This window comes from Streptomyces sp. NPDC058525, from assembly GCF_042719495.1.
Lineage (GTDB): Bacteria > Actinomycetota > Actinomycetes > Streptomycetales > Streptomycetaceae > Streptomyces.
This window is the reverse complement of the sequence record NZ_JBHXNP010000021.1, coordinates 57,147-98,031: the sequence shown is the minus strand read 5'-3', so window position 1 is coordinate 98,031 and position 40,885 is coordinate 57,147. Positions and strand designations below refer to the sequence as shown.

At 72.7% G+C, this 40,885-nt stretch carries 33 protein-coding genes (1 of these 33 running past the window's edge); 11 read left to right on the top strand and 22 right to left on the bottom strand.

What is annotated here, in order from left to right; genetic code table 11:
- Nucleotides 1-609 precede the first annotated feature (609 nt).
- The 3 genes from ACFWP3_RS13470 to thyX all read right to left on the bottom strand — a co-directional run bounded on the left by ACFWP3_RS13470 (nucleotide 610) and on the right by thyX (nucleotide 4,251).
- On the bottom strand, nucleotides 610-2,295 hold the full coding sequence (locus ACFWP3_RS13470) for a ribonuclease J (RefSeq protein WP_384219824.1): 1,686 nt from the start codon (nucleotides 2,293-2,295) through the stop codon (nucleotides 610-612).
- Between the two features lie 114 nt (nucleotides 2,296-2,409).
- On the bottom strand, nucleotides 2,410-3,309 hold the full coding sequence (dapA, locus tag ACFWP3_RS13465; RefSeq protein WP_384219821.1) for a 4-hydroxy-tetrahydrodipicolinate synthase: 900 nt from the start codon (nucleotides 3,307-3,309) through the stop codon (nucleotides 2,410-2,412).
- A 201-nt stretch (nucleotides 3,310-3,510) separates the two neighbouring features.
- Complete coding sequence (thyX, locus tag ACFWP3_RS13460; RefSeq protein WP_384219820.1) at nucleotides 3,511-4,251, bottom strand: FAD-dependent thymidylate synthase; 741 nt, start codon at nucleotides 4,249-4,251, stop codon at nucleotides 3,511-3,513.
- 237 nt (nucleotides 4,252-4,488) lie between these two features.
- Between thyX and ACFWP3_RS13455 the strand changes: the two genes are divergently transcribed.
- Both ACFWP3_RS13455 and ACFWP3_RS13450 read left to right on the top strand, forming a co-directional pair.
- Nucleotides 4,489-4,728, top strand: a complete 240-nt coding sequence (locus ACFWP3_RS13455; RefSeq protein WP_384219817.1) for a hypothetical protein — start codon at nucleotides 4,489-4,491, stop codon at nucleotides 4,726-4,728.
- 48 nt (nucleotides 4,729-4,776) lie between these two features.
- A complete protein-coding gene (locus tag ACFWP3_RS13450) occupies nucleotides 4,777-5,337 on the top strand; it encodes a PH domain-containing protein (protein ID WP_384219815.1) in 561 nt (186 codons plus the stop codon).
- A 36-nt stretch (nucleotides 5,338-5,373) separates the two neighbouring features.
- Here the strand turns inward: ACFWP3_RS13450 and ACFWP3_RS13445 are convergent, their stop codons facing one another.
- The 6 genes from ACFWP3_RS13445 to eccD all read right to left on the bottom strand — a co-directional run bounded on the left by ACFWP3_RS13445 (nucleotide 5,374) and on the right by eccD (nucleotide 12,510).
- On the bottom strand, nucleotides 5,374-5,826 hold the full coding sequence (locus tag ACFWP3_RS13445) for a hypothetical protein (protein WP_384219813.1): 453 nt from the start codon (nucleotides 5,824-5,826) through the stop codon (nucleotides 5,374-5,376).
- Between the two features lie 15 nt (nucleotides 5,827-5,841).
- Nucleotides 5,842-6,594: a 4-hydroxy-tetrahydrodipicolinate reductase gene (gene dapB, locus ACFWP3_RS13440; RefSeq protein WP_384219810.1), complete on the bottom strand. Its 753-nt coding sequence runs from the start codon at nucleotides 6,592-6,594 to the stop codon at nucleotides 5,842-5,844.
- A 29-nt stretch (nucleotides 6,595-6,623) separates the two neighbouring features.
- Entirely contained in the window at nucleotides 6,624-8,003 is a 1,380-nt protein-coding gene (locus tag ACFWP3_RS13435) for a M16 family metallopeptidase (RefSeq protein WP_384219808.1), read from the bottom strand.
- Nucleotides 8,000-10,231 (bottom strand): polyribonucleotide nucleotidyltransferase, encoded by a 2,232-nt coding sequence (locus ACFWP3_RS13430; protein ID WP_384219831.1) that lies wholly within the window; start codon nucleotides 10,229-10,231, stop codon nucleotides 8,000-8,002. Before ACFWP3_RS13430 ends, ACFWP3_RS13435 begins: the two co-directional genes overlap by 4 nt.
- A gap of 303 nt (nucleotides 10,232-10,534) precedes the next feature.
- A complete protein-coding gene (gene rpsO / locus ACFWP3_RS13425; protein ID WP_007266917.1) occupies nucleotides 10,535-10,822 on the bottom strand; it encodes a 30S ribosomal protein S15 in 288 nt (95 codons plus the stop codon).
- A gap of 182 nt (nucleotides 10,823-11,004) precedes the next feature.
- Nucleotides 11,005-12,510: a type VII secretion integral membrane protein EccD gene (gene eccD, locus ACFWP3_RS13420; RefSeq protein WP_384219804.1), complete on the bottom strand. Its 1,506-nt coding sequence runs from the start codon at nucleotides 12,508-12,510 to the stop codon at nucleotides 11,005-11,007.
- Nucleotides 12,511-12,707: 197 nt separating this feature from the next.
- Between eccD and eccCa the strand changes: the two genes are divergently transcribed.
- Nucleotides 12,708-16,676: a type VII secretion protein EccCa gene (eccCa, locus tag ACFWP3_RS13415; RefSeq protein ID WP_384219802.1), complete on the top strand. Its 3,969-nt coding sequence runs from the start codon at nucleotides 12,708-12,710 to the stop codon at nucleotides 16,674-16,676.
- A gap of 76 nt (nucleotides 16,677-16,752) precedes the next feature.
- Complete coding sequence (locus ACFWP3_RS13410; protein WP_030708695.1) at nucleotides 16,753-16,998, top strand: DUF397 domain-containing protein; 246 nt, start codon at nucleotides 16,753-16,755, stop codon at nucleotides 16,996-16,998.
- Between the two features lie 130 nt (nucleotides 16,999-17,128).
- On the opposite strand, the gene ACFWP3_RS13405 is transcribed toward ACFWP3_RS13410, so the two are convergent.
- The 4 genes from ACFWP3_RS13405 to eccB all read right to left on the bottom strand — a co-directional run bounded on the left by ACFWP3_RS13405 (nucleotide 17,129) and on the right by eccB (nucleotide 20,918).
- The gene (locus tag ACFWP3_RS13405) at nucleotides 17,129-17,437 is read right to left on the bottom strand and encodes a WXG100 family type VII secretion target (RefSeq protein WP_361753523.1); all 309 of its coding nucleotides are present in this window, start codon (nucleotides 17,435-17,437) and stop codon (nucleotides 17,129-17,131) included.
- 42 nt (nucleotides 17,438-17,479) lie between these two features.
- Nucleotides 17,480-17,827 carry a WXG100 family type VII secretion target gene (locus ACFWP3_RS13400; RefSeq protein ID WP_384219800.1) on the bottom strand — a complete coding sequence of 116 codons (348 nt, stop codon included), beginning with the start codon at nucleotides 17,825-17,827 and terminating at the stop codon, nucleotides 17,480-17,482.
- A 213-nt stretch (nucleotides 17,828-18,040) separates the two neighbouring features.
- Nucleotides 18,041-19,291 carry a type VII secretion-associated serine protease mycosin gene (gene mycP / locus ACFWP3_RS13395; RefSeq protein WP_384219798.1) on the bottom strand — a complete coding sequence of 417 codons (1,251 nt, stop codon included), beginning with the start codon at nucleotides 19,289-19,291 and terminating at the stop codon, nucleotides 18,041-18,043.
- A gap of 10 nt (nucleotides 19,292-19,301) precedes the next feature.
- Nucleotides 19,302-20,918, bottom strand: a complete 1,617-nt coding sequence (gene eccB / locus ACFWP3_RS13390) for a type VII secretion protein EccB (RefSeq protein ID WP_384219796.1) — start codon at nucleotides 20,916-20,918, stop codon at nucleotides 19,302-19,304.
- A gap of 238 nt (nucleotides 20,919-21,156) precedes the next feature.
- On the opposite strand from eccB, the gene eccE reads away from it, so the two are divergent.
- From eccE to ACFWP3_RS13375, 3 genes are all read left to right on the top strand, one after another.
- On the top strand, nucleotides 21,157-22,431 hold the full coding sequence (eccE, locus tag ACFWP3_RS13385; protein WP_384219794.1) for a type VII secretion protein EccE: 1,275 nt from the start codon (nucleotides 21,157-21,159) through the stop codon (nucleotides 22,429-22,431).
- Nucleotides 22,428-23,126, top strand: a complete 699-nt coding sequence (locus tag ACFWP3_RS13380; protein ID WP_384219792.1) for a hypothetical protein — start codon at nucleotides 22,428-22,430, stop codon at nucleotides 23,124-23,126. Before eccE ends, ACFWP3_RS13380 begins: the two co-directional genes overlap by 4 nt.
- Nucleotides 23,127-23,238: 112 nt before the next feature.
- Nucleotides 23,239-25,704 (top strand): SCO5717 family growth-regulating ATPase, encoded by a 2,466-nt coding sequence (locus ACFWP3_RS13375; protein ID WP_384219789.1) that lies wholly within the window; start codon nucleotides 23,239-23,241, stop codon nucleotides 25,702-25,704.
- Nucleotides 25,705-25,822: 118 nt separating this feature from the next.
- On the opposite strand, the gene ACFWP3_RS13370 is transcribed toward ACFWP3_RS13375, so the two are convergent.
- From ACFWP3_RS13370 to rimP, 9 genes are all read right to left on the bottom strand, one after another.
- Complete coding sequence (locus ACFWP3_RS13370; RefSeq protein WP_384219787.1) at nucleotides 25,823-26,806, bottom strand: bifunctional riboflavin kinase/FAD synthetase; 984 nt, start codon at nucleotides 26,804-26,806, stop codon at nucleotides 25,823-25,825.
- A 136-nt stretch (nucleotides 26,807-26,942) separates the two neighbouring features.
- The gene (locus tag ACFWP3_RS13365; protein WP_384219784.1) at nucleotides 26,943-31,091 is read right to left on the bottom strand and encodes a hypothetical protein; all 4,149 of its coding nucleotides are present in this window, start codon (nucleotides 31,089-31,091) and stop codon (nucleotides 26,943-26,945) included.
- A gap of 283 nt (nucleotides 31,092-31,374) precedes the next feature.
- Nucleotides 31,375-32,310: a tRNA pseudouridine(55) synthase TruB gene (truB, locus tag ACFWP3_RS13360; RefSeq protein ID WP_384219782.1), complete on the bottom strand. Its 936-nt coding sequence runs from the start codon at nucleotides 32,308-32,310 to the stop codon at nucleotides 31,375-31,377.
- Nucleotides 32,310-32,765, bottom strand: coding sequence for a 30S ribosome-binding factor RbfA (gene rbfA, locus ACFWP3_RS13355; protein WP_384219779.1), 456 nt, complete (start codon nucleotides 32,763-32,765; stop codon nucleotides 32,310-32,312). Before rbfA ends, truB begins: the two co-directional genes overlap by 1 nt.
- 34 nt (nucleotides 32,766-32,799) lie before the next feature.
- A complete protein-coding gene (locus ACFWP3_RS13350) occupies nucleotides 32,800-33,093 on the bottom strand; it encodes a DUF503 domain-containing protein (protein WP_030651158.1) in 294 nt (97 codons plus the stop codon).
- A 187-nt stretch (nucleotides 33,094-33,280) separates the two neighbouring features.
- Nucleotides 33,281-36,394, bottom strand: a complete 3,114-nt coding sequence (infB, locus tag ACFWP3_RS13345) for a translation initiation factor IF-2 (RefSeq protein WP_384219777.1) — start codon at nucleotides 36,392-36,394, stop codon at nucleotides 33,281-33,283.
- Between the two features lie 148 nt (nucleotides 36,395-36,542).
- On the bottom strand, nucleotides 36,543-36,830 hold the full coding sequence (locus ACFWP3_RS13340) for a YlxR family protein (protein ID WP_384219774.1): 288 nt from the start codon (nucleotides 36,828-36,830) through the stop codon (nucleotides 36,543-36,545).
- A gap of 148 nt (nucleotides 36,831-36,978) precedes the next feature.
- Nucleotides 36,979-37,989 carry a transcription termination factor NusA gene (gene nusA, locus ACFWP3_RS13335; protein WP_384219772.1) on the bottom strand — a complete coding sequence of 337 codons (1,011 nt, stop codon included), beginning with the start codon at nucleotides 37,987-37,989 and terminating at the stop codon, nucleotides 36,979-36,981.
- A gap of 2 nt (nucleotides 37,990-37,991) precedes the next feature.
- The gene (gene rimP / locus ACFWP3_RS13330) at nucleotides 37,992-38,489 is read right to left on the bottom strand and encodes a ribosome maturation factor RimP (protein WP_362302743.1); all 498 of its coding nucleotides are present in this window, start codon (nucleotides 38,487-38,489) and stop codon (nucleotides 37,992-37,994) included.
- 157 nt (nucleotides 38,490-38,646) lie between these two features.
- Here rimP and ACFWP3_RS13325 point away from each other — a divergent pair, with 157 nt between their 5' ends.
- The 4 genes in view from ACFWP3_RS13325 to ACFWP3_RS13310 are tightly spaced (at most 52 nt apart) and all read left to right on the top strand, a layout consistent with a single transcriptional unit that may run on beyond the window.
- The gene (locus ACFWP3_RS13325; protein WP_384219769.1) at nucleotides 38,647-39,207 is read left to right on the top strand and encodes a hypothetical protein; all 561 of its coding nucleotides are present in this window, start codon (nucleotides 38,647-38,649) and stop codon (nucleotides 39,205-39,207) included.
- Nucleotides 39,204-39,644 carry a ferritin-like domain-containing protein gene (locus ACFWP3_RS13320; RefSeq protein ID WP_384219766.1) on the top strand — a complete coding sequence of 147 codons (441 nt, stop codon included), beginning with the start codon at nucleotides 39,204-39,206 and terminating at the stop codon, nucleotides 39,642-39,644. Before ACFWP3_RS13325 ends, ACFWP3_RS13320 begins: the two co-directional genes overlap by 4 nt.
- Before the next feature lie 44 nt (nucleotides 39,645-39,688).
- Nucleotides 39,689-40,591, top strand: a complete 903-nt coding sequence (locus ACFWP3_RS13315) for an aminoglycoside phosphotransferase family protein (RefSeq protein ID WP_384219764.1) — start codon at nucleotides 39,689-39,691, stop codon at nucleotides 40,589-40,591.
- A 52-nt stretch (nucleotides 40,592-40,643) separates the two neighbouring features.
- Nucleotides 40,644-40,885, top strand: the beginning of a protein-coding gene (locus ACFWP3_RS13310) for a slipin family protein (RefSeq protein WP_384219829.1). Its footprint extends 712 nt past the window's final position; the window shows 242 of its 954 coding nt (coding positions 1-242); its start codon is at nucleotides 40,644-40,646; its stop codon lies beyond the right edge, outside the window.

Here is a 40,885-nt window from a genome sequence, read left to right as displayed (position 1 = left end):
TAATCGGGTGCACACATCACGTAGAGCGGGACGATCATGTCGGAATAAGACCGACCGTCCACTGCGTCCTCGCTGTGTAATTGCCTGCAAGCACTCCACAAGGGAAGCCTCACAGGTCTTTTTCAAAGGAACCTCGATCCACCGAAGTGGAACGGGGTATCAACTTCTGGCGTTGATTTTTGGCACGCTGTTGAGTTCTCAAGGAACGGACGCTTCCTTTGTACTCACCCTCTCGGGCTTTCCTCCGGGCTTTCGTTCTGTTCTTGCGTTTCCGACTCTATCAGACTCTTTCGGGCCCGACTTCCTCGGTGCTTTCCAGGTCCTGCGCTTTCGCGCTTTCCCTTTCCGGCGATTCCGACTCTATCAGATCCATTCCGTACCGTTTCCGGCTTGGATTCGAATTCCGATGGCCTTCGGAGGGCCTTTCCCTTTCGGGCGGAGCAGACTTTATCAGGTCTCCCTGGGTCTGGATTCCCACCCGCCCGCATGAGTTGGCAGGACACACGTGTGTGCCCGTTGCCGTGCGGGGTGGAGACGTAAACGTACTGGAGCGGGGCCCCCGGATGCAAATCCGGTTGCCCCGCTCCGGTGACGTCGCTACGGCGAGGGTCAGACCTCGACGACGACGGGGAGGATCATCGGGCGGCGGCGGTAGCTGTCCGACACCCACTTGCCCATCGTGCGGCGGATGAGCTGCTGGATCTGGTGCGGCTCGGCCACGCCGTCGGCGGCGGCCCTGGCGATGGCCTCCTCGATCTTCGCGACCACCGGTCCGAAGGCCGAGTCCTCGATGCCGGAGCCCCGGGCCTGGATGTTCGGGCCGCTGACGACCTTGCCCGTGGTGCTGTCGACCACCACGTAGACCGAGATGATGCCCTCGTCGCCGAGGATCCTGCGGTCCTTGAGCGAGGCCTCGGTGACGTCGCCGACCGAGAGGCCGTCCACGTACACGTAGCCGGCCTGGACCTTGCCGGAGATCCGGGCCTTGCCGTCGATCAGGTCGACGACCACGCCGTCCTCGGCGATGACGATGCGGTCCTTCGGGACGCCCGTCATGGCACCGAGCTCGGCGTTGGCGCGCAGGTGGCGCCATTCGCCGTGGACCGGCATCAGGTTCCGCGGCTTGCAGATGTTGTAGAAGTACAGCAGCTCGCCCGCGGAGGCGTGGCCGGAAACGTGCACCTTGGCGTTGCCCTTGTGCACGACGTTGGCGCCCCAGCGGGTCAGGCCGTTGATCACGCGGTAGACCGCGTTCTCGTTGCCCGGAATCAGGGACGACGCCAGGATCACGGTGTCGCCCGGGACGATCCGGATCTGGTGGTCGCGGTTGGCCATGCGGGACAGGGCCGCCATCGGCTCGCCCTGCGAGCCCGTGCAGACCAGCACGACCTCGTCGTCCGGCAGGTCGTCGAGGGTCTTGACGTCGACCACGAGACCGGCCGGGACCCGGAGGTAGCCCAGGTCACGGGCGATGCCCATGTTGCGGACCATGGACCGGCCGACGAAGGCGACCCTGCGGCCGTACTCGTGGGCGGCGTCCAGGATCTGCTGGATGCGGTGCACGTGGCTCGCGAACGAGGCCACGATGATCCGCTTCTGGGCGCTGGCGAACACTCCGCGGATGGCGTTGGAGATGTCGCGCTCGGGCGGGACGAAACCCGGGACCTCGGCGTTCGTCGAGTCGGAGAGGAGGAGGTCGATGCCCTCCTCGCTCAGACGCGCGAAGGCGTGCAGGTCGGTGAGGCGGTTGTCCAGCGGGAGCTGGTCCATCTTGAAGTCGCCGGTGGCCACGACCAGGCCCGCGGGGGTCCGGATCGCGACGGCCAGGGCGTCGGGGATGGAGTGGTTGACGGCGATGAACTCGCAGTCGAAGGGGCCGAGGTTCTCGCTCTCGCCTTCCTTCACCTCGAGGGTGTAGGGGCGGATGCGGTGCTCCTGGAGCTTCGCCTCGATGAGGGCCAGCGTCAGCTTGGAGCCGATCAGCGGGATGTCCGGCTTCTCCCGGAGGAGGTAGGGGACGGCGCCGATGTGGTCCTCGTGACCGTGCGTGAGCACGATGCCGTCGATGTCGTCGAGGCGATCCCGGATGGACGAGAAGTCCGGCAGGATCAGGTCGATGCCCGGCTGTTCCTCTTCCGGGAAGAGGACGCCGCAGTCGACGATCAGCAGACGGCCGTCGAACTCGAAGACGGTCATGTTGCGGCCGATCTCGCCGAGGCCACCCAGGGGGGTGACCCGCAGGCCGCCCTTGGGCAGCTTCGGCGGCGGACCGAGTTCAGGATGCGGATGGCTCAAAAGTCTCTCCTCACCACACGCGCCACGTACCCCGGAAGGCACGTGGCGCGCATGACATTCGTGCACTTGCTGTTGTCTGTTTCGGTCGTGCTTGTTCAGTTGTGAAGTCTGTTGTCAGAGCTGTACCCCGCCGGCGGCGAGATCGCGCTTGAGCTGCGCGGTCTCGTCGGCGCTCAGCTCGACCAGCGGGAGCCGCAGCGGGCCCGCGGGCAGGCCCTGCAGGTTCAGCGCGCCCTTGGTGGTCATCACGCCCTGGGTGCGGAACATACCGGTGAAGACGGGCAGCAGCTTCTGGTGGATCTCGGTGGCCTTCTGGACGTCTCCGCCCAGGTGGGCCTCCAGCATGGCGCGCAGGTCCGGGGTGACCACGTGGCCGACCACGGAGACGAAGCCGACCGCGCCGACCGACAGGAGCGGCAGGTTCAGCATGTCGTCGCCGGAGTACCAGGCCAGGCCGCTCTGCGCGATGGCCCAGCTGGCGCGGCCGAGGTCGCCCTTGGCGTCCTTGTTGGCAACGATACGGGGGTGCTCGGCCAGCCGGACGAGGGTTTCCGTCTCGATCGGAACACCGCTGCGGCCCGGGATGTCGTAGAGCATGACCGGCAGGCCGGTCGCGTCGGCGATCGCGGTGAAGTGCCGGTAGAGGCCCTCCTGCGACGGCTTGCTGTAGTAAGGGGTCACGGCGAGCAGGCCGTGGGCGCCGGTGCGCTCGGCCTCGCGGGCGAGCTCCAGGGTGTGGCGGGTGTAGTTCGTACCGATGCCGGCGACCACGTGGGCGCGGTCTCCGACGGCTTCGAGGACGGCTCGTACGAGGTCGTTTTTCTCCGCGTCGGTGGTGGTCGGCGACTCACCGGTGGTGCCGTTGACGATCAGGCCGTCGTTGCCTGCGTCCACCAGGTGGACGGCGAGCCGCTGCGCGCCGTCGAGGTCGAGTGCGCCATCCGCCGTAAACGGCGTGATCATGGCGGTGAGGACCCGCCCGAAGGGGGTCTGCGGAGTCGAGATCGGAGCCATGGGTAACACGCTACTCGCTGCCATGCTCGCAGTGTCCCCTCGGGGGACGTGGGTCCGAGTGTTGGACACCGGCACTGCCTGCTCGGGGGTTCAAGCAGTGCCGGGTCCGTTTGATCAGCCTAGATGAACTTTACGAAACGCCGCAATACGGACACTTAGGACTTGACTTCGCACATGTGTGCGTTATGCGTACACCGGGCCTTACGGGGCAACGCGACCGTTGCCGTTGAAGGCCGCGTACGTGAGCGGCATGAGCCGGGCCCAGTGCTGCTCCATCTTCTCGCCGACCATCTCGATCTCCCGCTGCGGGAAGGACGGGACCTTGGCGAGCTCGTGCTGGGTGCGCAGTCCGAGGAAGTGCATGAGCGAGCGGGCGTTGCAGGTCGCGTACATCGAGGAGAAAAGTCCGACCGGCAGGACCGAACGGGCCACCTCCCGGGCCACGCCCGCCGCGAGCATCTCCTGGTAGGCCTCGTAGGCCTGGCGGTACGAGTCCTCCATGACGCGGCCGGTCAGCTCCTGCTGCGCCTCGGTGCCCTCGACGAAGACGTACTTGCCCGGGCGGCCCTCCTGGACGAGCTTGCGCTCGGCGTCCGGAACGTAGAAGACCGGCTCGAGCTCCCTGTAGCGACCGGATTCCTCGTTGTAGGACCAGCCGACGCGGTGCCGCATGAACTCCCGGAACACGAAGATCGGGGCGCTGATGAAGTAGGTCATCGAGTTGTGCTCGAAGGGGCTGCCGTGGCGGTCCCGCATCAGGTAATTGATCAGGCCCTTGGAGCGCTCCGGGTCCTTCTGCAGCTCTTCGAGGGACTGCTCGCCGGCGGTGGAGACCCGGGCGGCCCACAGCACGTCGGAGTCGGCGGCGGAGTGCTTCACCAGCTCCACCGTGACGTCACTGCGGAAGCTGGGTTTCAGATCTGAAGCGGCGGTCTCGCTCACCGGGGGTCCTTCCAAACGTGCGTCCTGGGGCGCGCCCACTCTACGTCGCCGCCCGCGGCCCGCCGTGCAGGCCGACTCGGGGCGGCTGCCGGGCCGCCGAGCTGACGCTGCGCCAAAAAACTTGATGAATATGCCGAAATCGGGCACCGATTGGGCGGTTCGGACGTCCTACCCAGTAGAACCACGCCCACCTGCCACCACCGCCCCAGGGCCCCGACCGTGAGGAGAGTCGCTCTCATGTTCAGCCGGCGCGAACCCGTCCCGTTCGCCTTCGTCGCCGAGGCCGACCGCTTCCGCAGCAACGTCACTCCGCCGCCGCGCGAGCGCCTGAGCAGGACCCAGCTCGCCGCACGTAGTCTGGTCGGGCTGACCGTGGTTGCCGGGCTGGCCGGCTCGCTGGTCTTCGGCATACCCGCACTGCAGCCGAGCAAGGCCCCGGAGAAGTCGCAGCAGTCGGAGGCTTCCCAGGGGCGGTAGCCTCACGGTCACAGCCCAACCGAACGTGCATGTGAGTGAGGTCCAGCCGTGCCCCTGCCCTTCCTGACGGCCGACGGTGTGTCCGAGGCGGACGACGACGGCGACGAGGCGTCGGCCCTTGCCGACCACGACCGCTGGCGGCGTCCCTACCGGCCCGGTCCCTGGCGGGTGGGCATCGCCGCGCTGCTGCTCCTGCTGTCGGCGTTCATGCTGCTCTCGACGATGATCGTCGCCTTCGCCGGTGCCTGGGGCGGGGCCGCGGTCTGCCTCGTGGCCGCCCTCGTGGTCATCGGCTCGGCGCTGCGGCTGCTGCGCGCGGGCGTCTGGGTGAGCCGTGCGGGGCTGCGCCGGGTGGGCTTCCTCGGGACCCGCTCGATCGCGTGGGGCGAGATCACCGAACTGCGCACGGTGCAGCAGCCGGTGCGCTGGCTCGGCCTGCCGCGGACCGTGCAGGGCCAGGCGCTGACCGTGGCCACGCGCGACGGTGCGGAGCTGCCGGTGCTGCTGACCGACCACAACGCCGATTTCCTGTCGCGGGCCGAGGCCTTCGACCGGGCCGCCGACACGCTCGGTGCCTGGGCCGACGAGTACCGGCCCGTGCCCGCCTGATCCGGCGCCGCGCGCGCACGGGAGCCCGTACAGGTGTCAGACCTGTACGGGCTTCTTGTCGTGCAGGGCGATGGCCCGCTGCATGGCCTTGCGCGCCCGCGGGGTGTCGCGGGCGTCGTGGTAGGCGACGGCGAGCCGGAACCAGCTGCGCCAGTCCCCCGGCGCGTCCTCGGTCTCGGCCTTGCGGCGCGCGAAGACCTCGTCCGCGGAGTCCCGCAGGATCCGGCCGTACTGGTCCCGCTCCAGCTCGTCCACGGGCAGTCCGCCCTCGGCTTCGAGCTCGGTCGCGAGCTGGTTGGCCCTGGTGACGAACTGGGTGTTCTTCCAGAGGAACCACACGCCGATGACCGGCAGGATCAGCACGGCGACGCCGAAGGTGACGGTGAGCCAGGTGCCCTGCCGGATCAGCATCAGGCCCCGGCTGCCGACCAGGACGAAGTAGACGACCAGGACGGCCGCGGTGAGGAAGTACGTGATCTTCGCGCGCATGGGAGGACTACCGGATCAGCCGAGGTCGAGGAAGTGTTCCAGGCCGAAGGTGAGGCCCGGGGTCTGCGTCACGCGGCGCGCGCCGAGCAGGATGCCCGGCATGAAGCTGCTGTGGTGCAGGGAGTCGTGACGGATGGTGAGGGTCTCGCCCTCGCCGCCGAGCAGCACCTCTTGGTGGGCCAGCAGGCCGCGCAGGCGGACGGCGTGCACCGGGACGCCCGAGACGTCCGCGCCGCGGGCGCCGTCGAGTGCGGTGGAGGTGGCGTCGGGCTGGGCGCCGAGGCCGGCCTCGGCGCGGGCGGCCGCGATGAGCTGCGCCGTGCGGGTCGCGGTGCCCGACGGGGCGTCGACCTTGTTCGGGTGGTGCAGCTCGATGACCTCGACGGATTCGAAGTAGCGGGCGGCCTGGGCGGCGAACTTCATGGTGAGGACGGCGCCGATGGAGAAGTTCGGCGCGATGAGCACACCGGTCCGCGGGGAGCCCGCGAGCCAGGTGTTCAGCTGGGCGAGGCGGTCCTCGGTCCATCCGGTGGTGCCGACCACGCCGTGGATGCCGTGGCGGATGAGGAAGTCCAGGTTCTCCATCACCGAGGCCGGGGTGGTCAGCTCGACGGCGACCTGGGCGCCGGCGTCGGCCAGCGTCTCCAGCTTGTCGCCGCGGCCGAGGGCGGCCACCAGCTCCATGTCGTCGGCGGCCTCGACCGCCTTGACCGCTTCGGAGCCGATGCGGCCCTGGGCGCCGAGGACTGCCACGCGCAGCTTGCTCATGTTGCTTGCTTCCTTACGTGCGTACGGGACTAGGCGACCGCTTCGTGGAGCCGGGCCGCCTGCTTCTCCTTCAGCGGGCCGATCGCCGCGAGCGAGGGCCGCTGGGCCAGTACATCCTGTGCGACCGAGCGGACGTCGTCCGGGGTCACGGAGGCGATCCGGGCCAGCATGTCGTCGACCGACATCTGGTCGCCCCAGCACAGCTCGCTCTTGCCGATGCGGTTCATGATCGCGCCGGTGTCCTCCAGTCCGAGGACGGTCGACCCGGAGAGCTGGCCGATGGCCCGCTTGATCTCCTCGTCGGTCAGTCCGTCGGTGGCGACCTTGTCGAGCTCGTCGCGGCAGATCCGGAGCACATCGTGGACCTGGTTGGGGCGGCAGCCCGCGTAGACCCCGAAGAGGCCGGTGTCGGCGAAGCCCGAGGTGTACGAGTACACGCTGTAGGCCAGGCCGCGCTTCTCCCGGACCTCCTGGAAGAGGCGGGAGGACATGCCGCCGCCCAGCGCGGTGTTCAGCACGCCCAGCGCCCAGCGGCGCTCGTCGGTGCGGGCCAGGCCGGGCATGCCGAGGACCACGTGGGCCTGCTCGGTCTTGCGGTTGACCAGCTCGACGTGGCCGGTGGCGCGGATGCGCCGGGTGCCGGAGCGCGGGCCGATCGGCTCGGCGTCGGTGCGGGTCAGCGCGCCGGCCTTCTCGAAGGCCGCGCGGACCTGGCGTACGACCTTGTTGTGGTCGACGTTGCCGGCGGCGGCCACCACGAGGTGGGTCGGGTCGTAGTGCTTCTTGTAGAAGCGGCGGATCCGGTCGGCGCCCAGGGCGTTGATCGTGTCGACGGTGCCGAGGACGGGCCGGCCCAGGGGGGTGTCCCCGTACATGGTCTGCGCGAACAGGTCGTGGACCATGTCGCCCGGGTCGTCCTCGGTCATCGCGATCTCTTCGAGGATGACCCCGCGCTCGGCGTCGACGTCCTCCTCGCGGATCAGCGAGCCGGTGAGCATGTCGCAGACCACGTCGATGGCCAGCGGCAGGTCGGTGTCGAGCACCCGGGCGTAGTAGCAGGTGTACTCCTTCGCCGTGAAGGCGTTCATCTCGCCGCCGACCGCGTCGATCGCGGAGGAGATGTCGAGGGCGCTGCGCTTGGCGGTGCCCTTGAAGAGGAGGTGCTCCAGGTAGTGCGTGGCGCCGTTCAGCGTGGGCGTCTCGTCACGGGAGCCGACGTGCGCCCAGATGCCGAAGGTGGCGGAGCGGACGGAGGGCAGCGTCTCGGTGACGATGCGCAGTCCGCCGGGCAGGACGGTGCGCCGGACGGTGCCGATGCCGTTCTGCCCCTTGAGAAGGGTTTGGGTACGGGCGACGGCCCGCCCCTCCGAAGAGGGGCGGGCCGTCACACGGGAACTACGCGACATCACTTGTCGGAGTCGTCCTTGTCAGCGTCATTGTCGGCGTCACCTGCGGATTCGCCGTCGATCACGGGGATCAGGGAGAGCTTGCCGCGCTGGTCGATCTCGGCGATCTCCACCTGGACCTTGGTGCCGACACCGAGCACGTCCTCGACGTTCTCCACGCGCTTGCCACCGGCGAGCTTGCGGATCTGCGAGATGTGCAGCAGGCCGTCCTTGCCCGGGAGCAGGGAGACGAAGGCACCGAAGGTGGTGGTCTTGACGACCGTACCCAGGTAGCGCTCGCCGACCTCCGGCATGGTCGGGTTGGCGATGCCGTTGATCGTGGCGCGGGCGGCCTCGGCGGCCGGGCCGTCGGCGGCACCGATGTAGATGGTGCCGTCGTCCTCGATCGTGATCTCGGCGCCGGTGTCCTCCTGGATCTGGTTGATCATCTTGCCCTTGGGGCCGATGACCTCACCGATCTTGTCCACCGGGATCTTGACGGTGATGATCCGCGGGGCGTTCGGGGACATCTCGTCCGGCGTGTCGATCGCTTCCATCATCACGTCGAGGATGTGGAGGCGGGCGTCGCGGGCCTGCTTGAGGGCCGCGGCCAGGACGGAGGCCGGGATGCCGTCCAGCTTGGTGTCGAGCTGGAGGGCGGTGACGAACTCCTTGGTGCCGGCGACCTTGAAGTCCATGTCGCCGAAGGCGTCCTCCGCACCGAGGATGTCGGTGAGGGCGACGTAGTGCGTCTTGCCGTCGATCTCCTGGGAGATCAGGCCCATGGCGATGCCGGCGACGGGGGCCTTGAGGGGCACACCGGCGTTCAGCAGCGACATGGTGGAGGCGCAGACCGAGCCCATGGACGTCGAACCGTTGGAGCCGAGGGCCTCGGACACCTGGCGGATCGCGTACGGGAACTCCTCGCGGGTCGGGAGGACCGGCACGATGGCGCGCTCGGCGAGCGCGCCGTGGCCGATCTCGCGGCGCTTGGGCGAGCCCACGCGGCCGGTCTCACCGACGGAGTACGGCGGGAAGTTGTAGTTGTGCATGTAGCGCTTGCGGGTCACCGGGGAGAGGGTGTCCAGCTGCTGCTCCATGCGGAGCATGTTGAGGGTGGTGACGCCCAGGATCTGGGTCTCGCCACGCTCGAACAGCGCCGAGCCGTGCACGCGCGGGATGGCCTCGACCTCGGCGGCGAGGGTACGGATGTCCGTGATCCCGCGGCCGTCGATGCGGACCTTGTCCTTGATGACGCGCTCGCGCACCAGGGCCTTGGTCAGGCTGCGGTAGGCGGCGGAGATCTCCTTCTCGCGGCCCTCGAAGGCCGGGAGGAGCTTCTCGGCGGCGATCTCCTTGACGCGGTCCAGCTCGGCCTCGCGGTCCTGCTTGCCCGCGATGGTCAGCGCCTGGGAGAGGTCGCCCTTGACGGCGGCCGCGAGGGCCTCGTACACGTCGTCCTGGTAGTCCAGGAAGACCGGGAACTCGCCCTCGGGCTTGGCGGCCTTGGCGGCCAGGTCCGACTGGGCCTTGCAGAGGACCTTGATGAACGGCTTCGCGGCGTCGAGACCCGCGGCGACGATCTCCTCGGTCGGCGCCTCGGCGCCGCCCTTGACGAGGGCGATGGTCTTCTCGGTGGCCTCGGCCTCGACCATCATGATCGCGACGTCGCCGTCCTCGAGGGTGCGGCCCGCGACGACCATGTCGAAGACGGCGTCCTCGAGCTCGGTGTGCGTCGGGAACGCCACCCACTGGCCGCGGATCAGCGCGACGCGGACGCCGCCGATCGGGCCGGAGAAGGGCAGGCCGGCCAGCTGGGTGGACGCGGACGCGGCGTTGATCGCGATGACGTCGTACAGGTGGTCCGGGTTGAGCGCCATGACGGTGGCGACGACCTGGATCTCGTTGCGCAGGCCCTTCTTGAAGGACGGGCGCAGCGGGCGGTCGATCAGGCGGCAGGTGAGGATCGCGTCCTCGGAGGGCCGGCCCTCGCGGCGGAAGAAGGAGCCGGGGATCTTGCCGGCCGCGTACTGCCGCTCCTCGACGTCCACCGTCAGGGGGAAGAAGTCGAGCTGGTCTTTGGGCTTCTTCGACGCGGTGGTGGCGGAAAGCACCATCGTGTCGTCGTCCAGGTAGGCAACGGCGGAGCCGGCGGCCTGGCGGGCCAGACGGCCCGTCTCGAAGCGGATGGTGCGGGTGCCGAAGGAACCGTTGTCAATGACGGCCTCGGCGTAGTGGGTCTCGTTCTCCACTAGCGTTTTCTCCATTTTCGTCGTCTCCGTCCGCCGCCCGTGTGGCGGTGGACGGTGCGGAGAAGCGCGCCTTGGGTGCGGGCCGGTCTTCGATCGAAGCACCCGGTTCGGTGCCCGTGGGGCATTCCGGGTGCCACTACCGAGGACCGGCGGCGTAGGGAGGGCGCTCCTCCTCTTCAGTTGTGCGCGTCTGACTCAGACGCGCACGTGCGTCCTTTCCAGACTACAAAGGGTCCGGTCCGGTCCGCACGTACAGCAAAGGGAGCGGCCCCCGGATGTGGGAACCGCTCCCTTCACAGCGCTTTACTTGGCGCCGGCCGCACCGCGGCGGATGCCGAGGCGCTCGACCAGCGTACGGAAGCGCTGGATGTCCTTCTTGGCCAGGTACTGCAGCAGGCGGCGACGCTGGCCGACCAGGATCAGCAGACCACGACGGGAGTGGTGGTCGTGCTTGTGCGTCTTGAGGTGCTCGGTCAGGTCCGAGATGCGGCGGGAGAGCATCGCGACCTGGACCTCGGGAGAGCCGGTGTCGCCCTCCTTGGCACCGAACTCTGCGATGATCTGCTTCTTCGTAGCGGCGTCGAGCGGCACGCTTACTCCTCGTTTAGGTCTTCGTTGCCACCGAGTGCCCCAGGTCGAATTCTCTGGGGATCTTCCGTAACTCGGGAGGCGGGGTCCGCTGAGCGCAGTCCACAGACCCTCTGTCGGGGATCCGGGGGACGCGTACACAAACGGCCGTCACACAGCGTACCAGGCTGCCGGGTCGCGACGTCTCAGCTGGTGAGAGCGCGGGCCCGGGAGTAGACGTCCAGCACGGCCAGGGCCAGGGGGACCAGGCTGAGCAGGACCGCCGCCTCGGTGAGGTCGAGCAGCCTTCCCCAGAAGGGTGACAGGCCCTTGCTGGGGATGACAAGCGCAATTCCCGCGAGGAGGGCCGCGCCGGCGGCGACGGCGGCGGTCAGCCAGATGGTGCGGAGCTCCAGGCCGCTGTGGTCCTGCTTCGCCGCCAGGGCGTGGACGAGGTCGGCCGGCGGGTTCAGGGCCAGGCCCAGGACCAGCAGGGCGACGGCGAGGAGCCCGGCGGCCAGGGCGCACACCACCTGGGAGGTGTAGCGGAAGAGGCGGGCGCGGAGCAGCATGGCGAGGCCGGTGGCGAGGGCGAGCAGCTTGCCCCAGGTGTTGTCGGAGAAGCCGAGGACCGCGGCGGCTCCCACGACGACCGCGGCGCAGCCGCCGACCAGGCCGAGCAGCATCTCGTGGCCGCGGCGGGCCTGGGCGGCGATCTGCTCGGCGTCGAGGGAGGCGCCCGGGTCGTGCTGGTCGGAGCCGGGCCGGTCGCCGTACGGCTCGGTCTCGTAGCGGTCCGGGGTCTCGTACACCTCGGTGGCGCTGCGCGGGGCCGCGTAGCCGATGGGCAGGCGGGCGAAGCGGGCGGAGAGGCCGGGGAGGAAGGCGACGAGGCCGATGGCCACGGGTGCGCAGGCGGCGGCGGTGGCGGTCGCGGAGGCTTCGGTGGCGATGGCCGTGAAGGTGGCCAGGGTGCCGGTGGCGGCGACGAAGGTGGCCGCGACGAAGGGGGCGTCCCCGCTGGGGGTGAGCGCGACCAGGGCCACGGAGGCGACGAGGACGCAGACGCAGCCGAGCAGGAACTGGAGCCGGCCGGGTCCCTGGCCGGCGGCGGGGGCGATGATCCCGGAGCCGGCGATCAGCAGGTGCGGCAGGGCGCTGAGGCCGAGGGCGACGGCGGAGCCGCGGTCGCGGTAGACGCGGGCGCGGACGCCGGCCACGGCGGTGAGCAGGACGCCGACGGCGGCCGCGATGATCCCGGGCAGGCCGTGCATGTCGTGGCGCAGGGGGTCGGCGTACCAGAGGACGAAGCCGAGCATGACGAGGAGCAGCGCGGCTCCGGCCAGGCCCGCGCCGCGCAGCATGTCGTCGCTCCAGCGGTGCCGGTCGCGGACGACGGCGGAGGCGACGGCGTCGGAGACGTCGTCGAAGACGGCGGGCGGCAGGGACTCGGCGAAGGGGCGCAGGCTGAGCACCTCGCCGTCGAGGACCTGCTGGGCGGCGAGGGTGCGGGCGCCGTCGAGGACGGTGCCGGAGCGGCGTACGAGGTGGAAGCCGGTGGGGGCGCCGACGGGCTGGGTCTGGCCGGTGAGGCGCAGCAGTTCGGGGTAGACGTCGGCGACGGCGATGTCCTCGGGGAGGGCGACGTCGATCCGGCTGTCCGGGGCCACGACGGTGACCCTGCAGAAGCCCGTCGCCTCGGCCGTACTCACCTGTGTGACCCCCCTTGTCGCCGCCCGCGGCGGCGGGCGATTCGCGGATGCGCATACTGCGCGCGTCACCCTACCGGGCGCTTGCCCGACTGTCGGCAAGTAGGATCACCGACGCGTGGAGGAGACTCCCCTGCCCGCCCGGGACTTGGGGGCGCCGGATGCGGTGTCCCGTCCGTTTTCGAGGGATTGATGCTCCGGTGAGCCAGATCGTCGTCAAGCGTCCGCCGCGGTCCCTGCCGCCCGAAGTGCCTTCGGACGAGCTGCGGCTGGAGGCGCCGCCGGAGCTTCCCCGGGGGCAGCAGGAGGGCATGCTGATGCAGCTCCTGCCGATGCTGGGCATGGGTTCCTCCGCCGTGTTCTTCTTCATGCCGGGTGCGGCGCCGTTCATGCGCATCATGGGCGTGCTGATGCTCACCTCGACGGTGGCGATGGTCGTGGCCCAGCTGGTGCGGCACCGGCGGGGTACGCAGGGGCAAATGGCCGATGTGCGCCGGGACTACCTCAAATACCTTGCGCAGACCCGCCGCCAGGTACGCCGGACCGCGCGGGCGCAGCGCGACGCGCAGCTGTATCTGCACCCGGCCCCGGACCAGTTGTGGTCGGTGGTGGCCGAGGGTTCGCGGCTCTGGGAGCGGCGGGTCGGTGACGCGGACTTCGGCCAGGCGCGGCTCGGGCTGGGCTCGCAGCGGCTGTCGACGCCGCTGGTGGCACCGGACACGGCGCCGGTGGACGAGCTGGAGCCGCTGACGGCGGGCGCGATGCAGCGCTTCCTGAAGGTGCACTCCTCGCTGGACGGGCTGCCGATGGCGGTGTCGCTCCGGGCGTTCTACCACGTGACCGTGTCGGGTGAGGCGGAGTCGGCGCGCGGTACGGCGCGGGCGCTGGTGGCGCAGCTGGCGACGCTGCACTCCCCCGAGGACCTGGTGGTGGCCGTGGTGGCCGCGCCGGGTGCGGTGCCGTCGTGGGACTGGACGAAGTGGCTGCCGCACGCGCAGGTTCCGGGTCAGGTGGACGGGGCCGGTACGAAGCGGCTGTTCGGCGATGACCTGGGTGAGCTGGAGGGGCTGCTGGCGCCGCGGCTGGAGGGGCGGCCGCGGTTCAGCCGGGAAGTGTCCCCGGTGCTGGACCAGCCGCACCTGGTGGTGGTCCTCGACACCAACTCCCCCCGCGGTGCCGTGGTGCCGCCGGATTCGGTGTTCGCGGCGGCCGAGGGGCTGCAGGGCGTCACGATCGTCGAGGTGGTCGCGGGCGAGCTGGACGAGCCGCGGGGCGGGCTGTCGGTCGTGGTGCGGCCGGGCCGGCTGCGCCTGGAGTCGGGCGCGGGCGTCGCGTACGAGGGCACGCCGGACACCTTGTCGCTGCCCGCGGCGGAGGCGCTGGCCCGTCAGCTGGCGCCGCTGCGCACGGGCGGCGGGGACGACGACGAACCGCTGCTGGCCAACCTGGACTTCACGGACCTGCTGAACCTGGGCGACGCGGCCTCGATCGACGTGGCCCGCACCTGGCGGCCGCGGTCGGCCGGCGAGCGGCTGCGGGTGCCGATCGGTGTCGGCGAGGACGGCGCGCCGGTGATGCTGGACCTCAAGGAGGCCGCGCAGGAGGGCATGGGTCCGCACGGGCTGTGCGTGGGCGCGACGGGCTCCGGCAAGTCGGAGCTGCTGCGCACGCTGGTGCTGGGACTCGCGGTCACGCACACCTCGGAGACGCTGAACTTCGTCCTCGCGGACTTCAAGGGCGGCGCGACCTTCACCGGGATGGGGCAGATGCCGCACGTGGCGGCCGTCATCACCAACCTGGCGGACGACCTCACGCTCGTGGACCGGATGGGCGACTCGATCCGCGGCGAGCTGCAGCGCCGTCAGGAGCTGCTGCGCGCGGCGGGCAACTACGCGAACATCCACGACTACGAGAAGGCCCGGGCGGCGGGCGCCCCGCTGGAGCCGCTGGCCTCGCTGGTGCTGGTCATCGACGAGTTCAGCGAACTGCTGACGGCGAAGCCCGACTTCATCGACATGTTCATCCAGATCGGCCGGATCGGCCGCTCGCTGGGCGTGCACCTGCTGCTGGCCTCGCAGCGGCTGGAGGAGGGCAAGCTGCGCGGGCTGGACACGTACCTCTCGTACCGGATCGGTCTGCGGACGTTCTCGGCGGCGGAGTCGCGGACGGCGATCGGTGTGCCGGACGCCTACCACCTGCCGTCGGTGCCCGGTTCGGGCTATCTGAAGTTCGGTACGGACGAGATGACCCGCTTCAAGGCGGCGTACGTCTCGGGGACCTACCGTTCGGGCGGGCCGGACCTGTCGGTGGGGCTGTTCCCGGTGGAGCGGCGGCCCGCGCTGTTCACGGCGGCTCCGGTGCCGGTGGTGTACGCGGCCCCGGACCCGGCGTACCTGGCGGCGCGGTCGGCGCGGGAGGACGACGCGCTCGCCGACACGGTGCTGGACGTGATCGTGGGCCGGCTCGAGGGGCAGGGGGTGCCGGCGCACCAGGTGTGGCTGCCGCCGCTGGACCAGGCCCCGCCGCTGGACCAGCTGCTGCCGGCGCTGGCGCCGAGCGCGGAGCGCGGGCTGCACGCGGACGGGTACACGCGGCCCGGCGGGCTCGTGGTGCCGCTCGGGCTCATCGACAAGCCCTTCGAGCAGCGGCGCGAGGTGCTGTACCGGGACTTCTCGGGTGCGGCGGGCCACATGATGGTGGTCGGCGGTCCGCAGTCGGGCAAGTCCACGCTGATGCGGACGCTGATCTGCTCGTTCGCGCTCACCCACACCCCGCGTGAAGTGCAGTTCTACGGGCTGGACTTCGGCGGCGGCAGCCTGTCGGCGGTGGCCGAGCTGCCGCACGTGGGCGGGATCGCCTCGCGGCTCGACCCGGAGCGGGTGCGGCGCACCGTCGCGGAGGTCGGGGGCATCCTGAACCGCCGCGAGGAGTTCTTCCGGGCGAACGGCATCGACTCGATCGGCACCTACCGGCGCCGGCGGGCGGCGGGCGAGCTGCCCGGCGAGCCGTGGGGCGACGTGTTCCTGGTCGTCGACGGCTGGGGCAACTTCCGCGGCGAGTACGAGGGCCTGGAGCAGGTGGTCACGGACATCGCGGCCCGCGGTCTGGGTTACGGCATCCACGTGGTGATCACCGCGGCGCGGTACATGGAGGTGCGCTCGGCGCTCAAGGACCAGATGCTGAGCCGGCTGGAGCTGCGGCTCGGCGACGTCATGGACTCGGAGTTCGACCGGAAGGTCGCGGCGAACGTGCCCGCCGGGATGCCGGGCCGCGGCCAGGTGCCGGAGAAGCTGCACTTCCTGAGCGCGCTGCCGAGGATCGACGGCTCGCACGATCCCTCGGACCTGTCGGAGGCCACGGCCGCGTTCGTGGACGCGGTCAAGCGGCACTGGCCGGGGGCCGCGGCCCCCGGAGTGCGGCTGCTGCCCCGGCTGCTGCACGCCGAACAGCTGCCCCGGGGCGGGGAGCACCCCGGCCGCGGGATCGCGATCGGCATCGACGAGACGGACCTGGAGCCGGTGTTCGTCGACTTCGACTCCGACCCCTTCCTGCTGGTGTTCGGCGAGAGCGAGTCGGGCAAGACGAACCTGCTGCGGCTCATCGCCCGGCAGATCTCGGAGCGTTACGCGCCGGAGCAGGCGCGCCTGGTGGTGGGCGACTACCGGCGGAGCCTGCTCGGGGCGCTGCCGGAGGCGCACCTGCTGGAGTACGCGCCGATGGCGAGCTCGCTGCAGATGCACATGGAGGCGCTGGGCGGGGTGTTCGCGCGGCGGCAGCCGCCGAACGACGTCACTCCGCAGCAGCTGCGCGACCGCAGCTGGTGGACGGGGCCGGACGTGTTCATCATCATCGACGACTTCGACCTGGTGGCCACGAGCCAGGGCAATCCGCTGGCGCCGCTGGTGGAGTTCCTGCCCTTCGCCCGGGACACGGGCGTGCGCTTCATCATCGCGCGGAGCTCGGCGGGTGCCTCGCGGTCGCTGTACGAGCCGTTCATGCAGCGGATCAAGGAGCTGGGCGCGCAGGGCGTGGTCCTTTCCGGTGATCCGTCCGAGGGCGATCTGATCGGCAACGTGCGGCCGCGTCCGATGCCGCCGGGCCGGGCGTACTTCGCCTCGCGCAAGCGGGGCACCTCGCTGGTGCAGCTGGGCCGGATGCCGGGGATGTGAGCAAACCCGTCCTGCCGGGCGGCGCAGGGCCGATAATCAGCGGTGAAGACCGCGCCACCGAGGGGAAAGGCCGCACATGGGCACCCAGCAGGAGAAGGACGAGCTGTACGCGCTCGACATCAGCGGTGTGGAGTGGGAGGGCCCGCCCGGGACCAGCCCCGACGAGGAGCGGGTCGAGATCGCCCGGCTGCCCGAGGGTGCGGTGGCCATGCGGTCCTCGCTGGACCGGGACACGGTGCTGCGGTACACCGCGGCCGAGTGGGAGGCCTTCGTGCTCGGGGCCCGGGACGGGGAGTTCGACCTCGACCGGCACCGCCCCTGACGGGACGGGCCGGCGGTGACGACGGCGAAGGGGCGCGCCCGGTGCGGGCGCGCCCCTTCGGCGCGTACGGGGTGCGGGTTCCCGCCGGGTTCCCGCAGGGTTCCCGCCGGTCTCCGCAGGGTTCCGCGGCTCAGTAGGCCTCGGTGAACAGGCGCGAGGCCTTCACGTCGGTGGCGCGGTAGTCGCCCTTGCCCTGCTCGATGAGCTTGGCGACCGTCTCCAGCTTCTTCTGCATCTCGTCGGCGATGCGCTTGTACTTGGTCTGGAGGACCACGTACTCGCGGTGCGCCTCACCGTCCCAGGTGTCGGTGACCACCTTCACGGCCTGCTCCATCTCGGCCAGGTCCTTGATGATGTTGTTCGACACGACGCGGATGCGGTCCGCCATCTGCTGGACGGTCTCGTACCGTACCCGGGTGTTGCCGTCGTTGCCCGACATGATCTTCTCCTTCGCGCTGGTGGTGACCGGGAACGACGCCGGTCAGACGTTGTCGAGGCCGGAGCGGCCGCCGGTGCCGCCGCCGGAGGGGGCCACGGCGCGGAACGCGGCGCGCACGTCCTCGTCCTGGGCGTTGCTCAGGTTCTTGGTCTGCGACACGGCGTTGTGCAGCACCCCGAGCAGGCGGCGGATCTCGTCGTGCTCGACGTTCAGGTCCGACTGGGCCTTCGCGAATCCGGCGGCGCCGACACCGGTCCAGCCGGCGCTCACGGTGGCGATGATGTCGGCCAGCTCGCGGGCCTGGCGGGTGACGGCGTTGGCCGTCTCGGAGATCCTGTTGGCCGCCTTGACGACCGGATCGTCCGCCAGTCCGAAGGTGTTCGTGCTCATCCGAAGCTCCTCACTTCTCAATTCGCCGGCAGGAGCGGCGGATTGCGTGGCGGAGCGGACGTTCCCAGCGCGGTGTGGATTCACGCGCCCCGGACATCCCCCTCCGCTTCACGCGATCCCCCGATCACATTCGTGAAGCCTGCCGTCACTCTAGTCAGTTCAGCCTCACGGCCCAACACCACTGGGTTGCTTCCGTAGATGAACTGTGACCGTTCACTGCAAACGGCGTCGGCGCCTCCGGGCATCCCGGATGACGGTCGCCGTCCCCGCGATGACGGCGATGACGACGGCGCCGATGCCGAGAGCGTACGTGCCGAACCGCTCCTCCCGCTCCTGGGCCGTCTCGGTGAGCCGGAGCTCGGCGGCCTCCGGGGCGGCGGCCGGCGGCGGGCCGGGGTCGGGGACGGGCGGCTTCGGGGGCTCGCGGTCCTGGCTGAGCGCGCGCACCGGGTCGACGACGCCCCAGCCGACGTAGTCGTCGCGGCCCTTGACCGTGCGTTCGGCGGTGTTCTGGATCTGCCAGACGATCTGCTGCGGCGACCAGTCCCCGTGCTTGGCGCGCAGCAGGGCGGCGACGCCGGCGACGTACGGGGCGGAGAAGCTGGTGCCGTTGTCGATGCACTGGCCGAAGCCCGGGACGGTGGAGACCATGTCGACGCCGGGCGCGGCCACCCCGATGAAATCGCCGGGCTGGGAGAACGCGGCCCGTTCGTTGTTGCGGTCGGAGGCGCCCACCGCGAGGACGCCGGGGAAGGCCGCCGGGTAGGTCTTGCGCTTCTCGCCGCTCAGGCCGTCGTTGCCCGCCGAGGCGATCACCACGACCTTGGCGTCGATGGCCTTCTGCACCGACTTGCCGAGCTCGGAGTCCGCGGTCAGCGGGACGTCGGTGTCCTGGGAGATGTTGATGACCTGGGCGCCCTTGGCGACCGCGTGGTCGATGGCCTGGCTCAGGGAGAGGGCGTTGCCCTTGCCCTGCCCGTCGTTCTGCCGGATCGGGATGATCGTGGCGTCCGGGGCCAGGCCCACGAAGCCGGTGCCCTCCTGGGGGCGGGCCGCGATCAGCCCGGCGACCTTGGTGCCGTGGCCGACGGTGTCGGTGGTGCCGTCGCCGCCCTTGGGGTCGATCAGGTCCTTGCCGGCGCCGACGTCGAGGGCGCCGCTCAGCTGGGGGTTCGCCCGGTCCACACCGGTGTCGATGACGGCGACGCGGACGCTGTTGCCGTTCTTGTCCTTGCCCTTGGTGTGCGCCCACAGCTCGTCGAGGAGGAGCCGCTGGAGGGCCCAGGGCCGGTCCTCGATCTGCTTCTTCATGGGGAAGGTGCACTCGCCCGCGCCGGCGGGTCGCAGGGCGTACGGGGCCTCGGGCGCGGCCGTGGCGGCGGGCGCGGGCGCGGCGGCGCAGGCCCCGACGAGGGCGAGGGCGGCGGTGAGGGCGGCGCGCCGCCGCGGCGGGAGCTGGGTCATCGGCGGCACCTCACGAACCCTGGGGCTGGCGGGCGGAGTTGGTGTCGAGCCGGGGCCCCTTGGAGAGGAACTCCGACCAGGCGATGGGCACCATGGCCGGGGTGACGCCCGCGTAGCCGAGCCGGATCTGCGCCTGGCTGGGCTCGGGGGCGCCGGGGGTGCCGGCCGTACCGCCCTTGGCCTGCTGGTCGGGGGCGCCGATCTTCGACTGCTCGGCGTCGCTGTCGCCGTTGGCCTGTACGGCGTAGCGCAGGCCCGTGTCGGTGACCAGGAAGAGGGAGCCGCCGGCGGTGGTCTGCCTGCCCTGGACCTGCGTGTAGAGCAGGCCCGAGCCCGGGGTGACGTAGGCGCTGGTGCCGCTGGCGGTGATGTCGATGGGGAATCCGGTGCCCGCCCAGGTGCTGAGGGTCTGGTTGCCCTGGCCGTCGACCGCGCGCAGCACGTTGCAGACGGTGTCGCGGCTGCCGGGGCTGCTGGTGCCGCCGGGGCTGCTGGTGCTGCCGTTCTGGGTGCCGGCCGCCGGTGCGCTCTGGTTGACGCGCTCCGCCTTCTTCCGCGGCCAGGCGAAGTCGCCGCCGAACGGCGCGGGGTCCGGGCTGAGCGCCTGGAGGTCGACCTCGCGGGCCTTGCCGTGCATGTTGAGGCCGTCGGTAGCGGGCGCGGAGATCAGCAGCCACGCCACGAACTCCGAGACCGGCGCGACCTTCCCGGGCAGGACCACGTAGTGCTGGGTGCCCGAGCCGGTCTGGGCCATGAGCACCATGCCGACCTTGTTGTCGGCGGTGGCCAGGCCCTTGACGTCGGCGTTGGCCCCGGCCTTGCCGGGCAGCTGCGGGAAGGACAGGTCGTCACCGGAGTTGAGGGTCGCCAGCCACTGCTCGGTGACCGGCTGCGGGGTGGCGCCCGTACCGACCAGGGCGTTGGTCATCGTGCCCGCGGCCGGAGTGCCCTCGGGGAACTTGTACTTGGTGCCCGTCGCGTCGACCAGGTAGCGCTCCTTGCCCGCGCCGGTGCTCTGCACGTACAGGCCCTGGGTGTCGGTGAGCCTGCGCTGGTCGTCCGTCAGGTGCGTCTCGCGGTCCGCGAGCACGAACGTGGCGGTCTGCACCCCGCGGCCGTTGCCGCCGGGCTGCTGGCAGACGGCCCAGCGCTTGGCCTTGGCCGCGTCCTCCTTGGCGGGCAGCCGGTCGGGGGCGTACGGGATGCCGATGATGGGGCCGCGCGGCGGCCTGCCCGCGTCCAGGACCTTGTCGTCGACCTGGACCACCTTGAACTTCGAGGGATCCAGCAGCAGTCGGGCCGAGGCGAGGTTCAGCACGGGGTGCAGGCGGGTCTGGTCCTTGCCGTCCACCTTCGTCGTCAGGACCACGTACCGGGTCGTCGACTGCTTGCCGACGATGACCTGGGTCCCGGCATCCGCCCAGCCCTTGGGGGCGGTGGGCTTGAACATGCCCCAGGCGCCGAAGCCGGCGAGGACGACCGCGGCGACGATCACGCCCGGGACGACCGCGCGCAGCGGGCGCGGAGCGCCCTCCTCGGTGCCCGTCGCGGACGGCTGGAGGAACGCGGCCACCGTGCGCCGCTTCGCGAAGGTGTACGCGTTGAGCTCATCACGTCGTGATGCCATGACCGCCTGATTCTCCCCGCACCGCCCGGTCGGTGGGTACGGTCCCCGGGCCTCGCTTGTCGGACCGGGCACCTACTATGCCTCTTGACCGGCGGTATGCAGGGGCCGGGTAGGGTGCGGTTGCCGCTCAGCGCCCTCCACACCGGGGCAATCAGGGCTTGTTGGGGTGGATGGCCCAAGTGGCCCGATCCCGGGGGCACCTCCCGGCGGCAGCCGGGGGAGAAAGGGGAAGTGCGCCATGGCGACGGCGACTCGGCCGCGGACCGGCGCGGCCGCACCCGCCCGCGGCGGGGTGACTCCGCATCCGAAGTCGAGCCCCGGCCGCTTCGGCCCGTTCCGATTGCAACAGCTCGTACTGCTCCAGGTGGCCGCGGCCGTGCTGCTGGTGGCCTGGGTGGTCGAACCGATGCTGCTGGTTCCCGCCGGCGCGCTCGCGCTGGTCCTGGTGATGCTGGCCGTCGTACACCGGCACCAGCGCTCCCTGCCGGAGTGGATCGGCGGGGCGCTGGCCCTGCGCGCGCGGCGCCGCCGGGCCGCGTCCCTCACCGTGCCGGCGGGCACGGAGCCCGGTCTGGCCCCGCTGGTCGAGGCCGATCCGGCGCTGCGCACCCTGACGTTCAACGACCGCGACCGGCGGCCGGTCGGCATGGTCGGCGACGGCACGTTCCTGACCGCGGTCCTCCAGGTGGACACGGAGGCCACCGCGCTGCGGCCCGACCGGGGCGCGCGGCCGCTGCCGCTGGCCCTCGTACGGGACATCCTCGAAGTGGACGGGATCCGGCTGGAGTCCGCGCAGCTGGTGCAGCACACCCAGCCCGCGCCGGCCCCGCACCTGCCCGCCCAGTCGATGGCCACGCGCAACTACGCGCCGTTGCAGGCCCGGACCGGCACCCCGGCGGTCCGGCTCACCTGGATCGCGCTCAAGCTCGACCCGGAGCTGTGCCCCGAGGCGGTCACCGCGCGCGGCGGCGGGCTGGCGGGTGCGCAGCGGTGCGTGGTGCGGGCGGCCGACCAGCTGGCGAGCCGGCTGGCCGGTGCCGGGTTCAAGGCGACCGTGCTGACCGAGCAGGAGCTCACGGCGGCCCTGGCCACCTCCTCCTGCGCGAACCCGATGGCCATCACGCAGGCCGGGCGGTCGGCCAGTACGGGACGGCGTACGGAGGAGACCCCGCGGACCTGGCGCTGCGACGACCGGCGGCACACCACGTACTGGATAGGCCGCTGGCCGCAGCTGGGCGGCGCGGGGGCGGCGCCGCTGCCCCAGTTCGTGGCGCTGCTGACCTCGCTGCCGGCCCTCGCGACGAACTTCAGCCTGACGCTGGCCCCGGCGGAGCGCCAGGGCGTGACGCTGACCGGACACGTCCGGGTGACGGGGCGCAGCGACGAGGAACTGGTGGCCGCCCGCCGGGAGTTGGAGCGGACGGCGCGGGGCGTGAAGACCGGGCTGGTCCGGCTCGACCGGGAACAGGTTCCGGGGCTGCTGGCCTCGCTGCCGCTGGGAGGTGCGCGATGAGGGGCGGTTTCGGGCTGGTCGGCCCGCGGCGGGAGCGCCATGTGGTGCCCGCCGCGGACCTCGACCTCCTCGCGCTGCCCGTCGGGGACGACGGGGTCGTCATCGGCGTGGACGCCGAGGGCCGGCCTGCGGTGCTCGGCGTCAACCGGCCGACCCCGTACGAGGTGACGCTGATCGGCGGCCTGTGGACGGCGCAGGTGCTGGCGCTGCGCGCGGCGGCCACGGGTGCGCGGGTCGCGGTGGAGACCGGGCGCGGGCACGTGTGGTCCGGTCTGGCCCAGGCCGCGGGCGGCGGGCAGCAGTGCGTGACGCTGCACGACGTGGGCCGGGTGCCGCCGCAGGGCGCGTCGGCGGGCAGTCCGGTGCTCGTGGTCCGGGACTGCGGGATGCGGCCGCCGCGCGGGCGCGTGGTGGCCGGGCCCTGGCAGTCGGTGCTGACGCTGCTGCCGTATCTGAGCCCGACGGCGCCGCGGTTGCTCCAGCAGTCCGCGCTGGTGGGCGTGCAGCGGGTGTCGCCCGACGAGGCGGAGCAGATCGGCCGGCTGATGGGCCTGCCGCGGCCGGCGGTGGAATCCCTGCCCACGCTGGGCGACGGGGTAACGCTGTGGTGCACGCCACGGGACCGGCAGTTCGTGATGACGCAGGGGACGGAAGCGGAGACGGGCCTGTTGGGAGCGGCCCGGCGCATCGACTGAGTACGGGCGGGGCAGGCGGGGGCGGACACCGGTACCGGGCCGCGATTAGGCTGAGCGTGGGCGCGGCGCGGAGGTGGGCGCCGGACCAGTGTTCGACAGACCAGGAGGACCAGTGAGCGGCGATCGGAACGAGAGGCGCGGCGGGACGTGGGACGTCCCGACGGACGATCAGTCCGACGCGGAGCCCGAGCTGACGGGCGAGTTCACCATCGACTACACCCCGCCGGCCTGGTACACGCAGGGCGCGGCTCCGGCCCCGCGGGTACCGGGGCTGCCCGAGGGCAGCGGCTTCGAACCCCACCGCCCGTCGGACGTGGCCTCGCCCCCGACGATGCGGATGGCGCCGCCGGCCCCGCGGCCCCCGTCGGACGACGCCGGCCTGCCCGCGCCGTCGCCGGCGCAGGGCCCGGCCGAGCCCCTGTCCTCGGCTCCCGTCCCCGCCCCGGCCCCGGCCCCGGCCGATGCGGGTCCGGCCAACGCCGTACCGCCGTTCCCGGCCCCGGTCGACGCCGTCCCGCCGTTCCCGGCTCCGGCCGCCCCGCCCCTGGCTCCGGCCGAGGCTCCGGCGTTCCCGGCCCCGGCGTTCCCTCCGGCCGATGCCCCGGCTCCCCCGGCGGAATCGCCCGCCCGGATCGAGGCACCCGCGTACCGGGCCGAAACGCCCGCGCCGCTCTCTCCCCCGGAGACCCCCGACCGGATCGAGGCACCCGCCTACCGGGCCGAGGCCCCCGAGCCGCTCGCTCCCCCGGCGCCGTCGGAGGTACCGGCCCGGATCGAGGCGCCCGCGTACCCCGCTCCCGCGGCCCCGTCCGCCGGGGCCGAGGCTCCCGCGCCGGTTACGCCCCAGGCTGAGACCCCTGCCCGGATCGAGGCACCCGCCCCCGTTGCCGAGGCTCCGGCGCCGGCCGCTCCCCCCGCGCCGCCGGAGGAACCGGCCCGGATCGAGGCGCCCGCGGACCCCGCTCCGGCGTTCCCGTCCGCCGAGCCCGAGGTGTCCGCGTACCCGGCCCCGGCCGAGCCGTACGCCCCGGCGCCCGCCGACGTGCCCGCCCCGGTCGCGCCTCCGGCGTACCAGGCGGCCCCGGCCGAGGCGCCCGCGCCCGCCGTGGAGCAGGCCGCGCCGGTCAGCCCTGCGGAGGTACCGCACGCCGGCGCGGAGCACCCGTTCGGGGGATCCGGTGCCCAACCGCAGCCGCCGCAGCCCGCGTTCCCGGCCCGGGACGACTACACGTTCTCCCCGCCGGCCCCGGCCCCCGCACCCGCGCCCGCCCAGGCCCCGCAGTACGACCCGCGCTCCGGCGCCCAGTGGCCCGCCGGACCGCAGCAGCACCAGCCGCAGCCCCAGCCCCCGCAGCAGCACGACCCGCGGTACTCCCAGCAGGCCGCCGCCGGCGGCGGTGCGCCGCTCGGCTACACGGCCGCCGTCGAGCTGTCCTCGGACCGCCTGCTGCGCAACAAGCAGAAGCCCAAGAGCAACAACGGCGGGGGCGCCGGCGGCCGGTTCCGCTTCGGTGGCAAGGCGGCCGAAGCGGAGCGCCAGCGCAAGCTGGAGCTGATCCGCACGCCGGTCATGTCCTGCTACCGCATCGCCGTCATCAGTCTCAAGGGCGGCGTCGGCAAGACCACGACGACCACCGCCCTCGGCGCCACCCTCGCCACCGAGCGCCAGGACAAGATCCTGGCCATCGACGCGAACCCCGACGCCGGCACCCTCGGCCGCCGCGTGCGCCGCGAGACCGGGGCCACGATCCGGGACCTGGTCCAGGCGATCCCGTACCTGAACTCGTACATGGACATCCGCCGGTTCACCTCGCAGGCGCCCTCCGGTCTGGAGATCATCGCCAACGACGTGGACCCGGCCGTCTCGACGACCTTCAACGACGAGGACTACCGCCGCGTCATAGAGACGCTCGGCCGCCAGTACCCGATCATCCTCACCGACTCGGGCACCGGCCTGCTCTACTCCGCCATGCGCGGGGTCCTGGACCTGGCCGACCAGCTCATCATCATCTCGACCCCGTCCGTGGACGGCGCCAGCAGTGCCAGCACCACCCTCGACTGGCTCTCCGCCCACGGGTACGCCGACCTCGTCTCGCGCTCCCTCACCGTCATCTCGGGGGTCCGCGAGACCGCCAAGATGATCAAGATCGAGGACATCGTGCAGCACTTCGAGACCCGCTGCCGCGGCGTCGTCGTGGTGCCGTTCGACGAGCACCTCGCGGCCGGCGCCGAGGTCGATCTCGACATGATGCGGCCCAAGACCCGCGAGGCCTACTTCAACCTCTCCGCCCTCGTGGCCGAGGACTTCCTGCGGGCCCAGCAGCAGGCCCCGCAGGGCCACTGGGGCGCGCCGCACCAGCAGCACCCCCAGCAGCAGCCCCAGCCGCCCCACCCGCAGCAGCAGCCCCAGCAGCCGCCGTACGGCCAGCCTCAGGGCCAGCCGCCGTACCAGCAGCCGCCGCAGCAGCCGTACGCCCAGCCCTACCCGCAGCCCGGCCAGCCCTGGCAGCAGCCCCCGGCGCCGCAGCAGCAGCCGCAGCAGCCCCAGCAGCCGCCTCGGGATCCGCGCCTCGGCTGACCGTCCGACAGCAGGAAGGGCCCGTACCGCCCCCGGAACCGGGGAGGGTACGGGCCCTTGCCCGTCAGTCGGTGAGTAGGTGAGTCGGCCGGCGCAGCCCGGAGGCGGCCCGGAGCGGTCAGCGCGCGGAGTCGTACGCGTCCGTCAGCACCCGCGCCCGCTTCACGTCGTCCGCGATCGCCTCCAGCAGCCCGTCCAGCGACTCGAAGCGGGCCATCCCGCGCACGTACGCGAGGAAGTCGACGGCGACGTGCTGCCCGTACAGGTCCAGCCCGATCCGGTCGATCGCGTAAGCCTCCACGGTCCGCTCGGTCGCGTCGAACTGCACGTTCGTGCCCACCGAGATCGCCGCGGGCATCCGCTCGCCGTCGGCCGTCAGCCAGCCCGCGTACACCCCGTCCGCCGGGATCGCCGTGTGCGGCGCCGTCTCGACGTTCGCCGTCGGATAGCCGAGCTCGCGCCCGCGCTGCGCACCGCGCACCACCACGCCCTCGACCCGGTGCGGGCGCCCGAGGATCTCGGCCGCGCCGTCCATGTCGCCCTCGGCCACCAGCCTGCGGGCCAGCGTCGAGGAGAACGGCACTCCCCCAGCTACCGCTGGGAGGGGCCCCCAGCCGCCCGCCTCGCCGCGCTCGACCAGGTCCACGACCTCGACCTCGTAGTCGTAGGTGCCGCCCAGCTCGCGCAGGAAGTCCACGTTGCCCGCCGCCCGGTGGCCGAAGCGGAAGTTGGGGCCCTCGATGACGGCCCGCGCGTGCAGCTTGTCGACGAGCACCTTCACGATGAAGTCGGCCGGGGACAGCTTCGAGAACTCCGCCGTGAACGGCAGGATCAGCAGCGCGTCCACGCCCAGCCCGGCCATCAGTTCGGCGCGCCGGTCGTAGGGGGCCAGGATCGGCGGGTGGCTGCCGGGGCGGACGACCTCGCTCGGGTGCGGGCTGAAGGTGACGACGACGGACGGGACGCCGAGCTCGCGCGCCTTGGCCACGGCCCGCCCGATGATCAGCTGATGACCGCGGTGCACACCGTCGTAGGAGCCGATGGTGACGACGCTGCGTCCCCAGTCCTGGGGGATGTCCTCCAAGCCACGCCAGCGCTGCACTGTGACCGCTCCTCGCCCGAACCTGTGTAGGCCTTGTACCGATTGCCGATTGCAGGTCTAAGACTGCCATGCCGGTGCCCGGGGCCCCGCATCGGCGTCCGGCCCGGACGGCCGCCCGCGCCGCCGCGGCCCCGCCTCAGGTCACGTCCGGGGCGGCCCTGCTCAGGGTCTCCACGGTCCGCCGCGCGCTCGGGCCCAGCAGGGCCGACGCCTCCGTCCCCGCCTGCGCCAGCCAGCGCGCCACCAGCGCCCCGAAGGCCGGCTCGGACCGGGCCAGCTCCACCGTGCGGCGCTCGAAGACCGCCGGCCCGCCGGGCGCACCGAGCAGCTGCCGCCCGGTGCGCCGCAGCAGCTCCCGCGTACGGTTCTCCGGGCGCGCGGCGGCCCCCGCCGCGACCGCGCCCAGGAACGCGTCGAGCACCCGCGGGTCGGTCTCCTTGCGCAGCAGTACGTCGGCCAGCTCGCCCCGCAGCGCGTACGAGGGCTCCCCGCCCGGCGCGGCCAGTACGGCGGCCAGCTCGGCCCGTACCTCCGCCGGGGCGGACCGCAGCAGGTCCAGGACCAGCGGGCGCAGCACGGGGCCGGCGGCCGGGCCCTGCTCGAGGCGCCGGTCGACGAAGGCCGCGGCGTGCGGGGCGTCCTCGGGCCGGTGCGCGAGGTGCTCGCGTACGAGGTCCCCCGCGCGCCGGGCCAGCCCGGGCGTGGTCAGCGCGGCCAGCGCCCGCACCACCTCCCCGTCGGCCCGGGCCCGCAGGGCGTCGAACACCGCGTCGGGGTCGGGCAGTACGGGCAGGGCCGCGACCAGCGCCGCCGCGGGCAGCCGGGAGCCGTGCTCGGGGGCGCGGAAGCAGGCGAGGGCGTCGGGCAGGTAGCGGCCGCGCACCTGCGGGTCGCGCAGCAGCGTCGCCAGGGCGCTGCCGTGCAGGGCGCCGTCGGCGGGGCGGGCGAGCAGGGCCTGGGCGGCGTAGCGCAGCAGCTCGCGGTCGGCGGGGGTGCGCACGTGCGCGGCGGTGGCGAGGCCGTACGCGGCGGCCGCGACCCGCCGTCCGGGCCGTTCGTCGTGGGCCCAGCGGTCCACGGCCCGGCACATCGCGGAGGGCTCCTCCTCGGCGAGCACGGCGAGCAGTTCGTCGGCGCGGGGGTGCGCGGCGGTGACGAGGGCCTCGGTGAGGTCGTCCACGGCGAGCCGGCGGTGGGTGTGCAGCAGGGCCTGGGCGGCGGTGGCGACGGTGGCTCCGGGCCGGCCGCGCAGCCGGCGCCCGTCGGAGAACCAGGCGCAGAGCAGGGGCTGCGCGAGCCGGGGGTCCCGGGTGAGCCGGCGGGCGGCGGCGTCGAGGTAGCGGTCGCCGGGGACGGCCTCGGCGGGGTCGGCGGGCAGCAGCCGGCGCAGCAGGTCGAGGCGGTCGGGCTCGGGCAGCCGGAGCCGGTTCCAGAACCGGCCGCCGAACTCCCCCGGGCCGGCGCGGGCCACGTGCTCGGCGAGGGCGTGCAGGACGGGCAGGTGGGGGCGGGCGTCGGGCGCCCGCAGCAGGGTCTCGCGCAGCAGCCGTGCGGCCCACCAGATCCGGTCCGGGCCGGCCGCGGCGGGCCCGTCCTCGGCGAGGGCGTCCTCGGCGAGGGCGTTGAGGCGGTGGACCAGGCGTTCGAGCTCGCCGCGCAGGCTCTCGGCGGGCAGTCTGCGCAGGGCCTCCAGGACGGGCCCGATCCGGTGCCGGGGCACGGGGAGGCCCGGGGCGGCGGGCCGGTGGACGAGGGCGGCCAGGGCGGTCGGGACGTCCAGGTGGAAGGCCTGGATCCAGTCGGACAGCTCCTCGTGGGCGAAGCGGTAGCCGGGTCCGGCGGGCACCAGCAGCCGCTCGGTGAGCACGGCGGAGGCCCAGCCGGTGCGCCAGGGGAACAGTTCCTCGAAGTCGGTCCGGGCGAGGGCTCCTTGGCCGGGTCCCAGACAGCGGCGGGCGGCCTCGTGGATCCGGCCGGCCACCCGCGCGGCGAGCCGTCGCACTCCGGGGCCGTGCACCCGTGTGCCCGCGGCGTGGTCGGCGGCGATGCGGACCGCGGCGCGCAGGCACAGCAGGTCCAGGTGGGCGGCGAAGACCTCGTCACGGCCGGGGCGGCCGGCCGTGACCTCGGCGGCGCGGATCCCGGCGAGCAGGCGCAGGGTGAGCGGGTGGCGGGCGTCGGCGCTGCGGACGGCGCCCTCGGGGATGCCGAGGCGGGCCCGGGCGGTCTCGGCCTCGGCGGCGGTGAGGTCGCCGAGCGGGAGCGCGGGCGGCATCCGCCGGGCCGGGCGGGCGGGGGCGTGGAGCACCTCGGGCGGCCAGAGCGCGCCGGCCCGCTCCCAGTGCTCGGGCCGGGCGGCGACGGCCAGCCGGGCTCCCGTCGCCCGCAGCCATCCGACGGTGGCCTCGGTCCAGGCGCCCAGTCGGTGCGCCAGCTCCGGCGGCATCTCCTCGGGTGCGTCGAGCACGACAAGCAACGCCCGCCCGGCCGCCCCGGCCACACCCGCCACCTGCCCGCCATCGACGGACACGCCTCCCGCGACGTCCGCGCCGAGGCCGGCGCACACGTCCGGCCCGGTCGGCGCGGTCCCCGCGGACCTCGGGGCCGGCACCGGCCGCCCGAACACCCCGGACTCAGCACCCGACGCGACCGGCGCGGCCCACACGGACGCCCCGGACACCCCGGCCGCAGCGGCCTGCCCGGACCCCCCGGCCGACACGCCCCGACCAGCCGACAGCGACGACGGCGCCGCCCATGCACCCGACGCGGGCTCCCCGACCGACCCGGACGACGCGGCCGATGCGGCCGACCCCAGACCCCCGACCCACCTGGGCGACCCGACTGGCCCGACCGACCCGGGATCCCCGACCCACCCGGCCGACCCAACCGACCCGGTCGACGCAGCCGACCCGGGATCCCCGACAGACCCAGCTGACCCGGAATGCCCGACCGACCCGGCCGACCCGGCGGCCCCTGCCGACCCGGGAACGCCAGCCCACCCGGGCGACCCGGCTGCCCCGGCTGCGTCTGCCGACCCCGGAACCCCGGCCGACCCGGGCACCCCGACCAATCCGGCTGACCCTGCCGACCCGGGCGACCCGGGAACCCCGGCTGACCCGGCTGCCCCTGCCGACCCGGGAACGCCAGCCCACCCGGGCGAGCCGACCGACCCATCTGACCCTGCCCACCCGGCCGACCCTGCCCCCGCCGACGGCACCGGTCCCCCGGACGGCCCGCAGGTCGTTGCCTGCGCCGGGCCGGGCCGTGGGGGCGCCCAGGCGGGGGCGGGTGTCGCGGGTGTCGTGTTCGTCGGGGGTTCGGCGGTGGCGATGCGGGCCGCGGTGGCCAGGGCTCGCGTCACCGCGTCGGCCAGCGAGGTGTCCGCTGCCGTCAGGTCGGCTCCGCGCAGCCAGAGCGTCGGGGCGGGACGGAGTCCGCCGGCCCGGCGTACGGCCAGGGCCGCGAGCGCGGTGGTGCGACCGGTGCCCGGTTCGCCGACCAGGCCCAGGACGAGGCGGTCGCCCGCCGTGAAGGCGTCGAGTTCGGCCGCGGTCCCCGGCCGTTCCACGGGTGCGAAGCCTGGCTCGGACGCGGACGGGGGGAAGGCCGCGGCCACCGTGGTCCCGGTCAGCTCCAGGACTCCGGCGAGGTTCAGGTCCGGCCCGTACGCGGGCACGGTCGAGGCGTTGCGTTCCAGCAGGGCGGCCAGCGGGCCGGCCGGGTCGGCGCCGGCCGCCGCGCGCAGGGCGACCGCGAAGCCCCCGGAGCGGTGCTCCGCCCGCAGAGCGGTGCCCAGGACGGCGAGCACCGCTCCCGTCCCGGCGTCGAGGACCGGGCCTCCGCAGGCCTCGCCGCCCTGGCTCAGCGCGTCCCGCCCGTCCGTCCCGATCGCCAGCTCCACCGCGGCGCACGCGGGCACGGCGTGCGGTCCGCCCGTCGCCGGGTAGGTGACCTCGGCGCCGCCGAGCACCCGCGCCTGCCGCCAGCCCCGCGCGGGCAGCCGTACGTACGTCCCCGGGGCGATGGCCTCGCGCACCGCCACCGGCAGCGGCCGCACCCCGAGCCCGTCGGTCCGTACCAGCGCCAGCGCCAGCTCCGGCAGGGCGGTCACGTCCCCCGCCTCGGCCAGCCAGGTCCGTCCGGCCGGGCCCGGCGCGTGCAGCACCACCCGGCTCAGCCCGTCGACCGCCTCGTGGCTGGTGACCACCGTCCCGCGGTCGTCGGCGACGAATCCGCTGCCGCGCGCCCGACCGGCGAGATCGCAGATTGTGACGAGCTCCGCCATGGCCGCACCACTCCCCCGCAACGCCCCGTGTGCACGACGGTAGGCAGGTGAAGATCAGCGCGAAAAGCACGTGAGGCGAACGCGCCCCCTTACGCTCCCTCCATTCACTCCGAGCGCCTGCTCGGACGGGTGAATAACGGGGTCCGGGTGGATAGACACCTACCCGAGGGGGGTCGTGGAGCGGTGAGCGCCGAGGATTGCGCGCTCACCGCTCCACGTCAAAGCCGCTCCACGTCAAAGACCGCTCCACGTCAAAGACCGCTCCGCTTCAGCGGTCGGCGCGTCAGACGAAGACCGCGAGGGACTTGGCCTTGCCGCCCTTGCTCTCCACGAGCCCGAGCAGCGTTCCGTCCGGTCCGAAGACCGCGACGGTCCGGCCGGCCTCGTAGGCGTCGGGCATCTCGATCCGCACGCCGTTGGCGAGCAGCGAGGCGCGCCGCGCGTCCAGGTCCCAGCGCGGGAAGGCCGCGGCCGCCGCCTCGCCGATCGGCATGACGGTCAGCTCCTCCTGGAGCTGGTCCAGGGTGCGCGCCCGGTCGAGCTTGTACGGGCCCACCCGGGTGCGCCGCAGCGCGGTCAGGTGCCCGCCGACGCCGAGGTCGGCGCCCAGGTCACGGGCCAGCGCCCGGATGTACGTACCGCTGGAGCAGACGACGGAGACGACGAGGTCGACGACCTTGGTGCCGTCCTCGGCCTCCGCCTCGCGCATGTCGTAGACCTGGAAGGAGGAGACGGTCACCGGACGGGCCGGGATCTCGAAGTCCTCGCCGTCGCGGGCGCGCTTGTAGGAGCGCACGCCCTTGATCTTGATGGCGCTGACCTTCGACGGGACCTGCATGATCTCGCCGGACAGCTTGGCGATGCCCGCGTCCACGGCGTCCCGGGTGACCCCGGTGGCGTCCGTGGAGCTGGTGATCTCGCCTTCGGCGTCGTCCGTCAGGGTGTTCTGGCCCAGGCGGATCGTGCCGAGGTACTCCTTCTCCGTGAGCGCGAGGTGGCCGAGCAGCTTGGTGGCCTTCTCGACGCCCAGGACCAGCACGCCCGTCGCCATCGGGTCGAGCGTGCCGGCGTGGCCGACGCGGCGGGTCTTGGCGATGCCGCGCATCTTGGCGACCACGTCGTGCGAAGTGAAGCCGGACGGCTTGTCGACAATGACAAGGCCTCCCCCAGCCTCCGGCCGGGAGGTGCCCCCAGGAGTCTTCCCTGCGTTGGTGCTCATTACGCGGTTGCGTCCTCGTCGGAGTCGTCGTCTTCGCCCGGCTTCTTGTACGGGTCGGCGTCGCCGGCGTACTTCGCGCCGGAGGACACCTCGCGCACCTGGGCGTCGGAGGTCCGCGCCTTCTCGAGGAGGTCCTCGATGGTCTTGGCGTTCTCCGGGAGGGCGTCCGCGACGAAGGTCAGGGTGGGCGTGAACTTGGTGCCCGCCGCCCGGCCGACCGCGGAGCGCAGTACGCCCTTGGCGCTCTCCAGGCCCGCTGCCGCGCTGGCCCGGTCCTCGTCGTCCCCGTACACCGTGTAGAAGACCGTGGCCTCCCGCAGGTCGCCGGTGACGCGGGTGTCCGTGATGGTCACGTGCGTACCGAGGCGGGGGTCCTTGACACCACGCTGCAGCTTCTCCGCCACCACCTCCCGGATGAGGTCCGCCAGCTTCTTCGCCCGCGCATTGTCGGCCACTGGTCCGTCTCCTTCTTTTCTTGCAGACAAGCAATCAGTCTTCATCACCGTGGAGGCGCCGTCGTACGGACAGCAGCTCCACTTCCGGACGCGCCGCGACCAGCCGCTCGCAGCGGTCCAGTACGTCCGAGAGGAACCCCGCGTCCCCACTCACCAGGGCGACCCCTATGCGGGCCCTGCGGTGCAGGTCCTGGTCGCCCACTTCGGCCGCGCTCACGGAGAACTTGCGTTGGAGCTCGGCGACGATGGGCCGGACGACGGAGCGTTTCTCCTTCAGCGAGTGGACGTCGCCGAGGAGCAGATCGAAGGACAGAGTCCCCACGTACATGCAGTTCCGGATGTCCCGCCGGTGCGGGTTCGATGGCCTGCCGGGCCGTCACCCGGCAGGATCACCCGTCCGCCGCGCGGCCGGGTCATCAGAACCGTACACGCAACGGCCGGGGCCGATCGACGGATATTCCGCCGACCGGCCCCGGTGTCACAGCTCCTACGACACGGTGCGAACCGCCTCGCGCTTACGCGCGGGGCTTCTCGCGCATCTCGTACGTCGCGATGACGTCGTCGATCTTGATGTCGTTGAAGTTTCCGAGGTTGATACCACCCTCGAAGCCCTCGCGGATCTCGGTGACGTCGTCCTTGAAGCGGCGCAGACCGGAGATGGTGAGGTTCTCGGCGATGACCTTGCCATCGCGCAGGAGCCGCGCCTTGGTGTTGCGCTTGACCTCGCCGGACCGGATGAGGACACCGGCGATGTTGCCCAGCTTGGACGAGCGGAAGATCTCGCGGACCTCCGCCGTACCGAGCTCGACCTCTTCGTACTCCGGCTTGAGGAGACCCTTCAGGGCCGCCTCGATCTCCTCGATGGCCTGGTAGATCACCGAGTAGTAGCGGACGTCGACGCCCTCGCGCTCCGCCATCTGCGCGGCACGGCCGGCCGCACGGACGTTGTAGCCGATGACGATGGCGTCGGAGCCCATCGCCAGGTCGATGTCGGACTCGGTGACCGCACCCACACCGCGGTGCAGGACGCGGATGTCGACCTCTTCGCCGACGTCGAGCTGGAGCAGCGAGGACTCGAGGGCCTCCACCGCACCGGACGCGTCGCCCTTGATGATGAGGTTGAGTTCCTGGACCAGACCGGCCTTGAGGACCGAGTCGAGGTCTTCCAGGGACACCCGGCGGACACGCTTGGCGAAGTTGGCGTTGCGCTCGCGCGCAGCACGCTTCTCGGCGATCTGACGGGCCGTACGGTCCTCGTCGACGACGAGGAAGTTGTCGCCGGCGCCGGGGACGTTGGTGAGACCCAGGACCAGGACGGGGGTCGACGGACCCGCTTCCTCGACGTTGTTGCCCTTGTCGTCGAGCATGGCGCGCACGCGGCCGTAGGCGTCGCCCACGACCATCGTGTCGCCGACGCGGAGGGTACCGCGCTGGACGAGGACGGTGGCGACGGCACCGCGGCCGCGGTCGAGGTGGGACTCGATCGCAATACCCTGAGCGTCCTGCTCCGGGTTGGCGCGCAGGTCGAGCGAGGCGTCGGCGGTGAGGACGACGGCCTCGAGCAGGGAGTCGATGTGCAGACCCTGCTTGGCGGAGATGTCGACGAACATCGTGTCGCCGCCGTACTCCTCGGCGACCAGGCCGAACTCGGTGAGCTGACCGCGCACCTTGGTCGGGTCGGCACCCTCGACGTCGATCTTGTTGACCGCGACGACGATCGGGACGCCGGCGGCCTTGGCGTGGTTGAGCGCCTCGATCGTCTGCGGCATGACGCCGTCGTTGGCCGCGACCACGAGGATCGCGATGTCGGTCGACTTGGCACCACGGGCACGCATGGCGGTGAACGCCTCGTGACCGGGGGTGTCGATGAAGGTGATGCGACGCTCTTCGTCGTTCACCTCGGTGGAGACCTGGTAGGCACCGATGTGCTGGGTGATGCCACCGGCCTCGCCCGCGACGACGTTCGTCTTGCGGATGGCGTCGAGGAGGCGGGTCTTACCGTGGTCGACGTGACCCATGACGGTGACGACCGGCGGACGCGGCATGAGGTATTCCTCGCCGCCCTCGTCCTCGCCGAACTCGATGTCGAAGGTCTCGAGGAGCTCGCGGTCCTCCTCCTCCGGGCTGACGATCTGAACCTGGTAGTTCATCTCGCCCGCGAGGAGCTGGAGGGTCTCGTCGGAGACGGACTGCGTGGCAGTGACCATCTCGCCGAGGTTCATCATGACCGCGACCAGCGACGCCGGGTTGGCGTTGATCTTCTCCGCGAAGTCGGTGAGGGACGCACCGCGCGACAGGCGAACGGTCTCGCCGTTGCCGCGGGGCAGCATCACGCCGCCCACGGACGGGGCCTGCATGGCCTCGTACTCCTGGCGCCTCTGACGCTTCGACTTGCGGCCGCGACGGGCCGGACCGCCGGGACGGCCGAAGGCGCCCTGCGTGCCACCACGGGCACCGGGACCACCGGGACGCCCGCCGAAGCCGGGACGACCGCCGCCACCGGCACCGGCCGGACCGCCGCCGAAGCCGCCGCCACCGGGACGCGGGCCGCCGAAGCCGCCACCGCCGCCGGGACGCGAGCCCGGACCGGCCGGACGGCCGGCGAAGCCGCCGCCCGCGGGACGACCGGCGCCACCGGGACGCGGACCGCCCGCACCGGGACCACGGCCACCGGGGCCGCCACCGGGACGGGGACCGGGACCACCGGCAGCGGGACGCTGCGGCATCATGCCCGGGTTGGGACGGTTACCGCCGGGAGCACCGCCCGGACGCGGGGCGCCGCCCTGCGGACGGGGCATGCCGCCCGGGGTGGGACGGGCGCCGCCGGGACCCTGCGGGCGCGGAGCGCCGCCGGGACCGCCCTGCGGGCGCGGAGCACCCTGGCCGCCGCCGGCGCCGGGGGCACCGGGACGGGGAGCGCCGGCCGGACGGGGCGCCTGCGGGCGCGCCATGCCGGTGGAGCCACCAGAGGTGAAGGGGTTGTTGCCCGGACGGGGACCGGCCGGACGGGCGCCCTGGGGACGCGGGGCCTGCGCGCCCTGGGGGCGCGGGGCCTGGCCGCCGGGGGTGGCGCCGGCCGGACGCGGGGCGCCGGGACGGGCGCCGGGCTGACCGCCCTGGGCGGCCGGACGCTGCTGCGCCGGACGGGGACCGGGGGCGGCGGCGGGACGCTCGGTGCGCGCCGGGGCGGCGGGAGCCGCCGGGGGCGCCGAGAATTCGGTCGCCACGGGAGCCGCCGGAGCGGGCTTCGGGGCGGCCGGAGCCTTCGGGCCGGGACGCGGGCCGGATGCGGCCGGAGTCACCGGGGTGCTTGCGGCCGGAGCCTCTGCGGCGGCCGGCTTGGGGGCCGGTGCGCCGGGCTTCGGGGCAGCAGGACGTGCCGCAGCGGCCGGGGAGGGCGCTGCGGGCTTGGCGGGCGCGGCCTTGCGGGGCGCGCCGGGCTTTGCAGCGGACTTGCCGGCGTTGCCGCCGGGCCCCTGCAGTGCGTCAGTCAACTTGCGTACAACCGGCGCCTCGATCGTCGAGGACGCCGAACGGACGAATTCACCGAGTTCTTGGAGCTTGGCCATGACGACCTTGCTCTCCACCCCGAACTCCTTGGCGAGTTCGTATACCCGGACCTTAGCCACTTCGCTCCTTTTAGGTCCGGGTTACGCCGGACCGTCGCTACTTCATGGGCGTACTCATCGCGTACTCATCGAGTGCTCATCGCAATCTCGACCTACTTCCAACTCGCGAGGTACCTGACCGCACGGGGTATCCGTGCCGTACTACTTCTTACGGTGTCGCCTCGGCCTCGGGGGCCAGGGCGTTGCGCAGTCCCGTCGTGTCGAGCGCTCCGGCGGACCTGAGGGCCCGGGGGAACGCCCGGCGGCGGACCGCCTGGTCGAGACAGACCACGGCAGGGTGCACATACGCACCCCGGCCGGGCAGCGTACCGCGTGGATCGGGGACGCATTCGTCCTCGATCGCCACGATGCGCAGCAGATCGCTCTTGGCCGCTCGCTCCCGACACCCCACACAGGTTCGTTCGGGGCATGCGCGGGCTTGCGTCCGGCCAGACACGCCTAAGTCTACCTCCCCGCACCGACCCTCCCCCGACAAGTTCCGGGCGAAAATCGAACGGCTGTTGTGTTGTGGTGATCCACCGGCCGGTGTACGGCCCTCTCGGTGGTCCCTGTCTACCGCCCGGGGAACCCCGGGCGGTACCGGTTTATTCCCCGTCGCCGTCCGCGTCGGCGCCCGGGGACACCTCCGTGTCGGGACGGATGTCGATGCGCCAGCCGGTGAGCCGCGCGGCGAGGCGGGCGTTCTGGCCCTCCTTGCCGATGGCCAGCGACAGCTGGTAGTCGGGCACGGTCACCCGCGCGGAGCGGGTGTCCCAGTCCACGACCTCGACCTTGCTCACCCGGGCGGGTGACAGCGCGTTCGCGACCATCTCCGCCGGGTCGTCCGACCAGTCGACGATGTCGATCTTCTCGCCGTGCAGCTCGGCCATGACGTTGCGCACACGGCTGCCCATCGGGCCGATGCAGGCGCCCTTCGGGTTGAGGCCCGAGCGGGTGGACCGGACGGCGATCTTGGTGCGGTGACCGGCCTCACGGGCGATCGCCGAGATCTCGACGCTGCCGTCCGCGATCTCCGGGACCTCCAGCGCGAAGAGCTTCTTCACCAGGTTGGGGTGGGTGCGCGACAGCGTCACGGACGGACCGCGGACGCCCTTCGCCACCCGCACGACGTACGCCTTCAGGCGCAGTCCGTGCGTGTACTCCTCGCCGGGGACCTGCTCCTGCACCGGCAGGATGGCCTCGAGCTTGCCGATGTCGACGAGGACGTTCTTGGGGTCCTTGCCCTGCTGGACGACGCCGGTGATGACGTCGCCCTCCCGGCCGGCGAACTCGCCGAAGGTCAGGTCGTCCTCGGCGTCGCGCAGACGCTGGAGGATCACCTGCTTGGCGGTCGTCGCGGCGATGCGCCCGAAGTCCGACGGGGTGTCGTCGAACTCCTTGGGCTCCTGGCCCTCTTCGAGGTCCCTCGGGTCCTCCGTCGCCCACACGACCACGTGACCGTTGGTGCGGTCCAGCACGACGCGGGCGCGGCGGAAGCTCCCCTCGGTCCGGTGGTACGCGATGAGGAGGGCCGACTCGATCGCCTCGACGAGCAGGTCGAAGGAGATCTCCTTCTCCCGGACCAGACCCCGCAGGGCACTCATGTCGATGTCCACGGCTACGCCTCCTCTTCCTTCTTGTCCTTGCGGCTGAACTCGATCTCGACACGCGCCTTGGCGATGTCGGTGAAAGCAATGCGGCGGGCGGTCGCCTTGCGGCCCTTCACGCCCGGGACCTCGAGGTCCATTCCCTCGTCGTCGACGTCGAGGATGCGGGCGATGAGTTCCCCGCCCTCCGCCAACTGGAACTTCACGAGGCGGCCCGTCGCCCGTACGTAGTGACGGTGTTCGCTGAGGGGGCGGTCCGCGCCCGGGGAGCTGACTTCGAGGACGTACTCGTCCTCGCCCATCACGTCGGATTCGTCGAGCTGGTCGGAGACCTCACGGCTCAGCTCGGCACACGCGTCCAGCTCCACGCCCTCGTCGGAGTCCACGATGATCCGCAGCATCCGGCGCTTGCCCGCCTTGGACAGCTCGATCTCCTCGAGGTCCAGGCCCTTGGCGGCGACGAGCGGCTCCAGCAGTCCGCGCAGCCTGTCGCTCTGGGTGGTGCTCATCCGGGTGACTCCTCGGCCGCGTGTGCTGTTGTGGTTTCCGTCGTGCGTCAGGTCAAAGGGTATCCGGTCGCAGAGGGTGTTGCCGTCCTCCCTGTGGACAGGCCCCCGGGTACCGTGATCACACCTGCCCCGCCATCACCCCCCGAGGACGTCGCCCGTGCCCTGGACTCTGCCATCGAGGCCCTCGCGCAGGAGCCTGCTCGCCGGTGCCGCCGGAGCGGCCGGCGCCGCGCTGCTCACGGGGTGCTCCGACGCCGGTTCGCCCGGCACGGACACCGGGATTCCACTCGAACGGCGGATGCGCGAAGCGGCCGTTCGTGACAGTGCGCGGCTGCTGGAACGTTACGACGCGACGGCCGCCGCCCATCCGGCCCTGGCGGCCCGGCTGGCGCCGCTGCGCGCCGCGGTCGCCGCGCACACGGCGGCCTTCTCCCTCACCCCTTCGGACGCTCCGTCCCCGTCCGCTTCGGCCTCCCCGTCCGGCGGTACGGGGGCGGCCGCTCCCGCGCCGAGCGCGGAGCCGGTGCCGCCGAAGCCCGCCGACGCCCTGACCGCGCTCGCCGACACCGAGCGGAGCCTGTCGGAGGCCCGGACCATCGACCTGGCCGGGGCGCCGGGAGAGCTGGCCCGGATGCTGGCCTCGGTGGCCGCCTGCGGAGCCGTCCACGCGTACCTGCTGACCTCGCCCCCGACACCGACCCCCGGAGCCGCGCTGTGAAGCCCGAACCCTCCCCCGCCGGCCGGGCCCTGGAGGCCACTCAGGCCGCACTCGCCGCCGAGCACGCGGCCGCGTACGGGTACGGGGTGATCGGCGCGCGGACCGCCGGGCCCCGCGCCACCGAAGCCCGGGAGGCCTACGGCGGCCACCTCGCGCGGCGTGACTCGCTGGCCCGTACCGTGCGGGAGCTGGGCGGCGCGCCGCGGCCCGCGGAGGCGGCGTACGCCCTGCCGTTCGAGGTGCGCGGCTCCGCCGACGCGGAGCGGCTGGCGGCCGAGATCGAGGACCGGGTGGCGGGCGCGTACTCCGATCTGGTGCGGGCGGCGGAGGGTCCGCTGCGCCGTGAGGCGGCCGACGCGCTGAGCGCCGCGGCCGTGCGCGCGGCACGCTGGCGCGGTGTCGGCGTAGCCTTCCCTGGGCTCACCGAAAAGCGCTGAAGTGGCGAAACGGGCCCGGCACAGCTGAAAGGGACCACGCACGCATGGCTTTCGAACCGCCGCAGCGGCTTGTACGGGCGCTCGGCGAGATGCCGGAATCGGCGCAGGACGCGGAGTGGCTGGAGCAGCTGCCCAAGCTCACCGAGGCCGCGCTGTCCCGGCGCGGGGTGCAAGCCCAGCGGGTGCAGGCCCCGGGCGGCCGCAGCAGTCTGGTCGTCCTCGTCCAGTACCCCGACGGGACCCCGGCCGCGCTGAAACTGGCTGCCCCGCACGCCCGGCCCGACCGGGAACTGGCCGCCCTGGCGCACTGGGGCGGCTTCGGCGCCGTACGGGTCCTGGACTCGCGGTACCACGAGGAGGACGGGGCGCTGCTGCTGGAGCGGCTGCACCCGGAGGTCTCGCTGCGGTCGCTGCCCGACGCCAAGGCGCTGCTGGAGGCCGGCGGCACGCTGCGCAGGCTGTGGGTGGCGCCGCCCGCCGGGCACGTCTGGGAGACGGTGGCGCAGCGGACGGAGCGGCAGTCGGCGGCGCTGCGGGCGGCTCCGGCGGAGGTCCGGGCGGTGGCCGACACGGCCCTGGCGATGCGCGACGAGCTGGTCGCGGCCGAGCCGGAGGAACTGCTGCTGCACGGGAACTTCCGGCAGGGCAAGGTCCTCGCCGGCGAGCGCGCGCCGTGGCTGACGGTGGGGCCCGAGCCGGTCGTCGGCGAGCGGGCGTACGACCTGGCGCGGCTGGCCCGGGACCGGCTGGAGGACCAGGTGGCCACCTCGGCGGGGGCCGCGGGCGCCAGGCGGCGGGTGAACCGGCTGGCCGACGCCCTGGAGGTGGACCGGGACCGGCTGCGGGGCTGGACGGTGTTCAGGGCGGTGGAGTCGGGGAACCGGGCGCTGGCCGCGGGGCGGCGCCGGGAAGCGGAGCTGTTGCTGGAGTTCGCCGCCTGGTTGTAGGGCATACCGTAGGTAAGAAGGTATGTCCGGCTATGTCCGGCAGGGGGCCCTCATGGTCGAAGAACTGTTGACAGCGGGAATCGCGGCCGCGACCGGTGTCGCGGTGTACCTGGGCGCCGCCGCGCGCGTGGTGAAACAGTACGAGCGGGGGCTGGTCTTCCGCCTGGGCCGGCTGCGCAACGACATCCGGGGGCCCGGTTTCACCGTGATCGTGCCCGTGGTCGACCGGCTGCGGAAGGTCAACATGCAGATCGTGACGCTGCCGGTGCCGGCCCAGGAGGGCATCACCCGAGA

Coding starts and splice junctions, on each gene's coding strand:
- ACFWP3_RS13400 (WP_384219800.1), bottom strand. CDS start 17,827: ATGAGCACGAACACCTTCGGACTGGCGGACGATCCGGTCGTCAAGGCG.
- ACFWP3_RS13365 (WP_384219784.1), bottom strand. CDS start 31,091: ATGGCGGAGCTCGTCACAATCTGCGATCTCGCCGGTCGGGCGCGCGGC.
- ACFWP3_RS13380 (WP_384219792.1), top strand. CDS start 22,428: ATGAGGGGCGGTTTCGGGCTGGTCGGCCCGCGGCGGGAGCGCCATGTG.
- dapA (WP_384219821.1), bottom strand. CDS start 3,309: ATGGCTCCGATCTCGACTCCGCAGACCCCCTTCGGGCGGGTCCTCACC.
- ACFWP3_RS13405 (WP_361753523.1), bottom strand. CDS start 17,437: ATGTCGGGCAACGACGGCAACACCCGGGTACGGTACGAGACCGTCCAG.
- ACFWP3_RS13445 (WP_384219813.1), bottom strand. CDS start 5,826: ATGCGCGCGAAGATCACGTACTTCCTCACCGCGGCCGTCCTGGTCGTC.
- eccB (WP_384219796.1), bottom strand. CDS start 20,918: ATGGCATCACGACGTGATGAGCTCAACGCGTACACCTTCGCGAAGCGG.
- dapB (WP_384219810.1), bottom strand. CDS start 6,594: ATGAGCAAGCTGCGCGTGGCAGTCCTCGGCGCCCAGGGCCGCATCGGC.
- mycP (WP_384219798.1), bottom strand. CDS start 19,291: ATGACCCAGCTCCCGCCGCGGCGGCGCGCCGCCCTCACCGCCGCCCTC.
- eccE (WP_384219794.1), top strand. CDS start 21,157: ATGGCGACGGCGACTCGGCCGCGGACCGGCGCGGCCGCACCCGCCCGC.
- ACFWP3_RS13410 (WP_030708695.1), top strand. CDS start 16,753: ATGGGCACCCAGCAGGAGAAGGACGAGCTGTACGCGCTCGACATCAGC.
- ACFWP3_RS13350 (WP_030651158.1), bottom strand. CDS start 33,093: ATGTACGTGGGGACTCTGTCCTTCGATCTGCTCCTCGGCGACGTCCAC.
- truB (WP_384219782.1), bottom strand. CDS start 32,310: ATGAGCACCAACGCAGGGAAGACTCCTGGGGGCACCTCCCGGCCGGAG.
- ACFWP3_RS13315 (WP_384219764.1), top strand. CDS start 39,689: ATGGCTTTCGAACCGCCGCAGCGGCTTGTACGGGCGCTCGGCGAGATG.
- ACFWP3_RS13455 (WP_384219817.1), top strand. CDS start 4,489: ATGTTCAGCCGGCGCGAACCCGTCCCGTTCGCCTTCGTCGCCGAGGCC.
- rimP (WP_362302743.1), bottom strand. CDS start 38,489: ATGAGCACCACCCAGAGCGACAGGCTGCGCGGACTGCTGGAGCCGCTC.